The sequence below is a fragment of the Confluentibacter citreus genome, from assembly GCF_002807055.1.
In the GTDB taxonomy this organism is placed as follows: Bacteria; Bacteroidota; Bacteroidia; order Flavobacteriales; family Flavobacteriaceae; genus Confluentibacter; species Confluentibacter citreus.
Window position 1 is genome coordinate 692,057 of the sequence record NZ_NIXN01000001.1, and the last position, 57,671, is coordinate 749,727.

Consider the following 57,671-nt stretch of genomic DNA (forward strand, 5'->3'; position numbering starts at 1 on the left):
GATTTGCTAGGCGGTGAACAAAGCGGATTTATTAATGAAATTGGCTTTGAAACCTACCAAAAAATATTGAACGAAGCCATTGAGGAGCTTAAGGAAAATGAGTTTAAGGATTTATATGATGAGGACATTGACAATAAAGTTTATGTAAAGGAAGTAACCATTGATTCTGATTTCGAGTTGTTATTTCCAGATAATTATGTGAATAATATTGCCGAACGTTTGAATTTATACACCCAATTAAACGATTTAAAAACCGAAGAAGATTTACAAAAATTTGAAACCCAAATTATAGACCGTTTTGGGGAATTGCCAAAGCAGGTTCAAGATTTATTAAATAGCGTCCGCATCAAATGGATTGCTACCAAAGCAGGTTTTGAAAAAGTCATTATGAAACAAGGGAAATTCATTGGGTATTTTATAAACGACCAACAAAGTAGTTTCTACCAAAGTCATAATTTCACAAAAGTGTTGCAATATGTTCAAGCTAATCCGAGAATGTGTCAGATGAAAGAGAAACAAACCCGGAACGGTTTAAGATTGTTATTAACCTTTGAAAACATAAAAACAGTGAAACAAGCTTTAACGGTTTTAGAACCGATTGTGGCCTAGTTATTGAATCAATTTTTTAAAAAATAGTTATAAATGAAACGTCTCATTTTTTTAATTGCCATCATTCCGAATATCTTTTTTGGTCAGCATACCATCAGGGGAACTTTTTCTCCGGCAGCAGATTTTAAAGCAGTATTATTATACAAAATAACGCCTTCAAAATTGGAGTATATAGAGAATGCCATGCTGAAAGAGGATGGAAGTTTCGAATTGAAATTAGATTCCACAGCAACAAAAGGCATGTATAAATTGATTTACGCATTACCCGAAGACGAGCATTTTATTGATATCATCTACAATGGAAATGAGGATATTGAATTTACGTTCAATCTTAATGACAATGTGGTTTACAAGTCATCTAAAGAAAATAAACTAATAACTTCTTACATGCACAGCATGGCCATGATACAACAAAGCATAAATAATTTTTATGCTCAAAAAAGTGAAGATTATAAAGTACTGGAGTCTATTTTTAAAACCCAACGAGAAACACAAACTAATTTTGAAGGCGCCGCTTTAGGGACTATTGCATTACATTTCATAGAGGCAAACAGATTCTACATTCCAGAAAAGCAAGAAGATGTTAAAACTTATATGAATAATTTGGAAACCCATTTTTTTGATTATGTGGATTTTAGTAATGAAGTGCTACAAAGTTCCAACTTTTTAAGAGAACGGATGTTTAATTATGTCTTTAGATCGTCGCATGAAGGTCTGGACGACGTTTCAAATTACAAGAAGAACATTGATGTTTTTTATAAAGCCATGAACGAAGCGCCTTTAAACATTAAGAGCAATTTGCTTTTAGAATTATGGGAACGCATGGGAAAAGATGGGTTTGAAGAAGTTGCCAATTATATTGCAGATAGTTATTTAATTGATATAGCAAAACTTCAAAACAATAAGGATCTGGTCTATAAGTTGACTACTTTCAGAAATATTTCCATAGGACGTAAAGCGCCCGATTTTTCATTTGAAATTAAAGAAAACAACAAAAACACCATTAAAAAATTAAGTGAATTGCAAGGGGCCGAAAATTATATTATTGTATTTTGGAGTAGCACCTGCGCGCATTGTTTACATGAATTGCCGCAATTACACGATTTTATAAAAACCCAAGAAAAGGACAAACTAAAAGTAATAGCAATAGGATTGGAAGGTGAGGCCAATAATTGGAGTGATACCATTACTAAATTCCCAGATTTTATTAATGTATTTGGTGAAGGAAAGTGGGAGAATGTTATAGGGGATGACTATGGGGTTACTGCAACTCCAACTTATTTTATATTAAACAAAGACAAAGAAATTATAGCAAGACCAGATGATGTTGTTGCTTTAAAAGCGTTTTATCAGAAGGATTAGAAATGATAAAAAGCATTTTCTAAATGTTCTATTTTAAAGCCTTTGCCTTCTTTTATAATGGCAATAATATCAAACCGTACTTCAACATCTAATTGGTTTGTAATCACATATTCATCTACAGCTTTGACTAACCGTTGAATTTGTTTGGGTTTTACAAAATCTTGCGGATTTCCAAAATCGATAGTAGAGCGTGTTTTTACCTCTGTAATAGCTAGTATATTATCTTTCAGGGCTATAATATCAACTTCAGCTTTATCAAAACGGTAGTTACGGTCTAAAATATCATAACCGTTTTTCAGTAGAAAATCTACAGCAAGTTGTTCTCCTTGCGTGCCTAATTGGTTGTGTTGAGCCATGATTAAATGTAGTAATTATTTGGCAATTACAAACTGTCAATCAATTTTATATCGCAAACCAAAAAACAAACGCCGACCTTGATTGGGAGCAAAAACATAGCTTGGATCGAATGTTAATGCGTAAGGATTTTCGTTTGTTGGTATGACTTGTCCGTTAGAATCAAATGCCACATTCTTATCAAATGGGTCGTGAGCTCTAGCAATTATAAAAGGGTTTCCTTTGTTGGGTGTCCAATTCAAAAGGTTTTTTATACCTGCATAGAATTCAAAATTATGCAATCCGTTATAAGTAAATTGGATGTTTTGAATGCTCCAAGTAGGTGAATATTCTTGTCGCGGGTCTAATGCACCAAGTAAAGGCAAACGCATCGGCCCATAGATATTTCCGGAGTAATCCACTACTATATTTGTTTTATAATTTGTATAGCTGAGTGCCCACGTTCCTGAGAATTTTTCAGTTAGAATGGGTCTGGTTTTTATATTATTTTCCGTTTTTGAAACCTCCTGAAATGTGCCACCTATTAAAGCTTTAAAATTGCTGTTAAACATGCTATCAAAATTAAAACTAAACCCTTTGGTGGTTGAAAACCCATCTAAATTATTATAGATAATTTGGTTCGGATTGGTGTCATAATCTGGTATAATGGCATTGTTGAAATAGGTGTACCAAGCAGAAGCATCAAAAGTAAATAGCATGCCATTTTCAAGGTACATCTTTTTTAGATAGTTGAAATTGATATTATAGGAGGTTTCTGGACGCAGGGTTTCAGTAATAATAACGTCCCTTGCGCCAGTTAAGGCAGCGTGTTCTTCAGTAAAAAGGTTTACGACTCTAAATCCCGTTCCAGCATTGACCCTTAAAATATCATCATCCGTTAATTTATAACTGTAGGCGATTCGAGGCGTTAAAATAGAACCATGCCGATTGTCATAATCATATCGCATACCCAACAATAATTTTTGTTGCTCACTCAGTTTTATTTCATCTTGAACAAATACCGAAGGAATCGTTATAACATCTGCTGTTTGTGTTGCCGTGGTATTGTCGTTATAAAAATTATATCTGGCACCCATTCCAAATAACAAATCGTGACGATTTAAGGTTTTATCCCAAATAAACTGACCAAACCCAATACGTTGTTTTGCCAAATATAAAGTTGTTCCGTAAACGGAATTTTGATTGTGGTCTGAATACGAAAATTGAAACCGCACTTTTTCTTTTATAGGAAGCTCATAATTGCCAATAACTTCATAGCGTGTGGTATAAATGCTTTCGCCATAAACGCTATCACCGCCTCTAAAACTTTTGTTCCATTGCAGTTCGCCACCCCATCTGTCCTCATAAAAAAACCGACCAGCTAACGAAAGCTTATTGCCTTTCTTTTGTTTGAATTCCCATTTTTGAAATAAGGAAATACGTTCTTGAAGCGTAACATCGGTAAAATTATCGTGGTTGTTATCAATGGGGTTGTTATAGTTAAAATAGTTTGTGCCCAATAATAGAGAACCATTTTGGCCGATTTTGGCTTTTAATCCAACATCCAAATTTAATTCGCCCCAAGAACTTGTAAAGCCATCTGTAAAAAATAAGGGCGCGTTTTCTGGTAATTTAGTGATGATATTAATCAAGCCACCAACAGCTTCACTGCCATAAAGTGACGATGCAGGACCTTTAACAATCTCCACTTGCTCGATAAGTGAATTGGGAATACCACTTAATCCATAGACAGTTGATAAACCACTCACAATGGGCATTCCATCGATGAGAACAAGCGTATAAGGACCTTCTAAACCGTTTATGTGAATATCACCCGTGTTGCAAACATTGCAATTTATTTGAGGACGCACACCATTGACGTTTTGAAGTGCTTCAAAAATGTTTGGCGTCGGATTCTTTTTAAAGAAAGTTCCACTATAAACCTCCACAGGAATAGGCGTTTCCAATCGGCTGACGGCTTTCATCGTGCCTGTAATAACGACTTCGTTTAAAGATTCAGTTTCTTCTAAATTGAAGTTTATTATTAAGTTTTTATTAGAAATTTCAATATTCTTTTTAACCGTTTTGTAACCTGTGAATGATGCGTAGATGGTGTAATTTCCGGGACTTATGTTGTTGATTGCGTATTTGCCATCTTCATTTGTTGCGCTTCCCAACGTGGTGTTTGCCATATAAATATTGACGTAAGGCAACGATTGTCCGTTTGAAGTAACGCTACCTTCAACGGTAAATGTGTTTTGCGAATAAAGAATAAACACGTTAAAGAATAATAACCCAAAAAAACACCTCATTTCTAAATAATAATTTTTACAAATATAAATATATTTTTAGTCTTGTCTAAAAATATATTTATATAAAAGTAAATATATTTTATATCTTTGTTTTTTAAAACGGACACATGGTAACACTCTCAGAAGAAAACTATTTAAAAGCGATTTACCATTTGGGAAAGCAAGGCAGCGTTGCTGTAAGCACGAATGCCATTGCGGAACAAATGGAAACCAAAGCCTCTTCGGTTACTGATATGATTAAAAAATTAGCAGATAAAAACCTAGCCAATTATATAAAATACCAAGGTGTTAGTTTAACTAAAGAAGGCCGTTTAGCCGCCGCATCCGTTGTTAGAAAACACCGTCTTTGGGAAGTTTTATTGGTAGAAAAACTAAATTTTTCCTGGGATGAGGTGCATGAAGTGGCAGAGCAATTGGAGCATATAAAATCTGAAAAACTGATTAACGAATTGGATGCCTTTTTAAATTATCCAGAAGAAGATCCACATGGTGACCCCATTCCCGATAAAGATGGGAATATTAAAAAAGTTGAAAAGATATTATTATCGCAAGTAAGCGAAAATCAATCTTGTATTTGTGTAGGTGTTAAAGATTCCTCAACCGATTTTTTAAAGTACTTAGATAAACATCATATTTCATTGGGAACTTCAATAAAAATTATTTCCAAGGAAAAATTTGACGAATCCATGACCATTGACGTTAATAATACCCTTATCAATATTTCAAAAACAGTTTCCAATAATATTTATGTAAAAAAAGCATCTTAGTATGGATAGTATTATTACTTATTTTGAGACTATAGACCCTATTTTAGGAGCCCTGTACGCATCATTGTTCACATGGATTGTAACAGCTTTAGGAGCATCGCTGGTTTTTTTGATCAAAGGCATAAACAGGGCGTTTTTTGATGGCATGCTCGGTTTTACAGGCGGCGTTATGGTAGCGGCTAGTTTTTGGAGTTTATTGGCCCCTGGTATAGAAATGAGTCCAGGAGAAGGTTTTGTGAAAGTCATTCCTGCGGCTGTAGGTTTTGCTATGGGAGCTTTTTTTATTTTCGGATTGGATAAAGTGTTGCCTCATTTGCACATTAACTTTAAAGAAACCGAAAAAGAAGGTGTTAAAAGTCCGTGGCATAAAACGACGTTACTTGTTTTGGCAATTGCCCTTCATAATATTCCAGAAGGTTTAGCGGTTGGTGTTTTATTTGGAGGTGTTGCTGCGGGTATTCCAGAAGCAACTATTGGCGGAGCCGTTGCTTTGGCCATTGGTATTGGCATTCAAAATTTTCCAGAAGGTTTGGCGGTTTCCATGCCCTTACGCCGTCAAGGAGTGAGTAAATTTAAAAGTTTTTGGTACGGACAAATGTCGGCCATTGTTGAACCCATAGCAGCTGTTATTGGCGCCGTTGCTGTTACTTTTTTTATCCCTATTTTGCCTTATGCCTTGGCGTTTGCTGCTGGCGCCATGATTTTTGTGGTTGTTGAAGAAGTGATTCCTGAAACGCAACGTGATAAATACACCGATGTTGCCACACTTGGTTTTATTGGGGGATTTATCATTATGATGACCTTGGATGTGGCATTGAGCTGATTTATTTCATTTTTACAACAAAAGTGGAGGGGGAAGATTTTATAAATAGTATAGTGACTCCACCAAGATTCGAACTTGGATCTAAAGTTTAGGAAACTTTTGTTCTATCCCTTGAACTATGGAGCCGTAAAAGAAAAAAAACTTACATCAAAAATGTAAATTTTTCTAAACACATTTAGCCAATGTGTATTTTGTAAAAATAAGTTTTTTATTCTTTACCCTAAAAGAATATATCTTCTATTTTTAAGTTGAAAAGGTCTCCATTTTCGAATGCCGCTGTTGGGCTTGTATCAAAACGTTCCATTTAATTCTAGAATTAAATAAACCCTCAGTAAGATTATTCTTTAAAAATTTTTAGAATTCGATTCATAATAATCTTGTTGAGATATTAAACCAAAATCGCTGTTTGTGTATGTTTTTAAAGTGTTCAACGAGAAGCAATTAAATCAATTAATGATTTTTGATATGTTTTGGTTAAAAACAAAATATTTTATTGTATTTTCGTATTAAATCTAGTACACTCGATTAAAAGCAATTAATTAAACACGTTTCAAGAAATTTACTAATCCTTAAATCAATTAAAATATGAAAAAAATTACTCTATGTTTACTTTTTACCTTATCTATATTTGCTGCTTATGGGCAGGAAATTACTCTGATAGATTTTGGTGCCACCAGTACGCTTGGTAACTGGAATAATGTAAACGACCCTGGAACATTAAATTCCTTCACAAACTTAATTGATGATGATGGAGTAACTACTGGAGAAGTATTAACCCTAACTGATATTTTTGGACCTTTCGCTAGTAGTACGGGCACTCAAACTCCAGATGGTGGCTTGCCATTTCCAGATACGGCGACCAGAGATAGCTATTATGGAGACGATGCTACAGAACCAACAGGAGGTTTTACTCTTTCGGGTTTAGAAGCTGGCAAATATTATTCGTTTACCATTTTTGCGTCTAGAGAATCTGTTGATCCTCTTGATAATAGAGAAGCATTGTATACCATAACAGGTGATGGCGCAGCGCAAACAGCCACTTTAGATGCCAGAGAAAATACGGCTAACGTTGCTACCATACTTAATGTACAACCTAATATAGATGGTGAAATTACCATTCTGGTGCAAAAAGGATCTGCTAATGATAACTCTGATGGGTTTTACTATATAGGTGCTATAGAGATGACAAAAACTGATGATATCTTATCCAATAAAAAGTTTGGCATCAATGGAACTGTAAGTGTTTTTCCTAATCCATCATCAGAATCACAATTCGTAAAAATAAATTTAAATCTTAATACCGCTGCTCGAGTTAAAATGGATGTTTACGATGTCACTGGTAAATTGGTGAAAACATTATTAAATGAAGAGAAATCAGCTGGATCTTTTGTTCAAACATGGGACAGATCTAATGTGGCTTCAGGACTATACATATTAAAAATTGACGCTGACGGTAGAAATCAAAACTCAAAATTAATATTGAAATAGACTTTTTATACTATTGCCTTTTTAAATTTCCAAGTCATAATAAAAAAATCGCTTGAAATCCAAGCGATTTTTTTATGCTATTTTTGCAACATGCTTCAAGTAAAAAATATCTCCTTTAGCTATAATAAGCAAACTGTTCTTGACAGTATTAGTTTTTCGGTCAATGCTGGCGAACATGTTTCTATTATTGGTGAAAGCGGATCGGGAAAAAGCACCCTTTTAAAATTGCTTTATGGGGCTTACGATTTGAACGAAGGACAAATATTTTGGAAGAACCAAGAAATTCTAGGTCCAAAACACAATCTTGTGGTTGGGCATGAATTCATGAAATATGTGGCGCAAGAATTTGACTTGATGCCTTTTATATCCGTTTCAGAAAATGTTGGCGCTTTCTTATCTAATTTTTATCCTGAAGAAAAGCAAGCGCGCATAAAAGAACTTTTAGAGGTTGTAGAATTAACGGATGACGCAAAAACGAAGGTTAAAAATTTGAGTGGCGGACAAAAACAACGTGTAGCCTTGGCCAGAGCCATAGCCAAACAACCAGAGATTCTTCTCTTGGATGAACCTTTTAGCCATATAGATAATTTCAAAAAGCAATCATTACGGCGAAATTTATTTAAATATCTAAAAGAAAAAAACATTACATGTATGGTTGCTACGCACGATAAAGATGATGTTTTGTCTTTTTCAGACCGAATGATCGTGTTGCATGAGGCTAAAATTATGGCAAATGGTTCTCCTAAGGATTTATATGAAAACCCGCAAAATAAATTAATAGCTTCTTTTTTTGGGGAATTCAACAACCTTAAATCCCATGGTATTCTCTATGCACATCAACTCAAATTGGTAGATACATCAAATTTAAAAGCAACCGTAAAAACATCTTATTATAAAGGAAGTTACTATTTAATTGAAGCGGATTTAAATGGAGAAATAGTATTTTTTGAACATCCAAATCAAATTGAAAATGGATTGCAAATTCATCTTGCTATTTAGAAAACAGATTCAATCTTAAACTTCTGTTCTCTAAAAACAATCTCGTCTCCAACTGATTTACCCAAAAGTAATTGCCCAATAGGTGTACTAGAAGAAATAGCATAATAAGTGTCGTTTTCAACCGTAAATTCTCCAGCACTAATAGAAATAAAATAATTGTTTTGAGATGTCATTACAAGGCTTCCCAAACCAATGGTTTCAGAGGTTTTAGATATATCAATTTTAGAAAACGACTCTTTTAATTTTTGGATGTCGGCTAATTGATTGCCTGCTTTTTCACGTTCCAATTGCAACATGGCCCTACCTGTTTCATGTTTGTCGCCAGCACTACTTTTTGTTTCTGATAATAACGATTTTTGAATATCGTTAATAGTATTTTGTATGGTTTGAAATCTATTTTCAATAAAATTTAAGCATTGATTATATAAAGCTTCTTTGAGTTTTAAATCATTTATCATCTTTTTTATTATAATCTAATTTTCCAAAGAATCCCATTTGTCTCACTATCCAAACTTGTCGGCCCTGAATATAAGCAGAAGCAGGATTCGCCCTATATCTCATGGGGCTTGGTAATACAGCAGCTATGGCGGCTGCTTGGTAGCTTGTTAATTTGGCCGCTGGTTTTTTAAACCAATGTTGAGCTGCCGCTTCTGCTCCATAAATACCGTTACCCATCTCAATACTATTCAAGTAAACTTCCATAATGCGTTCTTTAGACCAAAAAAGCTCTATTAAAAAAGTAAAATAGGTTTCCAAACCTTTGCGTAACCAACTGCGATGTGGCCATAAAAAAACATTTTTTGCGGTTTGTTGGCTAATGGTGCTAGCACCTCTGGTACGCTTGCTTTTTTTGTTATGTTCAATCGCTTTTTCAATCGCTTTCATATCGAAACCATGATGGTTTAAAAAGTTTTGGTCTTCGCTACAAATAACGGCTAGTTGTAGATTTTTAGAAATATTATCAATGGATTCCCAATCGTGTTTCCAAACCACATCTTCCCCACTTGTAGCTTGTTGAACGGTTCGTATCACCATCAAGGGAGTTGCAGGAACAGGAATCCATTTAAATACAATAACTAAAGCGATGGAAATGGCAAAAAACCACCCAATCATTTTTAATAAAAATTTAAATACTTTTTTAATCATAATCAATCTAATAATTGTACTAATTCTTTACCTATTAAACTCCCAATAGCAATGCCCATACCACCAAGGCGTACACCGCAATATACATGATTTCCCAATGGTTTTACTATGACTTTTTTTTGTCCCGATAATCCCACACCCATAATCCCACACCATCGATGTTCTATTTCAAACGGGGTTTCTGGTAAAATAGTTGTTTTTAAAAGGGTTTCCAATGCGTTTTGGATATGTTCGGTTTCATTAAATTCGGTAGTTTCTTCACCTTTAAAATCTAAGTTTCTACCGCCGCCAAACAAAATTCTGTTATCTATATTTCTAAAATAATAATAGCCTTTATCTAAATGAAATGTGCCTTTTATATGTAATCGTTTTATGGGTTTTGTGATGAGAACCTGCGCCCGAGCCGGTTTTACATCTTCATTAATTAATTGTGCTGCAAATCCATTGGTGGCGATAAATAGCTTACGGGTTGAAAATTCTAATAAATTAGTTTTTATTTTCACTGAATTGTTGGATTCTTCAAAATGTTCAAGAGTTATATTGTTAAGGATTTTTATACCTTTTGATTGCACTTTTTTAAGTAAGGCTTGCATCATCATTCCAGTATCAATTTGACCTTCAAACGGATTGAAAAATATATTGCCTTTTAATGTTCTTAAAATTGAACATATTGTTTTTTAGACTAAAAACGTCTGTTTTAAAAATGGGTTTGAGGAATTTATTAATCTTGTTTTTTTGAGACAGACAGGTTTCATAAAGGGTATCGTCTGTATTGTTGAACAATTCGAAACCACCATTATTTTGATAATTGACAGCTTTATCGCCCAACGTTTTTCGCAATAAATGTAAGCCATAAAAGCGTTTTTCCACGAGTTCTAAAACCTCATTTTCAGAATGTGATTTTAAATCTTCAATGATTTCACTTAAACTACCAAAACAAGCAAAGCCGGCATTTTTTGTGCTAGCACCTTGAGGAAGCATGCCTCTTTCTAATATTAATATCTTGGATTTTGGGAAGCGTTCTTTTAAAAACCAAGCACAGCTTAAACCTACAATACCACTACCAACAATAGTATAATCTATGTTAGTGAACCAGTTTTTTATTTCCCAGTAAGATAGGTTCAAGGTTTTGGTTGTTAATTGTTTGCAAAAGTAGTGAAATTGTACTTTGGTTGTTAGTAGCGCTAACACGCATAAAAAAAGTCCCAATTATTAAATTGAGACTTTTTCTTTTTATTCTTCAGTCGCTGGTTTTTCAATGACAAAATCTTCCATAAACTTCGTGGTATAATTACCAGCTAAATAATCTGGATTTTCCATTAATTGTCTGTGGAAAGGGATGGTCGTTTTTATACCCTCAATAACAAATTCATCTAAAGCACGTTTCATTTTGCTGATAGCTTCTCCTCGTGTTTGAGCGGTGGTTATTAACTTGGCAATCATGGAATCGTAATTTGGCGGAATGGTATAACCTGCATATACATGGGTATCTAGACGCACACCATGGCCTCCCGGGGCATGTAATGTTGTAATCGTTCCAGGAGATGGTCTAAAACCATTATAAGGATCTTCGGCATTAATACGACATTCGATGGAATGTAACTTAGGGGTGTAATTTTTACCAGAAATTGGCACACCAGCAGCTACCAATATTTGTTCGCGTATTAAATCGAAATCAATCACTTGTTCTGTGATGGGATGTTCTACTTGAATACGAGTATTCATTTCCATGAAGTAGAAATTACGGTGTTTATCTACCAAAAATTCAATAGTTCCGGCACCTTCGTATTTGATATATTCCGCAGCTTTTACAGCGGCATTACCCATTTTTTCCCTAAGCTCATCGGTCATAAATGGCGAAGGTGTCTCTTCGGTTAATTTTTGATGACGACGTTGGATTGAGCAATCTCTTTCTGATAAATGGCATGCTCTTCCCGTAGAATCACCCACGATTTGAATTTCGATATGTCTTGGTTCTTCAATGAGTTTTTCCATGTACATATCGTCATTTCCAAAGGCTGCTTTACTTTCCTGTCTGGCAGAATCCCAAGCATCTTTAAGTTTTTCTGGTTTCCAAACAGCACGCATGCCTTTTCCTCCACCGCCTGCCGAAGCTTTGAGCATCACTGGGTAGCCTGTTTTTTTAGCTACTTTTTCGCATTCTTCGTAGGTTTGTATAATGCCATCACTACCGGGAACACAAGGCACACCAGCTTCTTTCATGGTTGCTTTGGCATTGGATTTGTCACCCATTCTATCAATCATTTCTGCCGTGGCACCTATGAATTTGATGTTGTGTTCTTCACATATCTTTGAAAATCTGGCATTTTCAGATAAAAAGCCATAACCTGGATGAATGGCATCTGCATTGGTAATCTCGGCAGCTGCGATAATATTGGAAATTTTAAGGTAGGAATCTTTACTTGCAGGAGGTCCAATACACACGGCTTCGTCTGCAAACTTAACATGTAAACTTTCTGCATCAACTGTAGAATACACAGCTACGGTTTTAATGCCCATCTCTTTACAAGTTCTAATAACACGTAGTGCTATTTCGCCTCTATTGGCAACTAATATTTTTTTAAACATAACTTTAAAAATTAAAAATTACAAATTCCAATCTCAAAACTCCATATAATGGATTTAGAGTCCCGACAACTATCGGTATGTGGTATTGGAATTTTTAACTGGTTATGATGGGTCTATTAAAAATAAAGGTTGATCAAATTCCACTGGAGAAGAATCGTCAACTAATATTTTCACTACTTTTCCAGAAACTTCAGATTCAATTTCATTGAAAAGTTTCATGGCTTCTATAATACAAAGCACATCGCCTTCTGAAATAGTTTGTCCAACCTCAACAAACAAAGGTTTGTCTGGTGATGGTTTTCTATAGAAAGTTCCAATTATGGGCGATTTGATTGTTATGTATTTCGAATTTTCTATAGGAGCGGGGGTTACAGGAGCAGAAGCGTCCGTAACAGGTTTTACTTCACTTATTGGTGCAGCTGCTACTTGAGGTATTTGAGTTGCTACTGGAGCATAGTGCACAGCGGCAGTGTCTGGATCTGGTCCGGTCTTGATGGTGATTTTGATATCATCCATCTCCAATTTAACCTCACTCGCGCCAGATTTGGCAACAAACTTGATTAAGTTTTGAATCTCTTTTATATCCATAATTTGCTAATTAATTAATTTTTGGTTTGGTTAGTTTACTGAATTATATGCCCATTTTAAATAAATAGATCCCCAATTAAATCCACCACCAAATGCGGCAAATATTAAATTATCTCCTTTTTTTAGTTTTGATTCGTAATCGTGTAATAATAGAGGCAACGTAGCAGAGGTTGTATTCCCATATTTTTCTATATTGCTCATTACCTTTTCATCTTCCAATTCTATACGTTGAGCCGTAGCATCAACGATACGTTTGTTTGCTTGATGTGCTACTAACCAAGCAAGATCGTTTTTAGTTAAACCATTTCTTTCCATTATTTTTACCGTAGCATCTGCCATATTAAAAACAGCATTTTTAAAAACAGTTCTTCCTTCTTGAAAGGCATATTGACCTCCTTTTTCTATGGCTTCAACAGATATAGGGTACGATGAACCACCATATGTAGCTTGCAAAAACTCCCTTCCTGTACCATCACTTCTTAAGTATTCGTCTTGTAATCCTAGACCTTCTGTGTTGGGTTCAAATAAAACAGCACCAGCACCATCTCCAAAGATAATACAAGTTGCTCGATCTTTATAGTTAATTATTGAAGACATTTTATCGGCTCCAATTAATAGGATGCTTTTATATCTACCAGATTCTATGTAGCTAGCTGCAACAGACATGCCATATAAAAAACTAGAGCATGCGGCGTCCATATCAAATGTAAATGCGTTTGTCGCTCCGATTTCGGACGCGGTGTAAGCGGCCGTAGATGCTGCTTTCATGTCGGGTGTTGCTGTAGCAACAATAACTATTTCTATAGTCTTAGGATCTATTCTTTTTTTATCGATTAGATCTTGGGCGGCTTTTATAGCTAAATAGGAAGTTCCTTTGCCATCATCTTTAAGAATTCGACGTTCTTTAATTCCCGTTCGGGAAGTTATCCATTCGTCGTTTGTGTCAACCATAGTTTCAAGTATTTGATTGGTTAACACATATTCTGGTACATAGGCACCTACAGCTGTGATTGCCGCAGAGATTTTACTCATAACTTTATAGTTAATTTGACCAAAAAATCACAAAAAAATCATGAAAATGCTCAAAATTTCTTCAAATTAGTGAATTTTGGTCTAATATTATACAAATTAAGTGGTTTTTGAATTGTTATGAAAACATATCATAAAAAAAACGCTCACATGTGAGCGTTTTGTTATATGCGTGCATAATAATTATGCTAAATTTTCTACAGCTTCAGAGTTGTCAATTAAAACTTGACCTCTATAATAGAGTTTTCCTTCATGCCAATGTGCTCTGTGGAATAAGTGAGCTTCGCCTGTTGTAGGACATGTAGCAATTGTTGGCGCAGTTGCTTTGTAATGAGTTCTTCTTTTGTCTCTTCTTGTTTTAGAGATTTTTCTCTTAGGATGTGCCATTTTATATAATTATTTTTTATCCGTTAATAGTTTCTTTAATGTATTCCAACGAGGGTCTATATCCTCTTCTTTTATTTCTTTTTTTGGGTCCATTTTCGGACTCAATTCTTCTAGTTTTTTAAGTATGTCCGAATTTAATGTTCCATCGATAACGCCTGGATGCACCCTTTTAATTGGTACAGCAAGTACAATTAATTCATAGATGTATTGTTGTATATTAATTTCATAAGCGCCATGTGGAAGGATTAGAATATCTGTATCTTCATCATTATATTCATCTCCAAACTTAACCACTAAATCAAATTCATTTTTAATTTTTTGGTCGTAAGGCTCGTTAGTTAAATCACAGTTTACATTAACTATTCCAGAAATTTTAAAATGTAGTTCCATTAAGGTTGTCTTTTTATTTAGATCAACTTTAACTTGAACATTTACATCATTAAAATCTTCATACTCAAAATATTCAAAGAACGTTTTCTCAATATCATAATCAAAGTGATGAGAGGCTATTTTTAATCCTACAAATGGGATTGTGAACTCTTTTAACGGCTTCATTATCACATCTAATTTGAGCCTGCAAATATATAAATTTTTATTTAAGTGGCATTACTTATAAACTTTTTTTTGTTTATAGGATTTGCTGCATAGTATTATAGGCTTTAATAGCTTTAATTACCATTAAAAACTCGATGCAAACTAATTGTCGTAGTCTTTTCTTTCTCCTTTTTTTAGTGGATTGGAAGTAAGTTCTTTATAGTCTAATCTGTTTTTGAATATTTCAATGGCCATAAAAACAGCTTCTTTAAAAGAGTTTTCGTCCGCAATACCTTTTCCAGCAATTTCATAGGCAGTACCGTGATCTGGTGAGGTTCTTACTTTGCTTAATCCAGCAGTGTAATTAACACCTTGACCAAATGATAAGGTTTTAAAGGGAATTAAACCTTGGTCGTGGTAGGAGGCTATAATAGCATCAAAATTTTTATAATTGTTGGAACCAAAAAAACTATCTGCCGCATAAGGTCCAAAAACGAGTTTGCCACTTTCTTTAAGCTTATTAAGTGTGGGTCTCATTACGGTATCGTCTTCATGACCTATAACGCCATTGTCCCCAGTATGCGGATTAATGCCTAAAACAGCAATTTTAGGTCTGTTAATATTAAAATCGTTTTGAAGGGAATGATAAACCGTGTTTATTTTTTTCTCAATCAATTGGGACGTAATGTGTTCCACTATGTCTTTTACAGGAACATGGTCTGTTAGTAATCCTATCCTTAATGAGTCCGATACCATAAACATGAGGCTTTCGCCTTCTAGTTCTTTAGCAAGATAATCGGTATGGCCTGGGAAATTAAAATCTTTGGATTGAATGTTATGTTTATTAATGGGTGCCGTTACCAAAACATCAACATCTCCATTTTTCAATGCTTTAGTGGCAGCTTGCAACGATTTTATGGCGTATTCACCAATTTTTAAGTCTTCTTTTCCAAAATCGATGGTTACCGTTTCGTTCCAACAGTTAAACACATTCACTTTTCCAAAAGCTAATTCATTTATTTTGTTGGTGTCATTAAAATTGATTTCAGATTTAAAATGGTTTTTTAAATAAGTTATCGTTTTAGAGGATGCAAAAATAACCGGGGTGCAAAATTCCAACATTCTGTCATCTTCAAAGGTTTTCAAAACCACTTCAGCGCCAATGCCATTTAAATCGCCAATTGATATTCCTACAACTATATTTTCTGATCTCTTCATTAAAAATGATAACTTTTGTTTGTAATTTTGATGATGCAAATTTAACTAAATAAACAGATAATAATATGTTTACTGGAATTATTGAAGAGTTGGGTGTTGTATCGAGTTTAAAACAAGAGTTTGATAATCTTCACATAACCATTAAGAGTGGATTAACCAATGAATTAAAAATAGACCAAAGCGTTGCCCATAATGGTGTTTGCTTAACGGTGGTTGATATAAACAACGACAAATATACAGTTACTGCCATCAAGGAAACTTTAGATAAAACAAATTTAAAATTTTTAAAAGTTGATGATAAAGTAAACCTAGAAAGAGCTATGAAACTTGGCGATAGGCTTGACGGACATATGGTACAAGGGCATGTAGACCAAACAGCTGTTTGTACGCATATTGAAGAAGCTAATGGTAGCTGGGTTTTCACTTTTAAATATGATACATCGTTTCATAACATAACTATTGAAAAAGGCTCCATAACCGTAAATGGAACAAGTTTAACGGTTGTTAACTCTAAAACAGACAGCTTTAGTGTAGCAATAATACCATATACCTATAACCATACTAATTTCAATATATTTAAAGTGGGTACAGTGGTAAATTTAGAATTTGATGTTTTAGGAAAGTATGTAACCAAACTTTTAAGTTTAAATCTACAAAGCAAATAATTTAATTACTTTTTTAAAAGTTTTTTAGCCCCATAAATTAATGCAATACATGCTCCCATTAAAACGCCACTATCGATGGGAAGGCCGGGAGGGGGCGTGCTAGGAGGAGGAGGATCGGTTCCCTGAGCCAAACAGACCATGCCTATCAATATAAATAAGATAGAGGTAATTCTTTTTTTATTATGTAACATCATGGTTGCCAAATGTATAAAAAAAAGAAAACCTGCAAAATATTATCTTACAATTAAACCAAACAATCTCCATAAAAAGCATAAATCATCGACAAAATACATTAAAAATGAGAGTTCACTTTTAAAGCGATTAACGTATTTTTTAGATAAAAAAGTATGAAAACATAAAAACTAATCCCTCAAATTTCTTTTTTGTTTTCAAATATATTAAATCTAAGTTCTAATAAATCATCTAGTTAAAAGATTTTTGTAATTAATTTGAATATTTAAAAAAATAGAAATTTATTAACATTTTTTTATAAAAACCTCATAAAGCAGGGCTAAAATTCGAATTTTAATTGAACGCTAATACTTTTACTTTCGCTAATTTTAATGGTCTCTGTATTTAAATTTGATAAAGCAATACCTAGCAATCGCACAGAATTATTTAATTTTTCTTGAAATAATAAATCTTTAGAGGTTTCAAGAATTATTGATTTATCACTAATAAAATAAGGTAGTGTTTTACTTCTGGTTTGAAGCGTGAAATCACTGTACTTTATTTTTAAAGTGATGGTTTTTCCAGATACTTTACTTTTTGATAAACGATTAGAAACCTCATTTGCAATATGTTCCAGTTTTTCAAGCATAAAAATTTCACTTGATAAATTTTCGCCAAAAGTACGTTCGGCCGCTAATGATTTTCGAATTCTGTTTGGCTTCACCTCACTGTTATGAATCCCTCTCACTACATAATAATAGTATCTTCCTGATTTTCCAAAATGGGTATCTAAATAGTCGATGGTTTTTGATTTTAAATCCATTCCGGTAAAAATCCCCAATTGGTACATTTTTTCGGCAGTCACTTTGCCAACACCATAAAATTTCCTAATATCCAATTGCTCCAAAAATGGAATAACCTCTTCTGGGGTCACTGTTTTTTGTCCATTTGGTTTATTATAATCACTGGCAACTTTTGCAATAAACTTATTAATGGAAATACCGGCAGAGGCTGTTAAACCAATCTCTTTATGAATACGTTCCCGGATGTCTTTGGCAATTAATGTGGCACTGGGATTGCCTTTTTTGTTTTCAGTAACATCCAAATAGGCTTCGTCAAGAGACAACGGTTCTACCAAATCGGTATAATCATAAAATATTTTTCTTATTTTTTTAGAAATTTCAGCATATCTTTCAAAATGTGGCCTTACAAAAATAAGTTCCGGACATAATTTAGCAGCTAAATTTCCAGCCATGGCACTTTTTACACCAAATTTCCTAGCTTCATAACTGGCAGCGCTTACAACGCCGCGTTTTCCTCCACCACCCACAGCAATGGGCTTTCCCTTTAGTTCTGGATTATCCATTTGTTCTACAGATGCAAAAAAGGCATCCATATCAATATGAATAATTTTTCTAATTGGTAAATTGGTAGACATGCTGTAAATTTATAACATTCCTGCGAAGACAGGAATCTCAATTTATTAGATTTGTAAAAAAATGAGATACCCACTTTCGTGGGAAATGTTATGATTGAAATAGAACGTAAATTTTTAGTCACTTCAGATTTATATAAATCAGAAGCATTTAAACAATCAAGAATAGTTCAAGGCTTTTTAAACACGGATAAAGAACGAACTGTTAGAGTTAGAATAAAAGGAGATAAAGGATTTTTAACAATTAAAGGGGAATCTAGCACCAATGGATTGTCTAGATTTGAATGGGAAAAGGAGATATCCATAATTGAGGCTGAAAATCTTTTAAAAATTTGCGAAAAAGGTATTATTGAAAAAATACGTTATGAAGTCAAGGTAGGAAACCATATTTTTGAGGTCGATGAATTTTATGGAGATAATGCAGGTTTGGTTATTGCTGAGGTTGAATTAGAAAATGAATCAGAAATTTATGAAAAACCAAATTGGCTTGGAAAAGAAGTTACAGGAGATACACGATATTATAATTCTCAAATAAGTAAACAGCCGTATATAAATTGGAAGTAATTTAAAATATAAATATGAAGAAATTAATTTTGTCAGCCTTAATAATGACTTTTCTTTTTTCGTGTAAAAAGGAATTTGATGATAAGCATCTAAATGATAATGTAGATAGTTTGGAAGTAAAAAATACATCCACAGATAGTTTAGGATTAGGAAAACCTTATAAAAAGCCTATTAGAGAGGTTAAAGCAGAACTTGCCGCTAAAGGATTTGAATTTTTTGACTATATTGATGAAAAGACAAACGACACCATTATAATGCAGCAATATTTCATGGTATTTTTGAAATCCGGGCCGATTAGGTCGCAAAATGAAGAGGAAACAAGATTACTGCAAAAGGAACATTTAGCCCATTTAGCTAAAATGTATGAGTTAGGATATGCCGATATTTCTGGGCCCTTTGCAGATCAAGGAAATATTCGAGGCGTAAGCATTTATAATGTACCAACACTTAAAATGGCTGATAGTTTGGCAAAGTCCGACCCTATGGTTGAAAAAGGAAATCTTATTGTGGAAGTTCATCCATGGTGGGCAGCAAAAGGATATGCTTTGAGGTAATGTTGAAAATTTTAAGATCCCTTTTTCTATTTATAAATGTTATAGTCATCTTAGCATTATTAACCATTCATTTTATCATAAGAGATAATGGTTTTTATGAACCCTTGCTTTTTTACATTTTTCCATTACCAATAATTATTGGTATTATTTTGTTTTTTTCCTTATTTATTGGCAAAAAAAGAAGAAAATATAATTTAATTCTAGCTGGAATTTTGTTGTTTATTTGGTTAGGAAGAAGCTTTAAAATTAATTTTTCTGATGACATAAGTGAAGCTGATTTAGAAGTTGTTTTTTGGAATGCTTCTCGTGATAATAACTTTAAAGAAGCCTTTTTTGAAAACAAGGGAATTCCTGATATTTTAGTTTTAGTGGAACCTAAAATAACTGATATTAATAGTATAAAGCAACGATTCTCCAATCATTATATCTACGATATGAAAGGAGACATATACTTATTTTCAAAAACACCTGTTATAATTGAAAAAGAAGTAACTTCTAAAAGAAATTCAACAGTTGTAAACTTCAAATCCAGAGATATTGATTTTTATGCTGTTGATGCGCAAGGCAGCCCAGATTTACCAAGAAGAGGGGAGATGCAATTTATTGATTCACATATTGATAAAACAAATAATACCGTTATTTTAGGGGATTTTAATTTACCATACGAATCAGGTCTCTTCAAAAACATAAAGAAGAATTTCAACCAAGCATTTAACGAAAAAGGTAATGGGTTTAGAGAAACATGGTTTTGGAATATCCCTTTACTTTCCATAGACCATATATGGGTTTCTAAAGATTTGAAAGTTCTTAAAACCGAAAAGATAGGAACTTTTAAATCAGACCACAGTATGCTTAAAACCTATATTAAAAGATGATTTAATCACTATTAAAATGGTATTCCCTTTCCACTTTACAAATTTTTACGCTATACCATTTATACCAATCTTTTATTCCTTTTGATTGTGCCTGTAGATGGTCATTTTGTTGCTTCCAATTTTTTATGTCTTCTAAACTTTCCCAGTAGCTTACTGTTATTCCAATTTGATTTCTAGCACTATCCATGCCTAAAAAACCGGGCTGCAATTTTGCTAATGTTTCCAATTTTTCTGCCATTTCATTATAGCCTTTAATATGATCCTTTTGTATTGATGTAAAAATGACCACGTAGTAAGGTTTAAAATCTTCCATTTTTTATATACTATTCAACCAAAATTAAAACTTATAAGTATTAATTCCAGTATATTTTATTTATTCACAATATGACTTTAATTCTTATTCAATTCAAATTTTCAAACCTATTTTTAATTGGTATCTTAGTAATAATTTATTTGAAGCATTAAATAAGGCACCAATGAAAGCATTAACTCCCCATTTTGAGAAAGATAAAACGTTGAAACGTTTAGGCTTAAAAGATATAAATGAAGGCACTTCAACAGGATTACATAATTTTTCTGGGAAAGACGTATTAGAAAGCTATTCACCAGTTGATGGGAAATTGATTGGAAAAGTTACTATTACAGACAAAGCAGATTATGAAAAGATAATGGCTGCTGCTGCAAGAGCATTCAAAATTTGGCGAACAGTTCCAGCACCAAGACGGGGAGATATTATTCGGCAATTTGGGGATAAACTTCGAGAAAAAAAGGAAGCTTTAGGAACGTTGGTGTCTTATGAAATGGGCAAAAGCTTGCAAGAAGGATTGGGAGAAGTTCAAGAAATGATTGATATCTGCGATTTTGCTGTTGGATTGTCTAGACAGCTCCACGGATTAACTATGCATTCTGAAAGACCAGGTCATCGCATGTACGAACAATACCATCCGTTAGGCGTGGTTGGGATTATTTCGGCGTTTAATTTCCCTATCGCCGTTTGGGCTTGGAATACTACGTTGGCGTGGGTTTGTGGCGATGTATGTATTTGGAAGCCTAGTGAAAAAACACCTTTGTGCGGGGTTGCTTGTCAAAATATAATAAGTGAAGTTTTTACTGAGAACAATTTACCTGAAGGCATTTCGAGCTTAATTAATGGTGATTATAAGGTGGGTGAGTTTATGACGAAAGATAATCGAATCCCTTTAATTTCAGCAACTGGCTCCACACGAATGGGAAAAATAGTAGCACAGGAGGTGGCGGCCCGCTTGGGTAAATCTTTATTAGAATTAGGAGGGAATAACGCCATCATTGTAACACCAGATGCTGATATCAAAATGACGGTGATTGGTGCTGTTTTTGGCGCGGTTGGTACGGCGGGTCAGCGATGCACATCCACCAGACGTTTGATTATTCATGAAGATATTTACGAAAAAGTTAAAACAGCTATTACGGATGCTTACAAACAACTTCGAATAGGCAATCCGCTGGATGAAACCAATCATGTAGGGCCGTTAATTGATAAAGATGCAGTAGAAATGTATCAAAATGCCCTAAAGCAAGTTGTAGAAGAAGGCGGAAACCTTGTTGTTGAAGGTGGTGTTCTTTCTGGGGCAGATTTTAAAAGCGGTTGCTATGTAAAACCTGCTATTGTGGAAGCTAACCCAGACTTTAAAATAGTGCAACAAGAAACTTTTGCACCTATTTTGTATTTATTAGAATATTCTGGAAGTGTAGAAAATGCCATAGACATACAAAACAATGTTGCACAAGGGCTAAGTTCTGCGATAATGACTAATAATTTACGTGAAGCAGAACTATTCCTATCAGTTCAAGGTTCAGATTGTGGCATTGCTAATGTTAATATTGGCACATCTGGAGCAGAAATAGGAGGTGCTTTTGGGGGCGAAAAAGAAACAGGTGGCGGACGAGAGTCGGGTTCTGATGCTTGGAAAGTGTATATGCGCAGACAAACCAACACCATTAATTATACTACTGAAGTACCGTTAGCACAAGGCATTAAATTCGATTTGTAAATTTGCCGGCAATATTAAAAATACTTTAGTCAGTATTATCTTTCATTTCTTATATTTGTTTTATACTAATTAAAGAAAATGCCTAAAAATATAGAACTTGAATTAGCGTGGGATTTCGTTGAAAAAACAGATAGAAATGTATTTTTAACAGGAAAAGCAGGTACAGGAAAAACGACGTTTTTGCATAAGTTAAAAGAGAAATCCTTTAAAAGATTGGTGGTGGTTGCTCCTACGGGTGTTGCCGCTATTAATGCTAAAGGGGTTACCATACATTCATTTTTTCAAATGGCTTTTGGTCCTATTTTGCCTGAGGAAGCTGGATTTCAGAATAAAGAGACCGGTTTTCAAAGGAAATTCAATAAAACCAAAATTGATATTATAAAATCGCTAGACCTGCTGATTATTGATGAAATTAGTATGGTTCGGGCAGATTTATTAGATGGCATTGACGCTGTTTTAAAACGATACAAGGACAGAACAAAGGTTTTTGGGGGCGTGCAGGTGCTCATGATTGGTGACTTACAGCAACTTTCTCCAGTTGTGAAAGACCATGAATGGGATTTACTAAAAACCTACTATGAAACACCCTATTTTTTTAGTAGTAAAGTATTTAAAAGCTGTAACCCGATTAGCATTGAGCTAAAACATATTTACAGGCAAGATAATGAGGTATTTATTAAAATTTTGAATGAAATCAGAAATAATAAACTCACAAACCAATCGGCTACACTTTTAAATGAACGTTATATTTCTGATTTTGTTCCAGATAAGAACGATGGCTATATCACACTGACTACTCATAACAATAGAGCCAACGAGATGAATGATCTGGAGTTGCAAAAAATCAAAGACCGAAGCTATTTCTATAAAGCTGAGGTAGATGGTACTTTTCCTGAGTATTCGTATCCAACCCATGAAATGTTAGAGCTAAAAAAGGGAGCTCAGGTCATGTTTGTAAAAAACGATAGCACACCCGAAAAACGTTATTTTAATGGGAAAATAGGCAAAATTATTCATTTAGATAAAGAAGAAATTACCGTAAGATGCCAAGGAGATGATTTTGATATTATGGTGACTCCAGAACTTTGGGAAAATATCAATTATAGCATCGATCCAGAAACTAAAAAAATTTCAGAAAACATTGTGGGCAGGTATTTGCAAATACCGTTACGACTCGCTTGGGCGATAACCATTCATAAAAGTCAGGGACTTACCTTTGAAAAAGCAATTATTGATGCACAAGCATCCTTTGCGCATGGTCAAACATATGTGGCATTGAGTAGATGTAAAACGCTTGAAGGCATTGTTTTAAAATTCCCCATTGAAAAGAGCAGTATTATTAACGATATGCGCGTAACATCGTTTACCGAAACGGTTGAAAATAACCCTCCAAACGAGACTGTTTTAAATGAATCCCAAAAAATATATCAACTTAGTTTGATTGAAGAATTGCTTAATTATCATGCGTTTTTGCATCCTATAAATAGACTTTTAGATGTGTATTATAAAAATTCCAGTAGTTTAAAAGGTCGTATTGCTGAACCTTTAAGTATCATAAAAGAGGAAGGAATAACTAAATTACTAAAACTAAATACCAGTTTTATGGCTCAGTTAAAAGCGTTGAGCGTTGATGTTATGGCACCAGAGAAGAATACTGTTATTCAAGAAAGAATCAATAAAGCGTTGGCATATTTCATTACGCATACAGAAGACTTTATTAAAACGCCTTTAAACACTCTAACATTTGCGACCGAAAACAAGGAAGTTGATAAAGAAATTAATAACCATTTAGATGCTATTGAAGACCAATTAGCAACTAAATTATATTGTTTGAATGGCTTAAAAGACCGTTATAGCAGCTTAAAATATTTAGAGTTAAGAGCCAAATCAGTTTTACAAAAGTCCAAAACAATCCCCGTTAAAAAAGAGCGTAAAGACACCACGGAACATCCTGTTTTATTTGAACGATTAAAAGCTTTGCGCACAGCATTTGCCGATACCGAAAACGTACCGCCTTATGTTATATTTACTCAAAAATCTTTGTACGATTTATGCGAAATGCTTCCTACAAACAATAAACAGTTGCTCGCTGTAAATGGCATGGGGAAAGTGAGAGTGGAAAAATATGGAGTGGAAATTTTGGATATTATTAAAGCATATTGCGCCGCTAATTCTATAGACGCCAATACCATTCTTATCAAAAAAGAAAAACCTAAAAAAGAAGACACAAAAAAAGTATCGCTTGAAATGTTTAAAAGAGGATTGTCTATTTCTGAAATTGCCAAAGAACGGAATTTTGTAGAAACAACCATTCAAGGACATTTGGCACATTTTATTCCATCAGGAGACATTAAAATAACAGATTTAATGCCTAAGGAAACGTATGAGGAACTTAAACAAATCATGCAGCAAACTACTTTTGATAGTTTATCGGAACTTAAAAATAAAATTGATGATAAATTCACGTATAACGATATACGAATGGTTGCTAATAATTTGGAGTTGTTGAAATAAAGATCAAAAAAAACCTTGTCTCCGATCCAGTTGTTTTAGGGGAAGACAAGGTATATATAAATGATTAATAGCTCTACGAAGATAATTATTATTTGAATACTTTTGATATGTTGAGTTGAATTTAAAGTTAAATAAATGTAAAATAAATTTTAGCCTTAACTATATTTCACTTTTCTCAAAATCCGCATAGTCTCTTTGTGAATATTGTATAAACTGTCACTATGATTTTTTAAATATGGTTTCACTTCATTAAGTTTATCAATAGCTTCGTGAAATAAATTTAGGTAACAAATTAAGTAAGTGCCCGGTAAATTTTTTAAGTCATTTTCTTCACTAGCAGTAAGGGTCAGTCCTTTTTTAAGTTTTTCTAAGATAGCATTGTTACTATTATAAATATGGAATAGTGTTTTTTTATCAAATTGAGGTGCTTCAAATATTAAGGTTGTATCAATGGTATAATTTGCATTATTTTCAAAATTAATGATGGTTTCTTCTAAAGGATAAAATTTATAATTATTATGAAACCCAAGTTGTACATATTCAATAATTTTAAAAGTGTCTTCATCATAAAAAATGGAAACTTCATCTAATGTGGAAAAAAACAATCTTACCTGTTCGTTTATAAGTTCAATATCTACTCTGGAATAATAAACCTCTTTTTTAACTATCTTTTTTTGCCCAGACCAACACAAAACAAAGTATTCCTTAAAAACTTTATATTGCGGGTTATAGTCCACGCGCTTTTTTAAAAACTCGAAGACACCATTTAGAGTATGTTCTATGTTGTTTTGAGCATTGTTTTCAATAGCTTCAACAATTTTGGAGTTGATGTCTTTAATCTCAATATCAAACACTTTGGGCATGCTCATGCTGCCATCTCTAAAGAATACAGAGCCACCGTAATATTTCCAAATATTTTTCCGTAAAGACGTAATTTTACCAGTTGCTCTTATAGTAACCAATCCAACAACTTTATCGTCTGGTAAATGCGGAAACGGAATATTCTCGTATTGCACGATGGGCGCGTTTGTTAAATAGGCATTAATGAGATTTTGTATTTTACTGTCATCAAAAAAATCGACGCCAACGATGGTGTTGTTTGAGTCGTCCACACCAATAACAATATATGAGTTGTTTTTCGGATTACTGTTAGACAGTGCACAAATATGTTTTAAAAACTTGGCCTTTCCTTCTTTTTGGCTAATATCAACTCTTAGTTTTTTGTCATAAAAACTGTTTTCGTCGTTATGGGCCAAAAGGTGTTTTATAAGTAGGCGTTTGTTAATCATTTGGAGATTGTCTATTCTTTATTTTTATTCTTTATTTGATTTCAATCAAATTTTGAGCCCTTACGTTCGGAGCTTTTAAGATAATTGATAAATTTTGATAATTGATTTATTAAATTTTCAGCATCATTATTAAGTTTGTTGAAAGTGGTTTCATCTATATGATTCCGTCGAAAACATCTTAATAATTGCGACTTGCTTTCGCTACAAGACCCACGTGAATAACTCAAAAACATGATGAATTCTTTGTTTCCGCCTCTGCCAAACCCTTCGGCAATATTATCCATTATCGAACCAGAAGAGCCATTAATTTGTTCTCTTAATTTATAATCTTTATTCAAAGAAGTATTGCAGATAATTTCCCAAATAGCATCACTAAATAGGGTTGCTTCTTTATAAATCTCTAAACTTTCAAATGAACTGTGGTGCGCCATATTACTTGAATAATCAATAAAAATAAATAATGGCATTCATATTCATAATTCCTTTTTCACAATAGTACAACTAGCTTGCGCCGTTGGAAATACCAACAAATCGGCAATATTAACATGGTTGGGCCTTGAAACTACAAAATAGATGATCTCTGCAATATCTTCGGCTTGCAAAGCATCAAAACCTTTATAAACATCATCAGCTATTTTAGCACCTTTAAATCGAACTTTTGAAAATTCAGTTTCTACGGCACCTGGGTTTACTGCCGATACTTTAATGCCAAACGGATTTAAGTCTATGCGCATCCCTTCAGTAATAGCCAGAACAGCATGTTTACTACCACAATACACATTGCCTTTTGGATACACTTCCTTGCCTGCAGATGAGCCAATATTAATAATGTGTCCAGATTTTCTATCTATCATCTGGGGCATAATAGCTTTACTAACATATAGCAAACCTTTAACGTTAATATCCATCATGGCATCCCAATCATCCATATTCCCAGATTGTATGAGGTCTAAGCCATGGGCATTTCCTGCATTATTTATAAGAATATCAATATGTTTAAAATCTTCTGGGATTGATTCAATGGCTTTAAACGTTTCAATTTTATTGCTTACGTCAAAATTTAGGATGTGAACCTTGGTAAGTTTTTCTAAATCCTTTTTTATGGAGGTTAATCTTTCTTGCCTTCTTCCGCATAGAATTAGATTAACATTATGTTTGGCAAATTCATAAGCTGTAGCTTTCCCTATACCACTTGTTGCACCTGTAATGAGAGCAGTTTTTGTCATTTATTCAATATATAACTTTTGTAGATAATCTTCTTAGAATAAGGATGGTTTATGTAATTCAAATTATAAAAATACTTAAAACTGGTTAAATATTTTAAAATTGTTTGCTATTAGAGTTTCTTATGAAGCTTACCTGTCAGTATTTATGTCATTAATATTTGGCATATATTTTTTAGTATTTAAATAACTGAATTTTAATGTATTGCAAATTAAATAATTGGTAGGATTAAAGAATAAAATCTACAACTATTTGTTTACACGTATATACAGTTACTATGAATTTAAAAAACAAAAACTTATGAAAGCATTTATGAAATTAAAACTAGTTGTTTTTTCACTTTTATTGGTAACATTTTTTTCGTGTGATGAAGAATCGGGCAAAAGTCCCAGTGCCTTAGATCCTACAATTTCTGTAAGATTGGTTGATTCACCTGGTGATTTTAAAGCCGTTAATGTTGAGGTAGTTGATGTGATGATTAAAATGGACGATGACAGTGATGATGAAAGTGGATGGATATCCCTTGAAGCACAAAATGAAACAGTAAACCTTTTAGATTTTACTGGTGGAGTTAGTAAAGTATTAGTCGATAGATTTCCCATACCAGCCGGAACTTTAAAACAAATGAGGTTGGTATTAGGTGATGGAAATACTATTGTTATTGAAAACGACCAAGCAATTGATGAGGAATTTGAACTTAAAACACCAAGTGCACAGCAATCTGGTTTAAAACTTAAAACAAATGCTGTCATAGAAGAAGGGTTTACTTATGACTTTGTTTTAGATTTTGATGTAGAAAAATCTATTGTAATGAGCGGGGATTCAAATAATATTATTTTAAAGCCCGTTTTATATCTAAGTACAGAGGTTAGTTCTGGAATTATTGAGGGAACGGTTACACCTAACGATGTGCCTTCTACAGCATCTGTATTAGTTGATGACAAAGGAACGCCTGAAACAGAGGATGATTTCGTAATATCTGCTTTAACCGATGAATCAGGTGCTTTTGCATTATGGGGCGTTCCAGCAGGAACTTATGAAGTTATTGTAACGCCATTAGATGAGGATTCCGATTACGCTTCAGGGAGTGCAGCAAACGTGACAGTAGTTAATGGTGAAATTACAACAATTTCAGACCCCATAGAGCTAATGCTTACACCTGGTTCTATAAGTGGAGATGTAACCAACGATATTGTGGTATCCGTTTCTTTAAAAAATAAAGATACTGATGAGATTATAGCGACAATGGATTCAAATGAAAATGGTGAATTCCTTTTTGAAGATGTCCCTGTTGGAACATATATAGTCACTATTAGCGCTGCTAATTTTGTTTCTCAAGCTATTGAAGTTAATGTAGTAACAGGTGTGGAAACTACTATGGAAAATGTTACTTTAGTAGCAGAATAATCATTAACTTTTAAAATTAAAAAAAGAGCATGGCCTAGGCCATGCTCTTTTTTTTAACCTATAATTAACGCACCCAAATTTTAACATTTAACCAATTATTAACAGCAAACCAAGAAAAATTTTAACAATTTGCATGACTCGAATAAGGTCAGTATATTCGGGCTTTAAAAAACTAAAAAATGATGGAAGAATCAGGTACAATTGATATTAGATCTATTAACGAAAAAATTGAAAGAGAAAGTGCTTTTGTTGATTTACTTATGTTAGAAATGAACAAAGTTATTGTTGGACAAAAACATATGGTCGAACGATTACTAATTGGTTTATTGGGACAGGGACATATTTTATTGGAAGGTGTTCCAGGATTAGCAAAAACATTGGCTATTAATACCTTAGCGCAAGCCGTTCATGGAAGTTTTAGTAGAATACAGTTTACACCCGATTTATTGCCGGCAGATGTTACGGGAACATTAATCTATAACATGAAGCTCAATGACTTCTCTATTAAAAAAGGGCCTATTTTTGCCAACTTTGTGTTAGCAGACGAGGTTAACCGTGCGCCAGCAAAAGTGCAATCGGCATTATTGGAGGCCATGCAAGAAAAGCAAGTCACTATTGGTGATGAAACCTTTAAACTTGACAAACCGTTTTTAGTAATGGCAACTATGAATCCTGTAGAGCAAGAAGGAACCTACCCACTGCCTGAAGCACAAGTAGACCGTTTTATGCTTAAAACAGTGATTGATTATCCGAAAATCGCAGAAGAGCAATTAATCATGAGAGCGAATATGAAAGGTAGTTGGGATAAAGTAAATCCTGTTGTATCTGTAGAACAAATTTTAAATGCTCAAAAAGCCGTTCGTGAGGTTTACATGGACGAGAAAATTGAAAAATACATTCTTGATATTATTTTCGCAACACGTTATCCAGAAAAATATAAACTTGCCGATTTAAAACCCTTAATTTCTTTTGGAGCGTCCCCTCGTGGAAGTATCAATTTAGGAACCGCAGCAAAATGTTATGCGTTTATTAAACGTCGTGGCTACGTGATTCCAGAAGATGTTCGTGCCGTAGTTTACGATGTTTTAAGACATAGAATAGGCATTACTTACGAGGCAGAAGCCGAAAACGTGACTTCCGTAGATATCATCAATAAGATTATAAACGAAATAGAAGTACCTTAATTAGTTTACACTATTCAGTGGCAGTAATCAGTTTCTTTGTTTACTGGAAACTGAATATAATTTACTGCAAACTGCGACTGTAAACTGTTTACTAAAAGATGGATACTAAAGAATTACTAAAAAAAGTACGGAAAATAGAGATTAAGACACGCCGATTGTCTGATCATATTTTTGGAGGTGAATATCATTCTACCTTCAAAGGACGAGGTATGACTTTTAGTGAGGTGCGTCAATATCAATTTGGGGATGATGTTAGAAATATAGACTGGAACGTTACCGCCAGATATAGTGAGCCATTTGTAAAAGTTTTTGAAGAAGAACGCGAGCTTACCATGATGCTCATGGTAGATATTTCGGGTTCTGAAATGTTCGGTACTGTCGAACAATTTAAAAACGACATAGTTACCGAAATAGCTGCAACGTTGGCGTTCTCTGCAACACAGAATAATGATAAAATTGGGTTGATTCTATTTTCAGATAAAGTAGAACTTTATATTCCGCCAAAAAAAGGACGTTCGCACGTGCTTCGCATCATTCGGGAACTTATTGAGTTTAAACCAGAAAGTAAACGAACTAACTTAGCGGAAGCCTTAAAGTTTTTATCGAATGTGATGAAAAAAAAGGCCATTGTATTTGTACTATCCGATTTTATTGCAGACGATTACCAGCAAACCATGAAAATTGTTTCGGGCAAACATGATGTAACAGGCATTCGAGTTTACGATAAGCGTGAAGAAGAGATGCCAAATTTAGGCATGGTACAAATGGAAGATGAAGAAACAGGCGAGTTGATGCTTGTAAACACATCATCGAAAGCAATAAGGTTGAATTATGGGAAGTACTATCAAGAAAAAGTGAACTATTTTAAAGATTGTTTCACAAAATCAGGAGCAGGTACCATTGATTGTCGTGTGGACGAAAGCTACGTAAAAAAAATGTTGGGGTATTTTAAAAGAAGAGGATAATTTTAAGTTAAAAGTTAAAAGTGAGAAGTTTGAAGTTTGAAAATGTTATATTTTATTGGAAGAGGTCTTGGGTCTTGGGTCTTGGTTCATTGCACACCGGTCATCGGTCTTTGGTCTTTGGTCTTTGGTCTTTTTTCTTTTTTCTATTTTCTTTTACCTCCTTTTCACAAGTAAAGTCATCCATAGATTCTACGAAAATCAAAATTGGCGAACAAATTATATATAAAATTGAAGTTGAAACCAATCCAGGTAATTTAGTAGTATTTCCAGAAGGGCAAACGTTTATGCCTATGGAAATGATTGACTCCTATCCCATAGATACCATTAAGAATAAGGACAAATACAACCTTATAAAAAAATATGGATTAACCCAGTTTGATTCTGGAACGTACACCATTCCAAGGCAAAAAATTATTATTAGTGATAAAACATTTTTAACCGATTCTTTAAAAGTTGAGGTAAACACCATCGTTGTAGATACCCTTAAACAAGGATTATATGATATTAAACCCATTATTGAGGTTAAGGAAATAGGGAGCGATTGGTGGAAATATTTACTTTATATTTTACTACCGTTAGCTATTGTTGGCGGATTATTGTATTGGTTTATTTGGCGAAAAAAACCACTCACGGAAGCAGAGCAAATAGCATTGCTTCCACCTTATGATAGAGCAAAACTGGCATTGAAAAAGTTAGATGAATCTAATTATCTTGAAAACGAGGCGATAAAAGATTATTATTCTGAATTGACTTTCATCATCAGAAGATATTTGGATGAAAAGGTTTATGATAGAGCTTTAGAAAGTACTACAGACGAACTTATAAACCGCTTAAATTTATTAAAAGAAGGCAACCAAATAGACATTAGTAAAGAAGATATTAGAAATTTGGAAAGCATCTTAAAGCGTGCCGATTTGGTTAAGTTCGCCAAATCTGCTCCAGACATTGAATTGGCAAAAATGGACAGAAATACCATTGATATGGAAATAGACCATGTTAAGGAAGCACTGCCTGAACCAACAGAAGAAGAAAAACTTTTGGATGCTAAATATAAGGAAGAACTGGAACGTAAAGCCAAACGTAAAAAGATGATTGTCACGGTGGCAATATGTGTTTTTCTATTGTTTGCTACCATTACAGGATTTTCAATAAAGTATGGTTTCAGTTATGTAAAAGACACCATCATTGGCCATGATACCAAAGAATTGTTGGAAGGTGATTGGGTAACTAGTGAGTATGGTTTTCCTCCAATAACAATTTCAACACCCGAAGTTTTAAAGCGTTTTGAAGTAAAAATTCCTGATGATTATCAAGGAAAAATGAAACTTACAACTTTCGGTTTTGAAAAACGGGGTCAGTTTACCTTATTGGTTTCAACCAGCACATTAGCTCAAGCGCAAGATAGTTTAGATATAAACAAGGCGATAGAAGGCAATTTGAAAACATTAGAAAGCCAAGGCGCAAGAAATATTTTAACACATAATGAAAAGTTTTCCACCCCAAATGGTGCCGATGGGGTTAAAACCTCAGGTACATTACAATATCCATTACCTGGGACTCAAAATTTCATTGATGGTAAGTATGTGTTATTAAGCTTTGTTGCTAATAATCAAATCATTCAACAAGTTACAATATCATGGCGACAAAATGATGTGTATGCCGATGAGATGGTAGAGCGTATTTTAAATTCAGTCGAACTTAAAAAAGCTGAGGAATGATGTTTGAAGGAATAGACTTTGTAAATAAAGAATTTTTTTGGTTGTTGTTGGCTTTGCCCTTCGCTCTTCTGTGGTATATACTGAAGCATAAAAACCAAACAGCCGAACTTAAAATATCCAGTTTAAAAGGTTTTAAAATAACTAGCTCGGCCTTGCCAAAATTTAAGCATGTATTATTTGTATTGCGTTTATTGGCATTGGCATTATTGATTACTGCTTTGGCTCGGCCACAAACGGTTGACGTATCAACCAAAACGAAAACAACAAGAGGTATAGATATTGTCATGTCCATTGATGTGTCTGCCAGTATGCTTGCCAAAGATTTGTCTCCTAATAGATTGGATGCTTTAAAAGAAGTAGCGGCGGAGTTTATAAAAGGACGGCCAAATGATAGAATAGGCTTAGTAGAATATGCTGGCGAAAGTTATACAAAAACGCCCATTACTAGCGATAAAGCCATTGTTTTACGTTCTTTAAATGATATTAAATACAATACTGTTATTGAAGGTGGAACAGCGATTGGTATGGGTTTAGCAACAGCCGTTAACCGTTTAAAAGACAGTAAAGCTAAAAGTAGAATTATTATATTACTAACAGATGGTGTAAACAATTCAGGATTTATAGACCCAAAAATAGCGAGTGAACTGGCGGTTGAATATGGCATTAAAGTATATACCATAGGTTTAGGTTCTAACGGAATGGCTTTGTCGCCTGTTGGTATAGACGCTAGAGGCGAGTTGCAATATGCCCGTGTACAAGTAGAGATAGATGAAACCTTGTTAAAAGAAATTGCAAAAGCAACAGGAGGCATCTATTTTAGAGCTACCAATAATCAAAAGTTAGAAGAAATTTATAGTGAAATTAATAAGTTGGAAAAAACAGACATTGAAGAATTTAAATATTCAAATTATCAAGAGCTGTATCGGCCATTAGTGCTTTTAGCATTAGGGTTGCTGTTTTTGGAATTTCTGCTAAGAAATACGCTGTTTAGAAGCTTTGTTTAGTAGAAGATAGACAAAAGACAAAAGCTGTTAGATGTTAGGCAAAAGAAAACAGATAAAAGATTAGTGAATTCGTGGCATAGGACAACTAAACAAATCCACAAAAAAAAGACAAACAACAATGTATCAACTAGATGAAAAAATATGGTTTTGGGTTTTAGGGATTATTCCTGTTATAATCCTCATTTTTTTGATGCTTCAAATTTGGAAATACAGAACGCAAAAAAAATTTGCTGACAAACAATTACTTAACAGGTTAAGTCCAAATAAGTCCGTATTTAAATCAATTTTAAAAATTAGTGTATTGTGTTTAGCTTTCGCATGTTTGGCTATGGCGTTAGTAAATCCAAAAATTGGCACAAAATTAGAAACCATTAAACGCGAAGGTGTTGATATTGTTTTTGCCATTGATGTATCTAAAAGTATGTTGGCAGAAGATATCGCACCAAATAGATTGGATAAATCTAAGCAATTGGTTACTCAAATCATAAATAATTTGGCAAGCGACCGCATTGGCATTATTGCTTATGCAGCCAAAGCATTTCCACAATTGCCCATTACAACAGATTATGCAGCGGCAAAAATGTTTTTGAATAACATGAACACAGACATGATGTCGTCTCAAGGAACGGCTATAAATGAAGCCATTAAACTATCGCAAACTTATTTTGATGATGACGAGCAAACCAATAAAGTGCTGATTATTATTTCTGATGGAGAAGATCATAGCGAAGAAGCTGTTGCCATGGCGGAAGCAGCCAGCGAGGAAGGTATTCGAATTTTTACCATAGGTGTGGGCGATGTAAAAGGAGGCCCTATTCCAGAAAAAAAGAATGGCATTATTTTAAATTATAAAAAAGATAATGATGGACAAACAGTCATTACAAAATTGAACGAAGAAACGCTTCAAGACATTGCTGATGTTGCAAATGGGGCATACATAAATGGAAAAAATACTAGTGACGTTGTAAAAAATATTGGAGACATATTAAATCAAATGGATAAAACCGAGTTTGAAACCAAACAATACGCCGATTTTAAAAGTCAATTTCAATGGTTTTTAGGTTTTGGTATTTTCTTTTTGCTTTTAGATATTTTTTTGTTGGAACGAAAAACAGCTTGGTTAAAAAAATTGAATTTATTCAATGAGAATTTTTAGTTTATACAAACAATAAATTAAGTTTTTATTTTATAAATTTTTTAACTAACAAAAAACCAAGGTTTTATATCTTGGTATGAAGAATTAAAGAAGTATGAACAAATCGATTTTTATAGTAATATTAATGATAACATCATTTTCTTTTGCACAAGAGCAAGAGAAGGAAGATGTGAAAGCGATAAGAAACGCCAATAATTATGTGTACGAAGGCAATACATTATTGGCAGATAAAGATGATTTTGTTTCGGCCGAAATGGAGTACAGAAAAGCTATTTCAGAACGACCAACTACAACGGCCGGCATCTATAATCTAGGAAATTCATATTATAAAAGTAAAAATTACGAAGAGGCGTTATATCGACTTGAACAAGCTTCAAAGATTGCAACTTCCAAAGAGGAAAAACACAAAGCTTTTCATAATATGGGAAATATTTTAATGAAAAACAAAAAGTGCAAGGAAGCTGTCGAGGTTTATAAAAGCGCTTTGAGAAATGACCCTACAGACGATGAAACACGTTATAATTTAGCTTTAGCAAAGGAGTGTGCCGAACAGCAAAAAGACCAAAATAAAGACGACGAGAACAAAGACGACAAAGAGGATAAAAAAGACCAAGACAAAAAGGACGATAATAAAGATAAGGGCGATAACAAAGAGGATGATAAGGGCCAAAACGACCAAGACAAAAAGGAAAGTGACGATAAAAAGGATGACCAAGGTCAACCGAAAGATGAAAAGGACAATAAAGAACCTCAACAACCAAAGCCTCAGCCAGGCCAATTATCTCCTCAACAAATAAAAAATATTTTAGAGGCCATGAACAATCAAGAACAGAAAGTTCAGGAAAAAATAAATGCCGAAAAACAAAAAGGCGTTAAAGTAAAAACAGAAAAGGATTGGTAAAACGAATTACGAATTACAGGTATCGAACATTGATTTTACTCTAAGTCACATTCGTAATCTGTAATTCGAAAATCGTAAATGTATGATAAAGCTAATAAAACACATATCGTTATTAATTATACTGCTTGCAACAAGCATCATGTTTGCTCAGGTAAAATTTGAGGCAAAGGTTAGCAAGAATAGGCTTGGTGTTAATGAACGTTTACGAATTGATTTTGAAATGAATCAAGATGGGGATAATTTTAATCCACCGGACTTTTCAGATTTTAGGGTTGTAGGTGGTCCAAATCAATCGGTTAGTAATTCATGGATTAACGGGGTAAGATCGTATCATAAAACCTACAGTTATTTTTTAGCACCAAAGCAACAAGGAAATTTCACCATAAGTCAAGCCTCCATTAGTATTGATGGAGAAACCTATAAAACAACACCAATTAAAATTACAGTAACTTCAGCTATAGATATTCCTAAAGACCCTAACGACCCAGATTATCTTGCTGAAGAAACAGTTCATTTGGTTGCTGAAGTTTCAAAAACAAATCCGTATTTAAATGAAGCCATTACAGTTGTTTATAAACTTTACGTTTCACCAAGCACAGGTGTGGAAGATTCGCGTGAAATAAGCAGCCCAAGGTATAATGATTTTTGGAGTCAGAATATTGATAGCCAAGGTCAAAGGGTTCAGGTGGGAACTTTCAATGGTGAAGAATATCGGTTTTTAGTTTGGCGCAAAACCGTATTATATCCTCAAAAAACAGGTAAGTTGGACATAGAACCATTAAGCATTGATGTTACCGTAATAGTACCAACAAATAGGCGAGATATCTTTGGCAATGTGTTAACTAAAAAAATTAAAAGAACGATCACTGCCGGCAATAAAACCATTAACGTTAGGCCATTACCAGAGACTGGAAAACCGATTGATTTTACTGGAGCTGTAGGCAATTTTGATTTTAAAGTATCTACTACAAAAACACAGTTGGACGCTTCCGAATCGTTACAAGCAACTGTTGAGGTTACAGGAAATGGTAATTTAAAATTATTCAATGTGCCTAAGTTAACCTTGCCAAGTTCATTAGAGGTTTATGAACCCGAACACAATGAGAATGTTAAAACCGATTTGGCTGGTATGCAAGGACGTATTGCAGACACATACACTATAGTTCCTCAGTACAAAGGGAAATACCCCATCCCGAGTATTTCGTTTTCATATTTCGATCCAAAAACAGAAACCTATAAAACTTTAAATTCCAGCGAAATAGTTATTGATGTTTTAGAAGGTCCTGCTTCTGGCTCGGTAGCTAATGCCAATTCTGGAAGCATAAAGCAACAAGTGGTTTTAAATAAAGACCAGTTTGCTTTTATTAAAACACAAACTAATTTTTCATCTACGACATCCAGTTATTTTTTCAAAACGCCATTATTTTGGAGTGCTTTATTATTGCCGTTTTTAGCAATTCCATTAGCGATCGTGATAAGACGGAAAAAAGCAGACAGAGATGCCGATGTATATGGAAACAGAATACGAATGGCCGATAAATTGGCTAAAAAATATTTAAGCAATGCTAAAAAAGCACTTGGCAAAAAAGAAGAATTTTATATTGCTATGGAAAAAGCATTACACAATTATTTAAAAGCCAAATTGCATATAGAAACTAGTGATTTAAGTAAAGATAAAATTACCGAATTGCTTTTGGAGAGAGGAGTTGAAACTGCAACGATGACAGACTTCAACAATATTATGTTGAATTGTGATTTGGCTAGATATACACCTATTACCGCAGTTACTATGCAGGAAGATTATGAGAAAGCTGCAAAAACCATTTCATTAATTGACAAACAAGCCCGTTAAAATGAAGCATCTATTTTACATTCTAGCATTATTGTTTAGTACAATTAGTTTTGCGCAAAATAATGCCTTATTTGAAAAAGGCAACACGCTCTATAATCAGGGAAAATATAATGAAGCTATCGAGGCCTATAAAGCGATTATTGATACAAAAAATCATTCGGCAGAAGTATATTATAATTTGGGTAATGCTTATTATAAATTAAATAAAGTAGCACCAAGTATATATTATTTTGAAAAAGCGTTACAATTAGCTCCAAATGATAATGATATAAAAAACAATTTAGCATTTGCTAGAAACATGACTATTGATGCTATTGACGCCATTCCAGAGGCAGCATTATCCAAACTTATAAATAACATAACGAATTACATGACGTTTGATGGCTGGGCAAAAACATCAGTTGTCTTGGTTCTTTGTTTTGTTGTCTTATTTCTATTCTACTATTTTGCCTACTCCTCCTTGAGAAAACGAATGGCTTTTATAGGCAGTATGGTGTCGTTGTTTCTAATAGTCATTACTTTAACACTAGCTTTTCATAAATTCAATTTAGATAAAAATGAGAAACCCGCTATTGTTTTTGTTCAAGAAAGTAAAGTGAAGGCCGAACCTAATTTACGAAGCGAAGAATCGTTTACACTTCATGAAGGAACTAAAGTTCATATTTTAGATACCGTTAAAAGTTGGAAGAAAATCAAATTGGCCGACGGAAAAACGGGGTGGATTCCCGAAGAAGATATAAAAGCACTTTAATTTAATTAGGTTACCTTTAAAACAAATAAATTTTAATGAACATAGATAGCATATTCGAAAATAACAAAAAATGGATTCAAGAGAAATTAGACGTTGATGCTAATTATTTTGAGGATTTAGGAAAAGGACAAACGCCAGAATTACTTTATATAGGATGCTCAGATAGTCGTGTGTCTACCGAAGAACTCATGGGAGCAAAACCGGGCGAAGTTTTTGTGCATCGAAATATAGCGAATATGGTTATAAGCATCGATTTAAACGTCATGTCAGTCGTGAATTATGCTGTAGATTCTTTAAAAGTAAAACATATAATCGTTTGTGGGCATTATGCTTGTGGAGGCGTAAAAGCTGCCATGCAATCTGTGGATTTAGGACTTTTAAATCCGTGGTTACGTAATATTCGAGATGTTTATAGAATTCATAAAAATGAATTGAACATTATTTCTGATGAGGAAAAAAAGTATGACAGACTTGTTGAGTTGAACGTTCAAGAGCAATGTGTAAACCTTATAAAAACATCGGCAGTACAAAAAGCAGTAAGAGAACGTGGTTTAACGGTACATGGTTGGGTGTTTGATGTACATACGGGAAAAATTATCGATCTAAAAATAGATTTTGATGATATCCTTAAAAACATCAGAGAGATTTATCATTTAGACTAATGTCCTCTGCATTTTTTTATTCTTCATTTCCCTCATCTTCAACAAGGTCTTCTCCTATGGGTTTGCCGTTTACAATAATATTAGGAAAAATAGATGGGACTATAGATTTTACAGGATTGTAAAGAACAGATTCCTCCGTGTCTTTGTCTGTCACAAACAAAATATTGGCATTCATTTTATCCACTACAATTAAAAACACACTTAATATCAATACGGTTTTTAACCCACCAAAAGCAGCGCCTAAAATTTTATTGAAAAGCCCAAGCATAGCAAAATCGGCTATTTTGGTGAGTGCTTTTCCCGCCAAAGCAATGATCAATACAATAATGACAAAAGTGCCGACAAGCGCCACCATATTAACCGTATTTTCTTCCCACTCGACTCTATCCTTCAAAAAAGAAGCTAAGTAACTACTAAAATGAAATGCCCCATAAATACCAGCAATTAAAGCCACTACCGAAGCCAATTCCACAAAAAAACCGTTTACAAATCCACGCACCAATCCTAAAATTAGTAAGGCAAGTAAAATCAAATCCAAAATACTCATAATGCAAATATTTTATCAAATATAAGTTAACTTTGCAAAAGTTCAACTTTGAAACTTTTTTTAACCTTTTACTTTGCAACTAACGAAATGGCAAGAGACGAACAATTAAAAGAACGCTGGGATTTGGTAGTAAAAAAACTATCCAATCAATTTGCAGATGGGGAAACCTTAGATTTAGATGCCATTATTTACCTTATAGGTGTTCAAGAACTTGGGCAGATAGGTATGACATTTAAAAAAGATCAAAAGCTGGATTTAATGCATATTGCCATTTGCAAGCTATTAAAGCCTTATGGCTATTACGAACTCGATTTTGTAGATGATGAAGGTTGGCCGCACTATAAAGCATTGGCAACTTTGCCACATTTAAAAGCAGGCGAACAATCGGTTTTAATGAAGGAAGCCATTGTTAACTATTTTTTGGAAACGGAGTATATTGATTAGGTTTTGTCATTGACTTCGTCGAATCTTCGATTTCCTGTGCAGGCAGGAATCCATTAACAATTTAGCTTGTCGTTCTAATCAGATTACTTTTTAAAAGATTACTTTGTCGGTTCCCCCTCGTAATGACGAGAATTTAATTAAATTTGCCATCATTTTAGGATGTTATGATAGATAAGATAAAAGAACTTATAGCCGAAGCCGAAGCTTTTACAGCACAATCTAAAGAAGAGATTGAATCTTTCCGAATAAAATATTTAGGAAAAAAAGGATTGCTTAACGAGTATTTTGCTGAGTTTAAAAATGTGGCAAACGACCAAAAAAAGGAATTCGGACAAGTCATTAACGCACTTAAAAAAGCGGCTGAAGACAAAGTCAATGCATTAAAGGAAGAGCTTGAAAGCAAAGAAGTTGTAAAAGGTACTTCTGGTGATTTATCTCGTCCGGGAGATCCTATTCAAATAGGAGCACGTCATCCCATTTCTATTGTAAAAAATCAAATGATTGATATCTTTTCAAATATTGGTTTTAACGTGAGTGAAGGACCAGAAATTGAAGACGATTGGCATAATTTTACGGCATTAAATTTACCAGAATACCATCCAGCACGTGATATGCAGGATACGTTTTTTATTCAAACCAATCCAGATATCTTATTGCGTACGCACACTAGTTCTGTGCAAGTGCGTTACATGGAAAATAACCAACCACCTATTCGCACCATTTCACCAGGGCGCGTTTATAGAAATGAGGCTATTTCGGCACGATCACATTGCTTTTTCCATCAAGTAGAAGGTTTGTACATTGATAAAGATGTGAGTTTCGCCGACTTAAAACAAACATTACAATATTTTACAACCCAAATGTTTGGGAAATCTAAAATACGTTTACGTCCATCCTACTTCCCATTTACGGAACCAAGCGCAGAAATTGATGTGTATTGGGGCTTGGCAACCGAAACAGATTACCGCATTACAAAAGGCACGGGCTGGTTGGAAATTGGAGGTTGCGGTATGGTAGATCCGAATGTTTTGGAGAACTGTAAAATCGATTCTAAAACATATTCTGGTTTTGCTTTTGGTATGGGCATTGACCGTATCGCTATGTTACTTCATCAAATAGGGGATATTCGTTTATTGAGTGAAAATGATGTGAGGTTTTTGGAACAATTTAAATCATCCATATAAAGTATGCTCACTAAACGGACAAAGTATGCCATTAAAACCTTGATATATCTTTATGAAAATGAAGTTGATAACAAACCAGTTTCAGCTAAGTCCATATCAGAGCATGAAAACATACCGTTTAAGTTTTTAGAGAAAATACTCAGAGAATTACGTCAGCACCGCCTTATAAAAAGCGAACGTGGAGCCGTTGGAGGATACCGTTTTTTAAAACCAGCAAATACAATTACAGTTGCAGATATTATGCGAATCATTGATGGCCCCATCGCCCTTATTCCATGTGTTTCAGAGAATTTTTATCAAAAGTGTGATGAATGTATTGATGAAGAAACCTGTAAACTAAGACTCTTATTTAGAGACCTTCGAGATAAAATGCTTCCCGTTCTTGAAGAAACCATTGTAGATTTATCTAAAAAATAAAGTTTAAACAATTAATCCCTACTTATTTGGCAGGAATAATTTAATTTATATATTTGCTAATAAATCATACTAACAAGGTATGATAAGTATAAATTAAAATTATTATGAAGACAAAAAACTTTATTATTCAGCTTACATTCATTTTTGCAGTACAATTTGCTTTTCCTCAACACACTATTTCAGGATATGTTTATGATGAATCAACGAACGAACCTCTATCTGGGGCAAGTATTTTAATAAGAGAGACTACCAATGGTGTTATTACTGGCATTGATGGAAGTTTTAAAATTGATACCAGAGGCACATTGCCCTTATTTCTTGATATTTCTTATTTAGGCTTTGAAAGTAAAGCGGTAGAATTAACAGAATGGATTGATGTAGAGGTTTACTTAAAGCCTAAAAGTGCAGATTTAAATGAAGTGGTTGTGACCGCTAGAAGACGAACAGAAACAGCTCAAAACATACCCATTCCCATATCGATAGTTGGAGGTGCTAAGATAGAAGACGCTGGCGCATTTAACGTAAACTTGGTAAAGGAATTGGTTCCATCAGTGCAACTTTACAGTTCCAATCCACGAAATACGGGGATTAACATTAGAGGTTTGGGTTCTCCATTCGGCCTTACCAACGATGGTCTTGATCCTGGTGTAGGATTCTATGTAGATGGTGTTTATTATGCACGTCCAGCCGTCGCAACATTGGATTTTATTGATATTGATCGTATTGAAGTATTGCGTGGTCCGCAGGGAACACTTTTTGGAAAGAATACCACCGCAGGAGCATTTAATATCACGACTCGAAAAGCAAGTTTCACTCCTGGAGCGAACTTCGAGGTAAGTTATGGTAATTATGGCTTTATTCAAGCCAAAGCTTCAGTAACTGGCGGTATCATTAAAGATAAACTTGCTGTCAGGGTATCTTTTTCAGGAACACAACGGGATGGTAATATTTATAACATCGCCAAAGATGAATACGTTAACGACATCAATAACTTAGGGTTTAGAGGTCAATTACTCTTTGCGCCTAGTGATAAAATAAAAATCACGTTCATTGGTGATAATACCCGACAAAATCCGAACGGGTTTGCACAGGTTGTTGCTGGTGTGGTTCAAACCCAACGTGCTGATTATCGTCAGTTCAATAACATTATTGCTGATCTGAACTATACCTTACCAAGCGCCAATGCTTTTGATAGAGTTATAGACCATGATACCCCTTGGCGATCACTTAACGAATTGGGAGGTGTTTCGCTGAATGCGGATTTTAAATTAGGAAAAGGCACACTTACTTCTACAACAGCTTGGAGATATTGGAATTGGGGACCATCAAATGATAGGGATTTCACTGGATTACAAGCATTGGCGAAATCCCAAAATCCTGCTAAGCATGAAAATTGGTCACAAGAGATTCGCTATGCGGGTGAAATCTCATCTAAACTAAGTGGGGTGGTAGGGTTGTTTTTTATAGACCAAGAAGTGAAAATTGATGGAACTGAAGAATCGGGTTCAGCACAATGGCGTTTTTCACAAAATACCACAAGTTCAAATTGGCAAACACCGGGCTTATTTGAAGGTTATGGGATTAGAACGGATGCCTCCATTAAGTCTTCCAGTGCTGCCGTTTTCGCAAATATAGATTGGGCGGTAACAGATAAGTTACACATATTATCGGGGGTCAGATTTAATTACGATGAAAAAGAAGTATATTACAACAGGATTACTTACGGAGGTTTAGAGACAACTGATCCAGCTTTATTGGCTTTAAAACGCGTGGTATATACTGATCAATTTTTTGAAACGGGCGCAGATGAAAACAACTTTACCTATCAATTGACGGCCTCCTATAAGGTTACCGATAAAATTAATGCCTATGCTACCTACTCCACAAGTTACAAACCAGTGGGGGTAAACGTTGCTGGGTTACCCGTTATTGATGGTGCCGTGGCCGTAGATTTGGGAACCATCAGACCAGAATACGTGAAACATATAGAATTAGGTGTGAAAACATCTCCAGCAAAGAATATTACTTTAAATGCGACTTTCTTTAACACAGATATTGAAGATTACCAAGCGAACGTACAGGCCGCTCAATTAGGGGTTAATAGAGGTTATATTGCCAATGCAGAAAAAGTAAATTCAAAAGGAGCGGAATTGGATGCTAATGTAAGGGTTAACAGTAGTTTGAGTTTTAACTTAGCGGTAACTTATACCGATGCTACATATGAAAAGTTCACCAATGCACCAGTGCCACTAGAAGAGGTTGGCAGCGCTCAAGCCTATAAAGATATTTCTGGTGGTAGATTACCTGGTATTTCTAAATGGGCGGGATCTTTTGGAGGTGAAGTTACTTCTAATAGCACGGATTTTTTAAGTCAAGATGGTAAGTTTTTCTTAGGATTCGATTCCTTTCTTCGTTCAGAATTTTCATCAAGTCCATCACCATCACAATTCTTAAACATACCTGGGTATGGCTTAGTAAATGCTAGGGCAGGATTCCGAGCCATAGAAGGTCTTTCCTTATTTGTTTGGGCACGTAATTTATTGGATAAAGATTATTACGAGCAATTATTAGTTGCTGGAGGTAGTGCAGGACATTATGCAGCAGTATTGGGAGACCCAGGAACGTATGGGTTAACACTTAGATATTCTTTTTAAATAATAATCAAACAAAAATCCCTACTTATTTTGTAGGAATTAAAAAAAATGTATTTTTGCTTAAATTATACTAAAAAGGTATGATAAGGATAAATTAAATAAGCACTTCATGGAAAAAATTAAATTAAAACATATTACACTAGTTATTGTGGCTCTAAAGCTTCTGTTAATTTCTATAGTGCTTATTAAGTATTTACCAAATGCATCCGCAGATGATTTAACATTCAATCAGACCTTTTTTTGGTTTTTGTTAGCGGGTTTTTTGGCGCAGACAGTTGATGGTGCATTGGGTATGGCTTATGGCGTAACGTCCAATTCTGTTTTGCTAGGGTTTGGATTATCACCTAAACTAGCTTCTGCAGCCGTACATACGGCTGAAGTGTTTACTACAGGAGTATCAGGATTGTCCCATATCAGGTTTGGTAATTTTAATAAATCATTGTTTTTAAAGATTGTAGTTCCAGGTGTATTGAGTGCTTCTTTAGGGGCTTTTTTATTGGGGGCGGTTATCGATGGTAATATTATAAAACCCTATGTTAGTACGTATTTACTTATTTTAGGAGTCATTATTTTATTGAAGGCCTTCAAAAAAAGCATAAAAACAGAAACTAATTTAAAAAACGCCTCTATTTATGCAATGTTTGGAGGTTTTTTAGACGCGATTGGTGGCGGTGGTTGGGGGCCTATTGTAACTTCCAATTTAATAAAACAAGGAAATACACCTAGTATCATTATAGGAACGGTAAATACAGCTGAATTTTTTGTGACCTATTTTAGTGCTGGAATTCTAATTTATTTTACTGGCATACAAAGCTGGCAAATTATTCTGGGTCTTATTGTTGGGGGCACATTAGCAGCACCGTTCGGGGCGTATATTGCTAAAAGATTGCCTACTAAAACCATGATGATCATTGTTGGAGTTTTAATCATATTGACATCAATCTATACGCTTTCAAACATTATTTTTTCTTAATAAATTATGGAATAACTTCAACCTAGCATTTTCAAATTTAGAAATGTTTAAATAAAATGACCGATAATTATATCGGTCATTTTATTTAACAATTATTTAACTTCGTTTAGTTCGGTTAAAAACGAACCTTCATTATTTTTGCACCTAAATTTTTTTTATGAACCATAATGTTTGTACTCAAAAGCAAGCCTTAGTTGAAAAGCTAGGGGTTCTTATAGAGAATAAAGAACAATTGGCTCCTGTTGCCGCCCGTATTTTATCTTATATCATATTAACAGGAAAGGTAGGAACAACCTTTGAAGATTTAGTAACAAAACTTTGTGCTAGTAAAAGCACAATTTCTACACATTTAAATCACCTGCAAGATTTAAAGAAAATCGTCTATTTCACGAAGGCGGGAGACCGCAAAAAGTATTTTGTAATGAACAGTGATAACATCATTCAAAACATTGATGCGATTATAGAAACTTGGTCTTTACAAAAACAATTACATATGGAAATCAAAGAATATAAAGAAGCCATGAATTCAAAAACTACTGATGAAACTTCAAAATTCGATTTAGATTTTCATGATAATTATATTCAGTTTTTGGATGAAGCCACCAAGTCCATTTTAGAATTAAAAACAAAAATCACCAATAACATAAGTAAAATCTAACACTATAAAATGAAAAATATCAACCTAAAATCAATAATAATTCCAAGTTTAGCACTGTTTCTGTTAGTAAGTTGTGGAAACAATAATGGAAACCAACAGCAAGCAGCGCAAATGCCGCCTACGTTTCCTGTATCCCAACTGGAAAGTAAAACAGTCACTGGTTTTCAAGAATATCCCACTAATATTGAAGGCATCATAAACAGTCATGTAAGGGCAAAAGTATCTGGATACATCCAAAAAGTATATGTAGATGAAGGCCAGAAAGTACAAAAAGGACAAATCTTGTTTAAATTGGAAACGCAGTCTTTAAGTCAAGACGCTGGTGCGGCCAAAGCACGGATTAATGTTGCCCAAGTGGAGGTTGATAAATTAATTCCTCTGGTAGAAAAAAACATCATCAGCCCAGTGCAATTAGAAACTGCTAAAGCCAATTTAGCACAAGCCAAAGCGAATTATAGCAGTATTTCAGCAAATATTGATTATGCCACGGTAAAAAGTCCTGTTAACGGTTATGTAGGTGCTATTAATTTCAGGGAAGGTTCTTTAGTAAGTCCGAATGATGCGACACCACTAACAACGGTCAGTGATATTCAACAAGTCTATGCGTTTTTTAATTTGAATGAGTCCGATTATTTAAACTTTTTGGAAAATACCATAGGGAAAAATTTAGATGAAAAAATAAAGAATTTTCCAGAGGTGAGTTTATTATTAGCTAACGGAAACACCTATCCTGAAAAAGGTAAAATCCAAACAAGTACAGGGCAAATAAACCGAAATACTGGAACCGTAAGTTTTAGGGCGGTGTTTAATAATCCGAATCAATTATTAACAAATGGTAATAGCGGTAGGATTCAAATTCCTGTAGTTTATGAAAATGCCATAGTGGTGCCTCAAGCGTCAACAATAGATCAACAAGGGCATATATTGCTTTTTAAAGTTGGAGAAAACAACACGGTTATATCTTCATTAATTACTATTAAAGGACGTGTTGATAATCTGTATGTTGTGGAATCAGGCGTAAAAGCAGGCGATAAAATTGTGGTAAATGGAATTGGAAAGTTAAGAAACGATATGCCCATTACGCCACAAAACGTTTCTTTCGATAGTATTGTTAAGCCGATTAGTCCATTATTTAAAAACTAGAACCTTCTCATTATGTTAAAAACATTTATTGAAAGACCTGTACTTTCTACAGTTATTTCTATCATTATATTATTGCTTGGATTTATAAGTATCTCAAGCTTGCCCATAGAACAATATCCAGATATTGCGCCACCAACCATAAAAGTAACAACGTCTTATCCTGGAGCCAATGCAGAGACGGTTTTAGAAAGTGTTATCATTCCCATTGAAGAACAAATAAATGGTGTTGAAGGGATGACCTATATCACGTCTACAGCATCCAATAATGGTGGTGCGGATATCACTGTTTATTTTGACCAGAATGTAGATGCCGATGTCGCCGCAGTAAACGTTCAAAACCGCGTGTCGAGGGCAAATTCTTTATTGCCACAAGAAGTAAAACAAATTGGTGTCATCACTCAAAAGCAGCAAACAAGTGCGTTGATGTTTTTGTCGCTTTATTCAGATAACGAGGATTATGATGCCACATTTATTCAGAATTATTTAAGAATTAATGTCATTCCAGCACTTCAACGAATCAATGGCGTTGGCGATGTGAGTGTGTTTTCGCAACAAGATTATGCGATGCGTATTTGGTTGCAACCTGCGAAATTAGCGGCGCATAATTTAATTCCATCAGATATAACAGAGGTATTAAAAGAACAAAACTTAGAAGCGGCTGCAGGGTCTTTAGGAGAAAATAATGGAGAAGCCTTTTCGTATGTGGTAAAATACAAAGGACGTTTCAAGGAAGAGAAACAATATGCTGATATTGTCGTAAAAGCACTTCCTAATGGTGAGTTGTTGCGTTTAAATGATGTGGCAACTATTGAATTGGACGCACAATCTTATGGTTCTGGAGCAATGAGTTTAGGTAAACCAGCCGTTTTTATGGGCGTTTTTCAAACAAAAGGCTCGAATGCCCAAGAAATTATTGAAAACATAAAAATTACTTTAGATGAGGTTAAAAAAGACTTGCCAAAAGGATTGGATATTTTTATTCCTTACGATACCAGTTTGTTTTTAACGGCATCAATAGATAAAGTAGTCAGTACTTTAGTAGAAGCCTTTCTGTTGGTATTCTTAGTGGTGTTTCTTTTTTTACAGGATTTTAGATCTACTTTAATCCCAGCCATTGCGGTACCAGTATCCATTATTGGAACGTTTTTCTTCTTGAATTTATTTGGGTATTCCATCAATTTACTAACCCTATTTGCCGTTGTTCTAGCTATTGGTATTGTGGTTGATGATGCTATTGTGGTGGTTGAAGCTGTACACTCCAAATTAGATAATGGTGAACAAAACGCTAAAAAGGCCACATTGGAGGCCATGCACGAAATATCTGGAGCCATTATATCCATAACATTGGTTATGGCTGCGGTTTTTATACCAGTAACGTTCGTGGAAGGGCCCACGGGTGTTTTTTATAAACAGTTTGGGGTTACATTAATTATTGCTATTCTTATATCGGCAGTTAATGCTTTAACATTGAGTCCAGCGTTATGTGCATTATTTTTAAAATCCCACAGTGAAGATGAGGAACTAAAAAGTAAAAATCCCATCCAACGTTTTCATGCACTATTTAATCGTGGATTTAATGCTACGGTTCAAAAATATGGAAAATCACTTCAATTTTTATATAAACAAAAATGGATTTCAGCAGTGTTATTACTCATTGCTGTTGTAGGCATCTTTTGGGCCTCTAATACAACGCCTACAGGTTTTGTTCCTAATGAGGATAGAGGGATGATTTTTGCTAATATCGAATTGCCTGCGGGAGCTTCTTTAGACAGAACTAATGAAATAACGCAAGAATTATACAATAAAGCAAATAAAATATCCGGAATTGATGGCTTGTCGTTTGTTAAAGGACGAAGTTTATTAAGCGGTTCTGGGAGCAATTATGCTATTGGATTCTTTAAATTGAAAGATTGGAAAGAGCGTGAAGATCCATCATTGTCTACCACAGCCATCACCGGACAATTGTTTGGTATTGCTTCAACCATTCCGGGAGCGAATATTGTGTTTTTTGCGCCTCCTAGTATCCAAGGATTTGGTAATTCTGCGGGTTTTGAAGTTAATTTACTAGACAAATTTGGAGGTGATTTTACAGCATTGAGTAATTACAATCAAGAGTTTATGGGTGCTTTAATGAAACATCCAGAAATACAATATGCACAGTCGGCTTTCAACACAAACTATCCGCAATATGAAATGGAAGTCAATGTACCTTTAGCGAAGGAGAAGGGTGTTCCCATTAATAGCATTTTTTCTACTTTACAAGGTTATATAGGAGGGGTTTACGCATCAGATTTTTCAAGATTTGGTAAACAATTTCGTGTATATATCCAATCATTACCAGAGGATAGATCAGATGTTAATGCACTAAACAGCATGTATGTTAGAACCAATTCTGGTGAGATGACGCCCATTACCCAGTTCATAACATTAAAGCGTGTTTACGGCCCACAATCGGTAACGCGTTTTAATCTATTTAATTCTGCAACTATAAGTGGCGCTATAAACCCTGGCTATAGTACGGGCGACGCTATTAGGATTATTGAAGAAGAAGCTGCTAAATTACCAAATAATTACACAGTCTCATATTCGGGTTTAACACGTGAAGAAGTGAATGCAGGGAGCCAAACAACGTTCATATTTGTTTTAAGTATTCTGTTTGTTTATTTCTTGTTATGTGCTCAATATGAAAGTTATATTTTGCCACTTGCTGTGGTATTTTCTATACCATTTGGCGTTTTTGGAGCTTACATAAGCACAAAATTTTTAGGTTTGGAAAATAATATTTACTTCCAAATTGCTTTAATCATGCTTATTGGATTATTGGCAAAAAATGCGATTCTTATTGTGGAATTTGCACTTCAAAGAAGGCGTAATGGCGAAAGTATCGTCAATGCTGCTATCAATGGAGCCAAAACACGTTTACGTCCTATTTTGATGACTTCTTTTGCTTTTATTTTAGGATTAATGCCATTAGTACTGGCAAAAGGTGTAGGAGCAGAAGGAAACAAATCGATTGGTACTGGAGCTGCAGGAGGTATGCTAATTGGTACTATTTTAGGTGTATTTGTCATTCCTATTTTATTTATTTTATTTCAATGGTTACAAGAAAAAATTTCAAGTAAACCAGCTATTCAAACCCTTGAAGATTAATACTATGAGATCCATAATAAAAAACAAATTTTTTGGTAAGGCACTACTCATTATTGTTATGGCTTTTACATTGCAAAGTTGTTTTGTAGCCAAAGATTATGAGCGACCAGAGTTGGCAGAAACTCAAAATTTATTCAGAACAGATAACTTGCCTACTGATAGTTTATCGATGGCTGATGTATCATGGAAGACACTATTTACTGATAGGTATTTGAATCAATATATTGAAGAAGGGCTTCAAAACAATATTGATATTCGTGTTGCCATCCAACAGATAATTTCCGCGGAAGCGTATTTCAAACAAGGTAAAGCGGGTTATTTGCCAACCTTAACAGGAAAGGCCACGATGACGCACCAAGAATTGGCTAGAAACAGCCAGTTTGGTTCTTTCTTTAATGGCGCCATCGATCAATATGAATTATCTGGAGCACTTTCTTGGGAAGCTGATATCTGGGGAAAAATAAGAAGCAATAAGCGTGCTTTTCAAGCAGGATATTTGCAAAGTGTCGCAGCACACCAAGCTGTAAAAACACAATTAATATCTAGTATTGCGGCAACCTATTATCAATTATTGGCTTTAGATGCGCAATTAGCCATTACGAAACAAACCATCGCAACGCGCGATAGTAGTGTAGTGACCATAAAAGCTCTAAAAGACGCCGGACAAGTCACCCAAGTGGCGGTCGACCAAAATATTGCGCAGTACAATAATGCCAAAGCCCTTCAAGTGGATTTGGAAGTGGCTATTTTTAGAACTGAAAACACCTTAAGTATTTTATTGGGAAAAGCACCTCAACATTTTGAGAGAAGCGCCATGGATGTTCAAGTTATTGACACCGATTTAAAACTGGGTGTGCCAGCAAACTTATTACGCAATCGCCCCGATGTTATGGCTGCCGAATACGGTTTAATCCAGTCGTTTGAGTTAACCAATGTGGCAAGAAGTAATTTCTATCCGTCATTAACATTAACGGGTTCTGGTGGTTTTCAAAGTTTGGACTTGGATGAGTTGCTTAGTGCCAATTCATTATTTGCCACTTTGGTTGGTGGGTTAACCCAACCTATTTTCAATCAGCGACGTATTAAAACGCAAAACGAAGTCGCAAAAGCACAACAAGAACAAGCGTTGTTGAACTTCAAAAAATCACTTTTAGTGGCTGGAAATGAAGTATCTAATGCCTTATATACTTATAATGCGGAAACTAAAAAGTTTGAGTACAGAAAAAATGAAGTAGAGGCTTTGCGAAATGCAGAAAGCAATTCCGAAGAGTTATTAAAAAACGGTTATGCCAATTATTTAGATTTATTAACGGCAAGACAAAGTGAGTTAAGTGCCGAATTAAATGTTATAGACAGTAAATTACAGCAATTATTATCAGTTGTTAATTTATATGAAGCACTAGGCGGCGGCTGGAAATAAAAATTGAATGATGATTGATAAATCTGAACTTTTAGAATGTTCCATTACAAACTTTACAAAGTTTGGTAGCAAGAGTTTCACTTTGGATGAACTTGCTAGTGAAATGGGCATGTCTAAAAAAACGATTTACAATTATTTCAAGAATAAAGAAGATTTAGTATCGGAAAGTTTGGCGTTTTTAATTGAAAAAATCAAACATGATATGGATTCTGCTTTACTTCAGCAAACAGACCCGATTGTTAAGATTATAGAAATTTATAGAATTGGATTTGATTATTTTAAATGTTTTAAACCTTCATTTATATTCGGATTGAAAAAATATTATCCGAAAGCAAGTGAGGTGTTTGAAACGTTTAGAAACCACATTGTTTTTGATAAAGTTTATAGTTTATTGGTGGAAGCGAAACATAATGAATCCATTAGAAAGGATGTTGATTTAAAATTGGTTTGCGAATTATACTTTTTAAGAATAGATAGTATAGCTTACAGAATAAATAATTTATTTGAAACATACAGCAATGAAGCTTTATTGCAGCATTTAATAATTCATAATTTGAAAGGTATTTCGAGTGCAAATTACACCAATTCTTATTTTGAATAATTCGTTTATTTTTGCGGTATGAAAAATGACATCCAAATCCCAAAAGTTGAAGGCGTTTATATTGCCGTCGTTTACGAATACAATGATATTTATAAAACCAATGATTGGAATGCTTACATAATAAATGATAAAGAAGTCGATTTAGACATGGTACTTATTGTTACCACTGGCTATAATGAAGAAAAAATCACTTCTACATTTAGGAAAAAGTTGGATGTATTGCCTAAAAAAAGTTATGCTAAAATCGAGTTGATGCAAGAAGACTTGTTTGCTTTAAATAATACGTTTAAAGTATCTTATTTTGAAGGAAACAAGACGTTTGATAAAACGTATGTGTTTAGAAAAAACACCATTAATTTAAAAGCGTTGCAACCCATTCCTTTAATGGAAGTGAGAGGTGTTTTGGTGAAATAAAGCCCCATTGTCTTGCAGACATTTCCCCAAAGGGGAAAAGGATTGCGAGTTCTCCTCCTTTGGAGGAGTTAGAGGAGGCTTTTTTAATCCAACTTCTCCGTCAACTTTTTAAACACTTTTTTCGGATTTTTATTTTCATATAAAATCTCATAAACCGCATCTATAATTGGCAGTTTAGTTTTTTGCTTGTTCTTTTCATTTAGCAAATGGGCACTTTTGGTCGCGTAATACCCTTCGGCAACCATGCTCATTTCCATCATCGCCGATTTTACCGTATAGCCTTTCCCAATCATATTGCCAAACATGCGATTTCTGGAAAAGATGGAGTAGCCCGTCACCAACAAATCACCCAAATAAGCCGAATTGTTAATGTTGCGTTTCATTTTATGCATTTTCCTAATAAAGCGTTTCATTTCACGTATGGAGTTGCTCATTAACACGCTCTGGAAATTATCACCATAACCCAATCCGTGGGCAATTCCGGCTGCAATAGCGTAAATATTTTTTAGCATGACGGCATATTCCACGCCAATAATATCATCACTTATCTTGGTTTTTATATAATCGCTTGATAAGTTTTTGGCAATAGCTTTCGCTTTACGGGCATCTGAACAGGAAATCGTTAGATATGATAAACGCTCCAAAGCCACCTCTTCGGCATGGCAAGGACCGGCAATAACAGCAATATTATCATAAGGCACGTTGTAAAATTCATGGAAATGCTCGCCCACCAATAATCCGGTTTCGGGCATAATGCCTTTAACGGCAGAGACAATGGTTTTTTTGGAAATATCAACAGTCAGTTTTTCCAATTCGCTATGCATAAACGCAGACGGAATCACAAAAATGAGCACATCGGCATAATTGGCCATCTCATTAATATCATTACTAAGTTTCAGTTGCTCTAAATGAAACTCCACAGAACTTAAATAATTAGGATTATGTTGTTCGCGCAACAAATGCTCTTTGGTAGAGACACTTCGCATATACCAACCCACTTCATTTAAATTTTCACAAAGCATTTTTACAATAGCCGTAGCCCAACTACCAGCACCAAAAACAGCATATTTTAAAGGCGTTTCCATAAAATAGTTTAATTCACAATGCTTCAAAAATACATAAAATATTGTTGAGAGGCAGATGAAGTCATTATTAACGAAAAATTTTTGGCACGCGTTTTGAAAACCATTATATATTAACACTTAAAATGTTTGATTATGAAGACTGTAAAACTACTTTTTAGCTTTGCCTTGGCGACAACCATTTTTACATCTTGTACTACCGATGTTATAGTTGATGATTATCATCCATCCCAGCCAAGTATATCTGTAAACCAATTATTAAATTCTTATGAATTGTGGTATGTAGATATCAATAGAACATTAGGTTATGGAACTACACCTTTTTTACAAAAGGCATTTACCTTATCGTTTAGAAACGGGGTTCTTTTTGCAAATAACAATTTAGTTGGTATAGGGTCTAGCGGAAATGGCTATGGTATAGATGTAGCGAGTTACGATGCTTATAATATGATTTTAGATGTTTACCATGATATTGATGGGTTTGAAACGTTTGATGTGTATCAAATAGATAATAACACCATAGAATTATATAACCCAAATAATGATACATCCTACTTTTTGGATGGCTACCAACGTAGCAATTTTGATTACGATTTTGTGTTTTATGACAACATTCATTATTTCTTGCAAGAATACGAAGCTTGGGAAAAAACATATACCAGTAATTTTGGAGCCATCAATGAATTTGACAATGAGCATTATTTACAGTTTTTAGCCGGTGGAAATGACTCTGAGTTTAGAAGTTCTCAAGATCCCAATGGCACAAACATTAATAATTTGTATTGGGATTATACAGGACTGTATGGTGTTGGAAATGTTAGTGGTGACTTCTATTTAAAAACTTTAACATTAGATTATGATTTCTTCGACAATGAACATTTTGAATTGAGCGTTATTAATGATGGGAAGATAGAGTTATATCACCCACGTTCTGGAACGGTATATGAGTTTGTTGGTAGAGGATATATACAATACCTAAAAGAAAGTAATACAAAAGGTAAAACGGCGACGGAAAAAGAGAAGTTGCGTAAGTTTAGAGAAGATAAAGTTGATAACCCAAGAGAGAGTACACGGGTTAAATTATAGATTTTTGGTTGGTTATTTAGTTTGGAAACCGTTTAAAGATATTATTTCTTTAGGCGGTTTCTTATTTTTAGGTTTGTTTAACGTTTTTGTATATGAAAAGTTGCGTGTTTGGTGGCGAGGATTTTCCGAAGGAAAATCAAAAGCTAGCAAACACGCAACCAACTTTGTGTTAGCTAAAACTAGCAATTTTTTATATACGGTGTTGTAAACAGTGCTTTTTTATAATTCTAGATTATTGTCCGCAATATATTTATCAAGTCTTTTTGTGAAATCATCATTATTGGCGGACACTAACACCAATCCAGTTTTATCAAATCCGTACCAAAAGAAGTAATTTTCTTTCTCAAATGATTTGTTTAGAAATTCATCTCGGTACGTGTATTTGAGTAAAACTATAAGCCTTAAATCATCTTCGATTCCATTTAAATCAATTGAGTTTCCACTCCTAAGTTTTATTTCAACTCCTCCAGAAATCGCAGGTGTAATATCAAAATTTTCAAGAGAACTTTCCATTTTTATATGTTCTGTTATATTCTTTTTGTCTTTTGATATTCCGATTACAGCATTGGCATTAAAATCTTTGGCGGTTCTCTTCCCTAAATTTCTATAGCCAAATAATATTCCATACTGATTTCCTGGTAAGGATGGTTTCTTTTCTAAAGTAGCAACAACTTCAACTTCTGGTTTTTCTAATTCAAATCTTTGCTTTTCAAGCTTTAGTTGTTCGCTCACTTTTTGTTCAAATATTTCTGTTTGTTTAAGTGTTTTTTTAAATATTTTTAGCTGTTCGGTCAAATCATTTTCAACACCACTAAGAGCTGTACTTAATTTTGTTACGCTATCATTAATCACTGAAAGTCTTTCTAGGTTACCATTAATATTCTGTATTATTAACTCAGTATTTTCTTTGGTTTTGGAAAGCGACTCAGCCTGTTCTTTCGAATCTTTGTCTTTTACAACTTCGCCTCTAATAGAGAAAAATAATCCACTTAGAATTAATAGTGAACCAACTATAATTAAAAAAACTTTATCTGTTTTATTATTTGCAAAATCCAATATGTAAGCAGTAATTGCTAAAACTGCTGTTATTATAGATGCTATTATTACATATTTCATTTAATTTTTTTATTTATAGTTATGCATTTCGGCATTGTTTACAACTTTTAAGATATGGATAGTTTTAATTATCTATATCGGTAGTTAAACGAAGTTAGAATTTTTTTCTCACAAAGTCAAGCATCATATAACAAATAGCATTTCCTCTTTTTGTATTACTAAGATTTATTATACCTTTATTTCAGCAGAAATATTAACATGCCATACCAAGCAGATTCACCAGACCATTATATCAGTCAACTTCCAGAAGACAGTAAAGACCCTATTAGTAAATTAAGAAAGGTAATAAAAGATAATTTGCCAAAAGGTTTTGAAGAAGGCATGAGTTATGGCATGATTGGTTATTATGTGCCACATGCACTGTATCCAAAAGGGTATCATTGCGACCCAAAACTACCATTGCCTTTTTTGAGCATTGCGTCACAAAAAAATGCCATTAGTTTTTATCACATGGGCATTTATGCCAAACCTGAATTGCATGATTGGTTTGTGGCTGAATTTCCTAAACACTGTAAGCGCAAACTAGATATGGGCAAAAGCTGTATTCGTTTTAAATATGTTGATGACATTCCTTATGAACTATTAGCAGAATTATGCAAAAAAATGACCCCAGAAGAATGGATTTCCATTTATGAAAAAGCATTTAAAAAAGAATAAAAGCACCTATTGGAATATATACAAATTCTTCAGTCATTTCATTTATCAATCTTTCAATGGTTAAGCATTGGCTTAGCGGGTATTTTATTAGGGGCTTCAAAATCTGGGATTAAAGGCATTGGTATTGTTATCATCTTAATATTGGCATTTGTTTTTGGTGAAAAGGCATCCACTGGTGTTTTGCTTCCTATGTTGGTGTGCGCTGATATTTTAGCGGTTATTTATTATAATCGACATGTTCAATGGAAATATATTGTTAAGCTATTACCATTTATGGTCATTGGCGTATTGGTGGGTGTTTGGTTGGGTAATGATATTTCTGAGCTGGTTTTTAAAAGAATTATGGCAATCATCATCATACTTTCTGTGTTGGTTATGGTATATACAGAAAACCGAAAAACCAGTATCCCTAATAATAGATTATTTGCTTATAGCTCTGGTTTTATGGCAGGCGTTGCCAGTATGATTGGTAATTTGGCCGGCCCCATTGCCGACATTTATTTTTTAGCCATTAGGTTACCAAAAAATGAGTTTATAGGCACTGGTGCCTGGTTGTTTTTTATCATCAATGTATTTAAATTGCCCTTTCATATATTTGTTTGGAACACCATAAATGTGGAAACATTGGTGTTGAATTCGGTTTTGGTTCCAGCGGTGGTTATTGGGTTTTTTATAGGGGCTTACATTGTTAAACTAATTTCGAATGTTAACTACAGACGTTTTATTTTTATTGTAACCGGTATTGGAGCTATTATTTTATTATTAAGATAATGAGTAGTTTACAAATCAAATCAATTTTTTATTATCTTTATGTGTCTAACCAAAAAACCAAAAAATTATGTCTGACGAAAAAAATTTAAACGACGATTTCAACGAGGCAGTAAATGATGCTAAAGAAAGTGCCAAGGATTTTGGCCATGAGGCTGAAAAAACATTAAGTGATGCCAAAAATGTCGCAATTATTGCCCATATCACGTTAATAGGTTGGATAATAGCCCTAGTTATGAATAGTAATAAAAA

55 protein-coding genes, 1 tRNA gene and 1 pseudogene (2 of these 57 running past the window's edge) are annotated in these 57,671 nt (G+C 34.2%); 37 read left to right on the forward strand and 20 right to left on the reverse strand.

The genetic code is table 11. The annotated features are described in order from the left end of the window. Positions 1-609 carry the 3' end of a transcription-repair coupling factor gene (gene mfd, locus CDH49_RS02990; protein WP_100613809.1) on the forward strand. It extends 2,745 nt beyond the left edge of the window, so only the last 609 of its 3,354 coding nucleotides appear in the window; its start codon lies beyond the left edge, outside the window; it ends in the stop codon at positions 607-609. Between the two features lie 33 nt (positions 610-642). Further along, positions 643-1,971 (forward strand): TlpA family protein disulfide reductase, encoded by a 1,329-nt coding sequence (locus tag CDH49_RS02995; RefSeq protein ID WP_100613811.1) that lies wholly within the window; start codon positions 643-645, stop codon positions 1,969-1,971. Here CDH49_RS02995 and CDH49_RS03000 read toward each other — a convergent pair. Together CDH49_RS03000 and CDH49_RS03005 are read right to left on the reverse strand one after the other, a co-directional pair. Further along, positions 1,968-2,327, reverse strand: coding sequence for a YraN family protein (locus CDH49_RS03000; protein ID WP_100613813.1), 360 nt, complete (start codon positions 2,325-2,327; stop codon positions 1,968-1,970). The two genes, CDH49_RS02995 and CDH49_RS03000, sit on opposite strands and share 4 nt — an antisense overlap. Before the next feature lie 36 nt (positions 2,328-2,363). Further along, entirely contained in the window at positions 2,364-4,616 is a 2,253-nt protein-coding gene (locus CDH49_RS03005) for a TonB-dependent receptor (RefSeq protein ID WP_100613814.1), read from the reverse strand. Positions 4,617-4,723: 107 nt separating this feature from the next. Here CDH49_RS03005 and CDH49_RS03010 point away from each other — a divergent pair, with 107 nt between their 5' ends. Both CDH49_RS03010 and CDH49_RS03015 read left to right on the forward strand, forming a co-directional pair. Beyond that, complete coding sequence (locus CDH49_RS03010) at positions 4,724-5,383, forward strand: metal-dependent transcriptional regulator (RefSeq protein ID WP_100613816.1); 660 nt, start codon at positions 4,724-4,726, stop codon at positions 5,381-5,383. 1 nt (position 5,384) lies between these two features. After that, on the forward strand, positions 5,385-6,206 hold the full coding sequence (locus CDH49_RS03015; protein WP_100613818.1) for a ZIP family metal transporter: 822 nt from the start codon (positions 5,385-5,387) through the stop codon (positions 6,204-6,206). Positions 6,207-6,260: 54 nt separating this feature from the next. Here the strand turns inward: CDH49_RS03015 and CDH49_RS03020 are convergent. Further along, positions 6,261-6,332, reverse strand: a tRNA-Arg gene (locus CDH49_RS03020). Positions 6,333-6,791: 459 nt separating this feature from the next. Between CDH49_RS03020 and CDH49_RS03025 the strand changes: the two genes are divergently transcribed. Together CDH49_RS03025 and CDH49_RS03030 are read left to right on the forward strand one after the other, a co-directional pair. Then, the gene (locus CDH49_RS03025; protein WP_100613819.1) at positions 6,792-7,694 is read left to right on the forward strand and encodes a T9SS type A sorting domain-containing protein; all 903 of its coding nucleotides are present in this window, start codon (positions 6,792-6,794) and stop codon (positions 7,692-7,694) included. Between the two features lie 90 nt (positions 7,695-7,784). Then, positions 7,785-8,693, forward strand: coding sequence for an ABC transporter ATP-binding protein (locus CDH49_RS03030; RefSeq protein ID WP_100613821.1), 909 nt, complete (start codon positions 7,785-7,787; stop codon positions 8,691-8,693). Here CDH49_RS03030 and CDH49_RS03035 read toward each other — a convergent pair. The 9 genes and pseudogenes from CDH49_RS03035 to pdxA form a co-directional block, all read right to left on the reverse strand. Then, positions 8,690-9,151 (reverse strand): 3-oxoacyl-ACP synthase, encoded by a 462-nt coding sequence (locus tag CDH49_RS03035; protein ID WP_100613823.1) that lies wholly within the window; start codon positions 9,149-9,151, stop codon positions 8,690-8,692. The two genes, CDH49_RS03030 and CDH49_RS03035, sit on opposite strands and share 4 nt — an antisense overlap. Beyond that, positions 9,141-9,839, reverse strand: a complete 699-nt coding sequence (gene mtgA, locus CDH49_RS03040) for a monofunctional biosynthetic peptidoglycan transglycosylase (protein ID WP_100613824.1) — start codon at positions 9,837-9,839, stop codon at positions 9,141-9,143. Before mtgA ends, CDH49_RS03035 begins: the two co-directional genes overlap by 11 nt. A 2-nt stretch (positions 9,840-9,841) precedes the next feature. After that, positions 9,842-10,964 (reverse strand): annotated as a pseudogene (locus CDH49_RS03045) (NAD(P)/FAD-dependent oxidoreductase). 108 nt (positions 10,965-11,072) lie between these two features. Next, positions 11,073-12,428: an acetyl-CoA carboxylase biotin carboxylase subunit gene (gene accC / locus CDH49_RS03050; RefSeq protein WP_100613826.1), complete on the reverse strand. Its 1,356-nt coding sequence runs from the start codon at positions 12,426-12,428 to the stop codon at positions 11,073-11,075. 102 nt (positions 12,429-12,530) lie between these two features. After that, the gene (gene accB, locus CDH49_RS03055) at positions 12,531-13,016 is read right to left on the reverse strand and encodes an acetyl-CoA carboxylase biotin carboxyl carrier protein (protein WP_100613827.1); all 486 of its coding nucleotides are present in this window, start codon (positions 13,014-13,016) and stop codon (positions 12,531-12,533) included. A 30-nt stretch (positions 13,017-13,046) separates the two neighbouring features. Beyond that, complete coding sequence (locus tag CDH49_RS03060; protein ID WP_100613829.1) at positions 13,047-14,048, reverse strand: beta-ketoacyl-ACP synthase III; 1,002 nt, start codon at positions 14,046-14,048, stop codon at positions 13,047-13,049. A gap of 180 nt (positions 14,049-14,228) precedes the next feature. Further along, positions 14,229-14,432: a 50S ribosomal protein L32 gene (gene rpmF / locus CDH49_RS03065; RefSeq protein WP_100610355.1), complete on the reverse strand. Its 204-nt coding sequence runs from the start codon at positions 14,430-14,432 to the stop codon at positions 14,229-14,231. A 9-nt stretch (positions 14,433-14,441) separates the two neighbouring features. Then, the gene (locus tag CDH49_RS03070) at positions 14,442-14,987 is read right to left on the reverse strand and encodes a YceD family protein (RefSeq protein ID WP_100613831.1); all 546 of its coding nucleotides are present in this window, start codon (positions 14,985-14,987) and stop codon (positions 14,442-14,444) included. A 141-nt stretch (positions 14,988-15,128) separates the two neighbouring features. Then, the gene (gene pdxA, locus CDH49_RS03075) at positions 15,129-16,184 is read right to left on the reverse strand and encodes a 4-hydroxythreonine-4-phosphate dehydrogenase PdxA (RefSeq protein ID WP_100613833.1); all 1,056 of its coding nucleotides are present in this window, start codon (positions 16,182-16,184) and stop codon (positions 15,129-15,131) included. Positions 16,185-16,249: 65 nt separating this feature from the next. Here pdxA and CDH49_RS03080 point away from each other — a divergent pair, with 65 nt between their 5' ends. After that, positions 16,250-16,849, forward strand: coding sequence for a riboflavin synthase (locus tag CDH49_RS03080; protein WP_100613834.1), 600 nt, complete (start codon positions 16,250-16,252; stop codon positions 16,847-16,849). A gap of 511 nt (positions 16,850-17,360) precedes the next feature. Here the strand turns inward: CDH49_RS03080 and dinB are convergent. After that, positions 17,361-18,458 carry a DNA polymerase IV gene (dinB, locus tag CDH49_RS03090; RefSeq protein ID WP_100613838.1) on the reverse strand — a complete coding sequence of 366 codons (1,098 nt, stop codon included), beginning with the start codon at positions 18,456-18,458 and terminating at the stop codon, positions 17,361-17,363. A gap of 90 nt (positions 18,459-18,548) precedes the next feature. Here dinB and CDH49_RS03095 point away from each other — a divergent pair, with 90 nt between their 5' ends. Genes CDH49_RS03095 through CDH49_RS03105 form a run of 3 tightly spaced genes read left to right on the forward strand, consistent with a single transcriptional unit; the run spans position 18,549 to position 20,448 of the window. Continuing rightward, the gene (locus tag CDH49_RS03095; protein WP_100613839.1) at positions 18,549-19,019 is read left to right on the forward strand and encodes a CYTH domain-containing protein; all 471 of its coding nucleotides are present in this window, start codon (positions 18,549-18,551) and stop codon (positions 19,017-19,019) included. Positions 19,020-19,033: 14 nt separating this feature from the next. Continuing rightward, positions 19,034-19,573: a YciI family protein gene (locus tag CDH49_RS03100; RefSeq protein ID WP_100613841.1), complete on the forward strand. Its 540-nt coding sequence runs from the start codon at positions 19,034-19,036 to the stop codon at positions 19,571-19,573. Next, a complete protein-coding gene (locus CDH49_RS03105; protein WP_100613843.1) occupies positions 19,573-20,448 on the forward strand; it encodes an endonuclease/exonuclease/phosphatase family protein in 876 nt (291 codons plus the stop codon). Before CDH49_RS03100 ends, CDH49_RS03105 begins: the two co-directional genes overlap by 1 nt. A 1-nt stretch (position 20,449) precedes the next feature. Here the strand turns inward: CDH49_RS03105 and CDH49_RS03110 are convergent, their stop codons facing one another. Further along, complete coding sequence (locus tag CDH49_RS03110) at positions 20,450-20,761, reverse strand: antibiotic biosynthesis monooxygenase family protein (RefSeq protein WP_100613844.1); 312 nt, start codon at positions 20,759-20,761, stop codon at positions 20,450-20,452. Between the two features lie 163 nt (positions 20,762-20,924). Between CDH49_RS03110 and amaB the strand changes: the two genes are divergently transcribed. Next, positions 20,925-22,478, forward strand: coding sequence for an L-piperidine-6-carboxylate dehydrogenase (gene amaB, locus CDH49_RS03115; protein ID WP_100613846.1), 1,554 nt, complete (start codon positions 20,925-20,927; stop codon positions 22,476-22,478). Between the two features lie 78 nt (positions 22,479-22,556). Then, positions 22,557-24,992, forward strand: coding sequence for a helix-turn-helix domain-containing protein (locus CDH49_RS03120; protein WP_100613849.1), 2,436 nt, complete (start codon positions 22,557-22,559; stop codon positions 24,990-24,992). 155 nt (positions 24,993-25,147) lie between these two features. Here CDH49_RS03120 and CDH49_RS03125 read toward each other — a convergent pair whose 3' ends face one another. From CDH49_RS03125 to CDH49_RS03135, 3 genes are read right to left on the reverse strand one after another with little or no spacing between them, the layout of a single operon-like run. Further along, on the reverse strand, positions 25,148-26,281 hold the full coding sequence (locus CDH49_RS03125; protein WP_100613850.1) for an ATP-binding protein: 1,134 nt from the start codon (positions 26,279-26,281) through the stop codon (positions 25,148-25,150). A gap of 41 nt (positions 26,282-26,322) precedes the next feature. Beyond that, entirely contained in the window at positions 26,323-26,748 is a 426-nt protein-coding gene (locus tag CDH49_RS03130) for a four helix bundle protein (RefSeq protein ID WP_239970555.1), read from the reverse strand. Between the two features lie 6 nt (positions 26,749-26,754). Continuing rightward, positions 26,755-27,507: an SDR family NAD(P)-dependent oxidoreductase gene (locus tag CDH49_RS03135; RefSeq protein WP_100613852.1), complete on the reverse strand. Its 753-nt coding sequence runs from the start codon at positions 27,505-27,507 to the stop codon at positions 26,755-26,757. 298 nt (positions 27,508-27,805) lie between these two features. Here CDH49_RS03135 and CDH49_RS03140 point away from each other — a divergent pair, with 298 nt between their 5' ends. The 10 genes from CDH49_RS03140 (at position 27,806) to CDH49_RS03185 (ending at position 39,105) form a co-directional block, all read left to right on the forward strand. Continuing rightward, positions 27,806-28,912: a DUF4382 domain-containing protein gene (locus tag CDH49_RS03140; protein ID WP_157805268.1), complete on the forward strand. Its 1,107-nt coding sequence runs from the start codon at positions 27,806-27,808 to the stop codon at positions 28,910-28,912. A gap of 182 nt (positions 28,913-29,094) precedes the next feature. Continuing rightward, positions 29,095-30,096, forward strand: a complete 1,002-nt coding sequence (locus CDH49_RS03145) for an AAA family ATPase (RefSeq protein WP_100613855.1) — start codon at positions 29,095-29,097, stop codon at positions 30,094-30,096. A 98-nt stretch (positions 30,097-30,194) separates the two neighbouring features. Continuing rightward, positions 30,195-31,061, forward strand: coding sequence for a DUF58 domain-containing protein (locus CDH49_RS03150; RefSeq protein ID WP_100613857.1), 867 nt, complete (start codon positions 30,195-30,197; stop codon positions 31,059-31,061). Between the two features lie 74 nt (positions 31,062-31,135). Then, positions 31,136-32,779 carry a BatD family protein gene (locus CDH49_RS03155; protein WP_394344562.1) on the forward strand — a complete coding sequence of 548 codons (1,644 nt, stop codon included), beginning with the start codon at positions 31,136-31,138 and terminating at the stop codon, positions 32,777-32,779. Further along, the gene (locus CDH49_RS03160) at positions 32,779-33,783 is read left to right on the forward strand and encodes a vWA domain-containing protein (protein ID WP_100614470.1); all 1,005 of its coding nucleotides are present in this window, start codon (positions 32,779-32,781) and stop codon (positions 33,781-33,783) included. The genes CDH49_RS03155 and CDH49_RS03160 overlap by 1 nt, the downstream gene beginning before the upstream one ends. Before the next feature lie 118 nt (positions 33,784-33,901). After that, the gene (locus tag CDH49_RS03165; protein ID WP_100613859.1) at positions 33,902-34,939 is read left to right on the forward strand and encodes a vWA domain-containing protein; all 1,038 of its coding nucleotides are present in this window, start codon (positions 33,902-33,904) and stop codon (positions 34,937-34,939) included. A gap of 124 nt (positions 34,940-35,063) precedes the next feature. After that, positions 35,064-35,840 carry a tetratricopeptide repeat protein gene (locus CDH49_RS03170; protein WP_239970559.1) on the forward strand — a complete coding sequence of 259 codons (777 nt, stop codon included), beginning with the start codon at positions 35,064-35,066 and terminating at the stop codon, positions 35,838-35,840. Between the two features lie 82 nt (positions 35,841-35,922). After that, entirely contained in the window at positions 35,923-37,692 is a 1,770-nt protein-coding gene (locus CDH49_RS03175; protein WP_239970560.1) for a BatD family protein, read from the forward strand. Position 37,693: 1 nt separating this feature from the next. Next, the gene (locus CDH49_RS03180; RefSeq protein WP_100613862.1) at positions 37,694-38,443 is read left to right on the forward strand and encodes an SH3 domain-containing protein; all 750 of its coding nucleotides are present in this window, start codon (positions 37,694-37,696) and stop codon (positions 38,441-38,443) included. A gap of 35 nt (positions 38,444-38,478) precedes the next feature. Then, a complete protein-coding gene (locus CDH49_RS03185) occupies positions 38,479-39,105 on the forward strand; it encodes a carbonic anhydrase (protein WP_100613864.1) in 627 nt (208 codons plus the stop codon). A 16-nt stretch (positions 39,106-39,121) separates the two neighbouring features. Here CDH49_RS03185 and CDH49_RS03190 read toward each other — a convergent pair whose 3' ends face one another. After that, positions 39,122-39,652, reverse strand: coding sequence for a CvpA family protein (locus CDH49_RS03190; protein ID WP_100613866.1), 531 nt, complete (start codon positions 39,650-39,652; stop codon positions 39,122-39,124). 87 nt (positions 39,653-39,739) lie between these two features. Here CDH49_RS03190 and CDH49_RS03195 point away from each other — a divergent pair, with 87 nt between their 5' ends. The 11 genes from CDH49_RS03195 to CDH49_RS03245 all read left to right on the forward strand — a co-directional run bounded on the left by CDH49_RS03195 (position 39,740) and on the right by CDH49_RS03245 (position 52,710). Continuing rightward, a complete protein-coding gene (locus CDH49_RS03195) occupies positions 39,740-40,096 on the forward strand; it encodes a hypothetical protein (protein WP_100614472.1) in 357 nt (118 codons plus the stop codon). 164 nt (positions 40,097-40,260) lie between these two features. After that, positions 40,261-41,280, forward strand: coding sequence for a phenylalanine--tRNA ligase subunit alpha (pheS, locus tag CDH49_RS03200; protein ID WP_100613868.1), 1,020 nt, complete (start codon positions 40,261-40,263; stop codon positions 41,278-41,280). 3 nt (positions 41,281-41,283) lie between these two features. Then, on the forward strand, positions 41,284-41,697 hold the full coding sequence (locus tag CDH49_RS03205) for an RrF2 family transcriptional regulator (protein ID WP_100613870.1): 414 nt from the start codon (positions 41,284-41,286) through the stop codon (positions 41,695-41,697). A 104-nt stretch (positions 41,698-41,801) separates the two neighbouring features. Beyond that, positions 41,802-44,351 carry a TonB-dependent receptor gene (locus tag CDH49_RS03210; protein ID WP_100613872.1) on the forward strand — a complete coding sequence of 850 codons (2,550 nt, stop codon included), beginning with the start codon at positions 41,802-41,804 and terminating at the stop codon, positions 44,349-44,351. 109 nt (positions 44,352-44,460) lie between these two features. Further along, positions 44,461-45,324 (forward strand): sulfite exporter TauE/SafE family protein, encoded by an 864-nt coding sequence (locus tag CDH49_RS03215; protein ID WP_100613874.1) that lies wholly within the window; start codon positions 44,461-44,463, stop codon positions 45,322-45,324. Positions 45,325-45,481: 157 nt separating this feature from the next. Then, positions 45,482-45,982 carry a GbsR/MarR family transcriptional regulator gene (locus tag CDH49_RS03220; protein ID WP_100613876.1) on the forward strand — a complete coding sequence of 167 codons (501 nt, stop codon included), beginning with the start codon at positions 45,482-45,484 and terminating at the stop codon, positions 45,980-45,982. Between the two features lie 9 nt (positions 45,983-45,991). Then, positions 45,992-47,125 (forward strand): efflux RND transporter periplasmic adaptor subunit, encoded by a 1,134-nt coding sequence (locus CDH49_RS03225; protein WP_100613878.1) that lies wholly within the window; start codon positions 45,992-45,994, stop codon positions 47,123-47,125. Positions 47,126-47,137: 12 nt separating this feature from the next. After that, positions 47,138-50,275: an efflux RND transporter permease subunit gene (locus tag CDH49_RS03230; RefSeq protein WP_100613880.1), complete on the forward strand. Its 3,138-nt coding sequence runs from the start codon at positions 47,138-47,140 to the stop codon at positions 50,273-50,275. Between the two features lie 4 nt (positions 50,276-50,279). Continuing rightward, on the forward strand, positions 50,280-51,695 hold the full coding sequence (locus tag CDH49_RS03235; protein WP_100613882.1) for an efflux transporter outer membrane subunit: 1,416 nt from the start codon (positions 50,280-50,282) through the stop codon (positions 51,693-51,695). Positions 51,696-51,702: 7 nt separating this feature from the next. Then, complete coding sequence (locus CDH49_RS03240; RefSeq protein WP_239970561.1) at positions 51,703-52,296, forward strand: TetR/AcrR family transcriptional regulator; 594 nt, start codon at positions 51,703-51,705, stop codon at positions 52,294-52,296. 18 nt (positions 52,297-52,314) lie between these two features. Beyond that, a complete protein-coding gene (locus tag CDH49_RS03245; protein WP_100613886.1) occupies positions 52,315-52,710 on the forward strand; it encodes a hypothetical protein in 396 nt (131 codons plus the stop codon). An 83-nt stretch (positions 52,711-52,793) separates the two neighbouring features. On the opposite strand, the gene CDH49_RS03250 is transcribed toward CDH49_RS03245, so the two are convergent. After that, positions 52,794-53,795, reverse strand: a complete 1,002-nt coding sequence (locus tag CDH49_RS03250; protein WP_100613888.1) for an NAD(P)H-dependent glycerol-3-phosphate dehydrogenase — start codon at positions 53,793-53,795, stop codon at positions 52,794-52,796. Between the two features lie 132 nt (positions 53,796-53,927). Here CDH49_RS03250 and CDH49_RS03255 point away from each other — a divergent pair, with 132 nt between their 5' ends. Continuing rightward, positions 53,928-54,878: a nicotinic acid mononucleotide adenyltransferase gene (locus CDH49_RS03255; protein WP_100613890.1), complete on the forward strand. Its 951-nt coding sequence runs from the start codon at positions 53,928-53,930 to the stop codon at positions 54,876-54,878. Between the two features lie 219 nt (positions 54,879-55,097). Here CDH49_RS03255 and CDH49_RS03265 read toward each other — a convergent pair whose 3' ends face one another. Beyond that, positions 55,098-55,994 carry a hypothetical protein gene (locus CDH49_RS03265; protein ID WP_157805269.1) on the reverse strand — a complete coding sequence of 299 codons (897 nt, stop codon included), beginning with the start codon at positions 55,992-55,994 and terminating at the stop codon, positions 55,098-55,100. A 198-nt stretch (positions 55,995-56,192) separates the two neighbouring features. Here CDH49_RS03265 and CDH49_RS03270 point away from each other — a divergent pair, with 198 nt between their 5' ends. The 3 genes from CDH49_RS03270 to CDH49_RS03280 all read left to right on the forward strand — a co-directional run. After that, a complete protein-coding gene (locus tag CDH49_RS03270) occupies positions 56,193-56,651 on the forward strand; it encodes a DUF1801 domain-containing protein (protein WP_100613895.1) in 459 nt (152 codons plus the stop codon). A 9-nt stretch (positions 56,652-56,660) separates the two neighbouring features. Further along, complete coding sequence (locus CDH49_RS03275; RefSeq protein WP_100613896.1) at positions 56,661-57,422, forward strand: sulfite exporter TauE/SafE family protein; 762 nt, start codon at positions 56,661-56,663, stop codon at positions 57,420-57,422. 67 nt (positions 57,423-57,489) lie between these two features. After that, positions 57,490-57,671, forward strand: partial view of a YtxH domain-containing protein gene (locus CDH49_RS03280; RefSeq protein WP_239970562.1) — the start only. The gene runs 205 nt beyond the window's last position; 182 of the gene's 387 nt are visible here — the first part of the coding sequence; the start codon lies at positions 57,490-57,492; its stop codon lies beyond the right edge, outside the window.

Excerpts from the sequence above, each read along its gene's own strand:
- CDH49_RS03175 (WP_239970560.1), top strand. The coding sequence starts at position 35,923 with ATGATAAAGCTAATAAAACACATATCGTTATTAATTATACTGCTTGCA.
- CDH49_RS03010 (WP_100613816.1), top strand. The coding sequence starts at position 4,724 with ATGGTAACACTCTCAGAAGAAAACTATTTAAAAGCGATTTACCATTTG.
- CDH49_RS03060 (WP_100613829.1), bottom strand. The coding sequence starts at position 14,048 with ATGAGTAAAATCTCTGCGGCAATCACAGCTGTAGGTGCCTATGTACCA.
- CDH49_RS03240 (WP_239970561.1), top strand. The coding sequence starts at position 51,703 with ATGATGATTGATAAATCTGAACTTTTAGAATGTTCCATTACAAACTTT.
- CDH49_RS03100 (WP_100613841.1), top strand. The coding sequence starts at position 19,034 with ATGAAGAAATTAATTTTGTCAGCCTTAATAATGACTTTTCTTTTTTCG.
- CDH49_RS03230 (WP_100613880.1), top strand. The coding sequence starts at position 47,138 with ATGTTAAAAACATTTATTGAAAGACCTGTACTTTCTACAGTTATTTCT.
- pheS (WP_100613868.1), top strand. The coding sequence starts at position 40,261 with ATGATAGATAAGATAAAAGAACTTATAGCCGAAGCCGAAGCTTTTACA.
- CDH49_RS03165 (WP_100613859.1), top strand. The coding sequence starts at position 33,902 with ATGTATCAACTAGATGAAAAAATATGGTTTTGGGTTTTAGGGATTATT.
- CDH49_RS03160 (WP_100614470.1), top strand. The coding sequence starts at position 32,779 with ATGTTTGAAGGAATAGACTTTGTAAATAAAGAATTTTTTTGGTTGTTG.
- CDH49_RS03235 (WP_100613882.1), top strand. The coding sequence starts at position 50,280 with ATGAGATCCATAATAAAAAACAAATTTTTTGGTAAGGCACTACTCATT.
- pdxA (WP_100613833.1), bottom strand. The coding sequence starts at position 16,184 with ATGAAGAGATCAGAAAATATAGTTGTAGGAATATCAATTGGCGATTTA.
- CDH49_RS03210 (WP_100613872.1), top strand. The coding sequence starts at position 41,802 with ATGAAGACAAAAAACTTTATTATTCAGCTTACATTCATTTTTGCAGTA.
- accC (WP_100613826.1), bottom strand. The coding sequence starts at position 12,428 with ATGTTTAAAAAAATATTAGTTGCCAATAGAGGCGAAATAGCACTACGT.
- CDH49_RS03130 (WP_239970555.1), bottom strand. The coding sequence starts at position 26,748 with ATGCCATTATTTATTTTTATTGATTATTCAAGTAATATGGCGCACCAC.
- mtgA (WP_100613824.1), bottom strand. The coding sequence starts at position 9,839 with ATGATTAAAAAAGTATTTAAATTTTTATTAAAAATGATTGGGTGGTTT.
- CDH49_RS03000 (WP_100613813.1), bottom strand. The coding sequence starts at position 2,327 with ATGGCTCAACACAACCAATTAGGCACGCAAGGAGAACAACTTGCTGTA.
- CDH49_RS03225 (WP_100613878.1), top strand. The coding sequence starts at position 45,992 with ATGAAAAATATCAACCTAAAATCAATAATAATTCCAAGTTTAGCACTG.
- CDH49_RS03195 (WP_100614472.1), top strand. The coding sequence starts at position 39,740 with ATGGCAAGAGACGAACAATTAAAAGAACGCTGGGATTTGGTAGTAAAA.
- CDH49_RS03140 (WP_157805268.1), top strand. The coding sequence starts at position 27,806 with ATGAAAGCATTTATGAAATTAAAACTAGTTGTTTTTTCACTTTTATTG.
- CDH49_RS03030 (WP_100613821.1), top strand. The coding sequence starts at position 7,785 with ATGCTTCAAGTAAAAAATATCTCCTTTAGCTATAATAAGCAAACTGTT.
- CDH49_RS02995 (WP_100613811.1), top strand. The coding sequence starts at position 643 with ATGAAACGTCTCATTTTTTTAATTGCCATCATTCCGAATATCTTTTTT.
- rpmF (WP_100610355.1), bottom strand. The coding sequence starts at position 14,432 with ATGGCACATCCTAAGAGAAAAATCTCTAAAACAAGAAGAGACAAAAGA.
- dinB (WP_100613838.1), bottom strand. The coding sequence starts at position 18,458 with ATGTCTACCAATTTACCAATTAGAAAAATTATTCATATTGATATGGAT.
- CDH49_RS03205 (WP_100613870.1), top strand. The coding sequence starts at position 41,284 with ATGCTCACTAAACGGACAAAGTATGCCATTAAAACCTTGATATATCTT.
- amaB (WP_100613846.1), top strand. The coding sequence starts at position 20,925 with ATGAAAGCATTAACTCCCCATTTTGAGAAAGATAAAACGTTGAAACGT.
- CDH49_RS03095 (WP_100613839.1), top strand. The coding sequence starts at position 18,549 with ATGATTGAAATAGAACGTAAATTTTTAGTCACTTCAGATTTATATAAA.
- CDH49_RS03105 (WP_100613843.1), top strand. The coding sequence starts at position 19,573 with ATGTTGAAAATTTTAAGATCCCTTTTTCTATTTATAAATGTTATAGTC.
- CDH49_RS03245 (WP_100613886.1), top strand. The coding sequence starts at position 52,315 with ATGAAAAATGACATCCAAATCCCAAAAGTTGAAGGCGTTTATATTGCC.
- accB (WP_100613827.1), bottom strand. The coding sequence starts at position 13,016 with ATGGATATAAAAGAGATTCAAAACTTAATCAAGTTTGTTGCCAAATCT.
- CDH49_RS03005 (WP_100613814.1), bottom strand. The coding sequence starts at position 4,616 with ATGAGGTGTTTTTTTGGGTTATTATTCTTTAACGTGTTTATTCTTTAT.
- CDH49_RS03215 (WP_100613874.1), top strand. The coding sequence starts at position 44,461 with ATGGAAAAAATTAAATTAAAACATATTACACTAGTTATTGTGGCTCTA.
- CDH49_RS03170 (WP_239970559.1), top strand. The coding sequence starts at position 35,064 with ATGATAACATCATTTTCTTTTGCACAAGAGCAAGAGAAGGAAGATGTG.
- CDH49_RS03110 (WP_100613844.1), bottom strand. The coding sequence starts at position 20,761 with ATGGAAGATTTTAAACCTTACTACGTGGTCATTTTTACATCAATACAA.
- CDH49_RS03190 (WP_100613866.1), bottom strand. The coding sequence starts at position 39,652 with ATGAGTATTTTGGATTTGATTTTACTTGCCTTACTAATTTTAGGATTG.
- CDH49_RS03015 (WP_100613818.1), top strand. The coding sequence starts at position 5,385 with ATGGATAGTATTATTACTTATTTTGAGACTATAGACCCTATTTTAGGA.
- CDH49_RS03265 (WP_157805269.1), bottom strand. The coding sequence starts at position 55,994 with ATGAAATATGTAATAATAGCATCTATAATAACAGCAGTTTTAGCAATT.
- CDH49_RS03120 (WP_100613849.1), top strand. The coding sequence starts at position 22,557 with ATGCCTAAAAATATAGAACTTGAATTAGCGTGGGATTTCGTTGAAAAA.
- CDH49_RS03025 (WP_100613819.1), top strand. The coding sequence starts at position 6,792 with ATGAAAAAAATTACTCTATGTTTACTTTTTACCTTATCTATATTTGCT.
- CDH49_RS03035 (WP_100613823.1), bottom strand. The coding sequence starts at position 9,151 with ATGATAAATGATTTAAAACTCAAAGAAGCTTTATATAATCAATGCTTA.
- CDH49_RS03135 (WP_100613852.1), bottom strand. The coding sequence starts at position 27,507 with ATGACAAAAACTGCTCTCATTACAGGTGCAACAAGTGGTATAGGGAAA.
- CDH49_RS03080 (WP_100613834.1), top strand. The coding sequence starts at position 16,250 with ATGTTTACTGGAATTATTGAAGAGTTGGGTGTTGTATCGAGTTTAAAA.
- CDH49_RS03180 (WP_100613862.1), top strand. The coding sequence starts at position 37,694 with ATGAAGCATCTATTTTACATTCTAGCATTATTGTTTAGTACAATTAGT.
- CDH49_RS03145 (WP_100613855.1), top strand. The coding sequence starts at position 29,095 with ATGGAAGAATCAGGTACAATTGATATTAGATCTATTAACGAAAAAATT.
- CDH49_RS03270 (WP_100613895.1), top strand. The coding sequence starts at position 56,193 with ATGCCATACCAAGCAGATTCACCAGACCATTATATCAGTCAACTTCCA.
- CDH49_RS03220 (WP_100613876.1), top strand. The coding sequence starts at position 45,482 with ATGAACCATAATGTTTGTACTCAAAAGCAAGCCTTAGTTGAAAAGCTA.
- CDH49_RS03150 (WP_100613857.1), top strand. The coding sequence starts at position 30,195 with ATGGATACTAAAGAATTACTAAAAAAAGTACGGAAAATAGAGATTAAG.
- CDH49_RS03250 (WP_100613888.1), bottom strand. The coding sequence starts at position 53,795 with ATGGAAACGCCTTTAAAATATGCTGTTTTTGGTGCTGGTAGTTGGGCT.
- CDH49_RS03125 (WP_100613850.1), bottom strand. The coding sequence starts at position 26,281 with ATGATTAACAAACGCCTACTTATAAAACACCTTTTGGCCCATAACGAC.
- CDH49_RS03255 (WP_100613890.1), top strand. The coding sequence starts at position 53,928 with ATGAAGACTGTAAAACTACTTTTTAGCTTTGCCTTGGCGACAACCATT.
- CDH49_RS03185 (WP_100613864.1), top strand. The coding sequence starts at position 38,479 with ATGAACATAGATAGCATATTCGAAAATAACAAAAAATGGATTCAAGAG.
- CDH49_RS03070 (WP_100613831.1), bottom strand. The coding sequence starts at position 14,987 with ATGAAGCCGTTAAAAGAGTTCACAATCCCATTTGTAGGATTAAAAATA.